Raw genomic sequence first — 57,671 nt, forward strand, 5'->3', positions numbered from 1 at the left:
AGGCTGGTCAAAAAGGCCGAACGGCAACTCGGTGCACAGGAAGTGACTATCGGCAAGGGCATTACGGTCCGTCCGCACGATTCGTTTCGCGGGAAGCTCGGCTGGGCCCCGCTCGTCTCCAGGACGAGGAGTGTCGATAAGCCGGTCATCAGCGAGGCTTATGCAGCGGGCAATCCCTGGTTCGAAATCGTGAACTTCGACGAAAGTACCAGAGGGGAGGACCGTAGTATTGCCGAGGTGGTGGAATTGAGTAATGCAGCGGCCCTGAAAGAGAAGCCGCTCATTATCGACATCCGGCCTGAGCGGGAAGACGAGCTGGTATTGCCGTTCTTTTTCGACGGTGAGGACTTCCTACCCATGGGCACGCTGGCGATCACGGCGCCCGGAGTGATGCAGGTCAGCGTGGATACCATCCCCGAAGAAGCGGTGGAGAAGACGCGCAGCCTGGGCGGGGCTTTCAGGATGGTGTTCCTGAAATTCGCGGGCAAGCTGGGCATTCAAACCGATCCGAACCGTTTGCGCTGGGTGGATTACGCCAATAATGCAGTCCGTGAAAGCGAGGGCCTGGAAGGAAAGGTTAATCAGGCCAAATCGGTATTGTTGCTGGTGCATGGCATTATCGGCGACACCGAGGATATGGCCAAGACATTCAGAATGGCGATTGATGGCGGCTATGATCTCGTTATAACCTACGACTACGAAAACCTCAACACGCCGATCGAGGAAATCGCAGCGATCCTGAAAGGTAAGCTGAACGCCCTCGGATTTAACGAAAACGACGGAAAGGAGCTGGTACTGGTAGCACATTCAATGGGCGGGCTGGTGTCGCGGTATATGATCGAGGAATTGGGCGGCGACAAGTTCGTCGATAAGCTCATTATGGCCGGCACACCGAATGGCGGCAGCAAGTTCGGGGAGATTCCCGGCTACGTCAGCTGGGCGTCCGTAGCGCTGGCGCTGGGTACGAAGTTGTTTCCCCCGCAGGTGGGCGCGGTCACGGGCTTTTTGTCGTCAGTCCTGAAAGTGGGTAACAAGCAAGTGCTGCACACTTTGGCACAAATGGACAGCGGGAGCGATTTTATCCGGAAATTAACCCAGAAAAATGCGGCGCCGATTCCCTATTTCATCGTCGGTGGCGACCTCGATGCCTACCTGCGGGCCAGCAACGGCCTACCTTTAATGGAAAAGGTAGTGACGCAAATAGGCTCCTGGGTATACAAAAACACGGTCAACGACATCGCCGTGAGCACGGACAGCATCTTCCAGGCTAAGACCGCCACCGTGCCGCAAAAGGTATCGTGCCACCATCTCAACTATTTTGTCATCGACGAGTCGGTCAATGCGCTGGCCAAGCTGTTATAGCCGGGTATTTCAATGGTGTTGAGCATGCTGATGATCGACGCAACGTCATCGCGCAGCGAGTCCGGGATCATTTTCTTTCTGGTAAACGACTGCAAATCGGCGATCATGACATCGCGGTTGTAAATGGGGGTATCGGTGTAGGTGCAGTTCTTTTCATTGAAGTTTTTGCTGGCCGCATATCGCCGGTAGTACCTTCTGGCCTCCGCCGCCTTGCCGGAAAGCAGGTAGGCATGCGCCATGTTCACGTAAATGTAATCGAGGTGCGATTTGGTTGCGATTGGCACTGCCGTACCTTTTTGGGCATATTCAATCGACTTTTTGAAGTCTCCGTCGAAGAGCCGGTACCACGACGCATTGTTGTATACGATGGACAGGTCGTGGTTCAGGCACAGGTCATTCGGAAGCCTCTCGCGCATATCTTCCAGGAACAGGATGTGGTCGTTGCTCGCGTAACGCCGGGACTGCATACGCACGAACGTGAAAAGTGCATTCCGCTCGTCTTCTCTCATTTTCTGGATCTTGCCTTCGAGTTCAACACGTGCATCCCAGAAGATTTCGTTGAGGCGCCGGTTGCCATCGGCACTTATTTTTCGGGATAGCGCCATCCACAAACCATAATTGTCTTGCCCCTCCACCTGCCGTATCAATGCGCTCAATACACCTTTCAGATGGACCAGCGAACCCGAGTTTTCGGAGGAGAAGAAATGGCTCGACAGCCGGTCGATCGACGTGAGGTATTCATTTTCCAGGTATGTCCACAAATCCTCTTTGGCACCGATACTCGAATTTCGTTTTAAATATTCAAGGTCCTCGGCATCTAACGGCAGCAGGAAACGAACTTTGGTTTCGGGTAGCAGGCGCGTGCTCGGTTCGATTCTGTTGACACCCGTCCAGAACAACCGGGTAATACCCATGCGCGTGTCGGAAATGGCAATCACCGAATCGTGCGGGAAGCGTCTCAAAGAGTTGTAATTGTATTCATTGTCGATATCGAACAGCGACTGCGTACTGTCGCTTAGTATCCCCTCCGATGTCAGCCTGAATGACTCCCCGATGCGCGTGGTATCGATCGTCCTTTTCATGAGCAGCATTTTCCCTTTATCGAAGGAGATTCTCACCAGGGTGGTATCGTGGCTGTTGATGGCTACGGTGATGCCGTGGCTGTAACGGTCGCGGCTCCAACGCTTTTTGATCACACTGTACCGGTTTTCGAGCGTGCCTAAACGTTCGTTATACAAACTTACAGTGTTAGGACCGGCGATAATCAGCAGCTTTTTGTCCTTGCCAACGTGGGCGAACGCCATATCCGTGATCGGCTCCACATTGAATATGGAGGCGAAATAAAGGTTTTCGTGCTCGGGATACCTCTTAATTTCGTTGAACATCCCATCTCCGAAAAAGCCGGAGAGCATGCTGTTTTGTTCGTATTGTTTGTAAAGAATGTATTGCTGCGTTTTGGACCTGGCGAGGTTGATGAGCAGCCGGTAGCGTGTGCTGGTTTCCGAGCTCCACACTGCCAGGAAGGTCAGTATGGTTAACAAAAACAGCGCCCCGGCGCCATAGGTGAGCCCGTAGATGGTCGTGAGCCGGCGTTTGCTGTCCGCCACGAACTTCCATTCTTCCGGCGTAGGCTGCTTGCTCAGGGCTACATTTTCCTTAATGTCCTTGGTCGACCGCCTGATATCGCGCAAATCGTTGCGGTCGAGGTAAGACCTCAGAAACCAGATCTTGTTGGACTGCTCGTATTTCAGGTAGGCATTTTTAATAGTCTTGATCGTGCGGGCGATGTGCGAGTTTTCCAGACTAAACTTGTCATGGATGATCTTGGCCAGGCTGTCGTGGGCAATTTCATAAATGCTGTCGGTTCCGTTACCGCCGTATTTGTCGAGCCTGAGGATATTCTTGCCCGCCAACGACTTCACAATCGCCGTGGCGATGTCCAGCGGGGCTGCCTGCGAAATGATATCCCCGATCTTTTGCGGGCGTTTGGTGCCCTCGTCGGTAACGAAGCAGTAAAGCACGTCCCGGATCGTGTTGTAATTAACCGACCCATGCACCGCGGAGACTTCCGAGATCGTGCTCTCAATTCTTTCTTCCAGGAATTGTTTGAGGACATTCCGGATATCGCCTACTTCGGCCAGCAGGCCCGTTTTGAAACTTTTGCGCGAGCCGGGTGCCTTGTGCCAAAGCCGGTCGAGGTAAATTTGAAGGTGCGGCAGCTCGATCAGGTTATCGTCGATTTTGAGATTTCTGACGATCGCATCGATCGTGGCCTCATCGGTTTCAATATCGAAATGCTCGCAGGATTTCCGGATGACGTTTTTAATGTCGTTGTCGGTCATCCGCTCAACGAGCGCCCGTTTGTCGAAAATCTCCGGTACAATACCTTCGTACTTCTGCAACTGCGCGATGTAGCGCTCGCGCATGATGAAGATCACCTTGCACGGGATGTCCTTTGCATCGAGTATCCTTCTGAGTTCGTTGAAAAACGTCTCTTGCTCCTCGGTGCTTCCCAAAATGAATATCTCCTCGAACTGGTCGAAGATCAGGTACACCGGTTTGAAAAAATCCAGGTAAAGCGAGCGGAGGCATTCGAGGATATCGGAGTCGAGTGGGAAATCCTGTTTGTTTTTGAGGTTGATTTCCTTTCGCAGCGAAATGTTGATATCGTCGTAACGCCTGACGAATATTTCGAGCCAGTCTGTTTTTTCGAAGCAGTTGGCGAGACCGCATTTGATGATACTGGATTTTCCGGTTCCCAACGGACCGTTTACCAGCACGATGTTCGATTCGTGAATGTAGTTGTAAATGATCCTGATTTCCTCCTCTCTTTCAAAAAATGCGCCGCGTTCGCTTTTCTCGAATGAATCGAGCAGCTTGAATGGTGAGTGGGTCATGATCTGTCAGGATTTGAAATAGGAAATGAAACCTTCCACGCTCTGAAGAATATCCGGCCCGATCGTTTCCAGCTCCTCCTGCGATATTTTCAGGTCGGTTTTACTTCTCAAAAAACTCGGTAATGCCGGGATTTGCAGGCGGTCTTTCTTTTCATTGATGTTCTTGATGAAATTGTAAGTGCAGGTAGTGGCGCTCGCATTTTTATCGTAATTATAAAAGAAGTAGATCTTCGAAAGCTTCTCGCTGATCAGCGCATTCATGTCGATCACGAACGGGTACAAATTGAATGCGGAGAGCTTCTTGTCCTCGATTTTGTAGATCACCACCGAGTTGGAGTCCGTGAAATTCTCGAAATCTTCCATTTTGTCGGTAAACCCTACGAGCACGTAATCCAGTTTTACCATTTTGTGCTGGTACACAGCCGGTTGGTTCTTCTTTTTATTAATGTAGATATTCTTGATCGTAGCAAACTTGTACCTGGCACAGAAGCCCAGCTCCTTGAACATAATGCAAAGGCTGGCCTCGGCCTTTTGGCAGTCGTCGCGGCACTCGCGATCGTCGAGCTCTTCCATGATGGCCAGGTCCCGGTACTTACTTTTAATACGCGTAATATTGAGGTACCCTCCGAAAAACTCGCTGTCGCGCTCGTCCATCAGGTCGGCCAGATGCGACATTTCGCTTACAAATAAAGGTACGTCATGGGCTTTCAGCTTGTCGTGGATCAGCCGCACGAGCGGGATCACGTCGTAGGCCTGCCTGTCCTGCTGATCGAGCAGGAAGAAAGCATTGATCTGTTCTTTGAGCCGGTCTTCCAGAACAGGTACCTTTCCCTGCACCAATGCTTCCCAAAGTTGAGAAAACATAATAAATAGCAGCAGGTCGGCCATCACAGAGTAGGTGTTGATCAAAAAGCGCAGGCGCTCGCTGGCCAGGGGCTCGTCTTCGGTGACGAGCAATTTGCGTACCTGCTCGGCAATAGGTGAGGGCAAGCTGTTGATAATCGCGTTTTTGACCTCCCTGACGTCGAACCTCTTCGGGTCCCATTGTTCGCCGTATTTCTTTTCGAGGTCTTCGAACATCGGAAGTTCGTCGCTGAACGTCATCAGTACGTTGTAGAGCGAGGCAAGAATAGCGTCCTCGGAAGTATTGAAATTCGAATCGATCTGGCTTTTGATATGCAGCTCGTAGAAGCTCTTTTCCGATAACCGGTGGCTGGCGGCATCCTGGTGGTTTTTGTGCAGGTAAAGGCCCCACACAGGCCCTGCATTCGGCGCTTGGATCGTCCGTGCGATGCCGCGCTCCTGATGCTCTTCGGTATTTAATGTCGCATTGTTTTTGGCGGTAACCACTTCTGTGGCCAGCTTGAAAGCTTCGTCGATGGTGTGCCCGCCGGCCAGCTTCTGGTAAAAATCTTCGGCAAAGCGGGTAGCGGTATCATCGCCGATGTCGACGCTGGTGGCTATGACTGCCCGCACGCCTGCGTCGAGGAGCTGGTTTACCTGCTCCTGGGTGGAGCAGCCGTTGAGAAATACGAGCTGCAAGTTCTTTTGCAGCCGGATCGATTGCAGCAACCCTGCTCCGTATACGGTGGCGTCTTCCATCAGCAATTGGCTGCCGCTGGCGTGCCCGGCATAATGGATAATCTCCACCTGGGGCTGGTACAACAGCAGGCGGTCCCGCAGTTTCTTGATCGTCCGGGGATCGGTATCGAGCAGCAAATGGCCTTTTCCCTGCCGCTCGCGTAAAGCATCCGAAATGGCTTCTTTTTCCTTTTCGAGCTGTGAGAGGTATGCGTCGCTGGAATTCGAAAACGCGCAGAGTATAACAGGAGGTCGCATTGATCGGGAAGGGTTAGGCTTATCAGCTACAAAACTATAAGGTAAACAACAATACCAAAGTAGTTCTACTTTTTCTGGGAAATGTTATTAAGCGGTTTCCGCCAGCTTTCGTATTTTGAGCAATTAAATTGACAATAAACTATATTTCCTTTTTTGAAAACCTCTCCCCGATATTCTATGCGAATCACTACATCTATTAACCGACTGGATGCCCATCACAAGCTTGTTATAGCGCTTATCTTGGGTTCGTTGGCAGTCGTGTCGACTGCTCCTTTCGTTGATAGGCCCGTCAGCTGGATGATCGGCTGGCTGGTGTACGGCGCGGTACATCTGGGCCTGGCCTGGGTGACCATCCTCAGCTCGCATCCCGGGCAGGTCAGGCGGGAGGTGGATGGCCAGGATTCGAGCCGGGTCGCGATTTCCCTCTTTGTCGTGGTCGCGTCGTTTGTGAGCTTGTTTGCCATTTTATACCTGCTGCACGCGGCGGGTAAAACGGCCTCCTGGTCGGAGCTGACGCTCCATTTTGTGCTATCGTTTTCCTGTATCGTTTGCTCCTGGATTCTGGTGCATACCATATTCACATTGCATTATGCCCATCTCTACTATCGCACCGCGGAAGGTGAGCGGGAAGGGCGGAGGCAGAATAAAAAAGGGCTGGACTTCCCGGGAGACACCGAGCCCGATTACCTGGATTTTACCTATTTCTCATTTGTGATCGGGATGACATTCCAGGTCTCGGACGTGACTATTTCTTCCAGGGAAATTCGCAGGCTCGCGCTTGTCCACGCGCTATTGTCTTTCGTCTTTAATACGCTCCTGGTTGCCTTGACGATCAATGTCGTGTCCGGATTGATCCAGGACAGGCCGTGAGCGCTGGGGCCGGGCCATGGTTGAAAAAAGGAGCCACCCAAAGCAACGTGACTCCTTTTCATATCCGTATTACTTCCCCTCAGTAACCTGCCTGATCACCCGAAGCCAGTTAAGGCCCAGGATCTTTTTGATCCGCTGATCGCTGTAACCCAGCCTTTGCATCGCCATGGTAATCTGCGGATAATCACTGATATCCTTGATCTCGCGGGGTAGCTCGGGGCCACCGTCCAGGTCGGACCCCAGGGCAATGTGATCTTCCCCGACCAGGTTCACGCCGTAATCGATCACCTTTGCGAGCTGGTCTACATGCATCCAGTATTCGTCGGGGATGGTGCCATTGTAGGTAAACGGCAGCTCGCGTGCGAACTCCTTATCGACGTCCTCGATGGTCTGCGTCGTAACCTGAGCGCTCAGGATTCGCGGCGTTTTAGGCTGCGGGTTCGGCTGGACCTTAACCGGATTATTCGCCCTCTGCCACGCCCAGTATTTGGGATTGTTGAAAAGGCTGCCGAAATGCACGCCGATCACGCCGCCTTTTGCCGCAATGGCTTTGGCCGCTTCGTCGGAAATGCAGCGGGGATGGTCCACTATTTTGTAAAAACCGCCGTGGCTGTAAATCACCGGGTGCCGGCTGGCCGCTACCGATTGCAGGATGGCATCGTTGGATGCGTGGGCCACATTAATCACCATGCCGAGATTGTTCATTTCCCTGATCACCGCTTTCCCATGCTCGTTAATGCCGCCCCAGGTATACACGTCATTACACGCGTCGATAAATGCATTGGTAGTACTGTGAGCGGTGAGCTGCATCGAGCGCAGGCCGAGTTTGTAAAGTGCGCGGAGCAGGTCCAGATCGCCATAAAGGTCATAACCGCCTTCCAGGTCCAGGAAAGCGGCCATTTTGCCTTTTTTGTTGATACGCTCAATGTCGGAGGCCGTCAGCGCGAGCTCGATGACGGCATTGTTCTTTTTGATCTGATCCAATGCGAGGTTCACAACCCGGAACGTGTTCTTCGTTTCGAACCTTCCCGGGTAATAGTTCTCAGGCGTGTAAACCGAGAAGAACATCGCGTCCAGCCCGCCTTCCTTTGCCCTCGGCAGATCGACGGTCCCGTCGGCGTAGCGCTGACCAATGTCGGTTTTCAGCACAAGCTCACGGCTCATGACGTGCGTATGCCCATCCATGACGAACGCGCTGCGGTGCAGGTCGGGCACGGACTTCGGCGAGGTTTTTGGACTGCTTTTTCCACTCAGCGGAGCGGATAGCATTGATTTTATTGGAAAAACATTGCCGGCTGTCGGCAAAAGGGTCAAGGACTTAATAACGTCTCTGCGTTTCATTGATTAATTAGTTCACTGGTTTATTTGTGCCAGGAGGTTCGACCCATTTGAACATGAATCATCGCCTGGCCTTTGTAAGAACGCGGTCATCAATATGTAACGGACAAATCGCGAAGCGATGTAACATAGGTAGCAATTGACAGGTTAATTGTTAAAAAAATCCCGTCAGGGATGTAACAGCAAAGTATTAGCCCCTAGCCATATGCCCGGTTGTTACATGCCCAAGGGCATTTTCAACGGAATTTAAACATGCATTTGCTACCGACATCACATGCCTAACGGCATTTTATTCGATCATTCCCCGTTCCACGACGGCTTATTCAATCATTCAATCATTCCCCGTTCCGCGGCGGCTCATTCAATCATTCCCCATTCCACGGCGGCTTATTCGAAATCACTCCGCGAACCCCCGCATATACGGCACGTTCGGGGGGCGTTCGCCTTTGTTGAACTGCGCGTCGCGCGTGGAGCGGTAGGTCATGTTCATGAACGGTGTTTCAATGCGGCGGCCAACAGGAGAGTAGACCCCGTTCTGCCAGTTGGATTCCATATTGAATGCGGTAATGCCGCTCGACAACAGCAACCGCTCCGCATTGAACGGCTCCTTTTTGGTAACCATCGTTTGCACGATCCAGTGCGGCTGCGAATTGGAAGCATGGTATTGGGAAAACGGCCCCGGCCATTCGAGCATCGAAATGATCGTCGGCTCTTTATGTCCCTGGATCTCGGCAGCGTAGGTCCAGCCTACGTCCCGGGCATTGTAAATGGCCGCTTTCGTGCCATCGTTATATTCGACGATGCAGACATTCGGTTTTTCGATAGCCTGAAAATGTCCGGGTTTGAGGTTCATATTCACGCGGACGGATTCAAGGAGCTTCGCGGCCCAGGGATTCTTTTCCGTCCATTTCCAGGTTTCCGGGCCACGGATGCATTGCACCGAGTTTACGCCCGTCTCGCCGCCTTTCCGGCGTTCCACAAATGCCTGCAACACGTCGACGCAATGGAAGAGTGCACCCTCGTCCGGCGCGCCGCCGAGCATCACGGACGCTTTGATAGGCGTGTCGATATCGATTTCAATGTCGGGCTTGCGATAGTGGACAGGAATGGATGAGCCGCCCGTCAACGGGAAATTCAGTTCGCGCGATTTATCGAACATCCATTTGGCTTCGTCCCAGCTGTATGAGAGGTGTTTGTCATTAAAAACAGGTACCGAGCGCTTGCTCTGCTCGAAAACCCGGATCACCTGCTGGTAAATCCACCAGCGCGGCAGCATCCATTGCCCTTTGAGCGTAGTCGCGTAATCACCATGTTCTCCGACGATCACCACGCCATCGACAGCGAGCTCTTTCCCGCCCAGCGTAACGGCCTCGCCGACGGTTTTGAAGATCGGGATGTTTTTGGATTTACACACTTTCTGGCCCAGCAGGCTGGTATCGAACTGGTGAATGTAAACCGACACCACCTCGATTCCCGAAGGTGTGTGGGCGCCCTGCCACCAGTAGCCGTCCATGAGCTTGGCGATGATCCAGTCGGCATGGGACCTTGTTGCGCCCCAGTAGGTGACGAGGCACGCGATGCGCGGTTTGGCCTGGATGGTATGCGGACCGGCATCGGCTTTGAGGCCTGTCAAAGCGGTTAAACCGGCCATGCCGGTAATGCCGAGCATTTCACGCCTGGTCAGGAGTGAAGGATCGGCTTGTTTCTTTTCCATGATCTTTAAGGTTGCAATGTTTAGGAATTATCTTAAAGAGCCGAAAAATGCCCCCGAATACCCTTTTGACGCAAAAAATATGGATATAACGCTCGGGCAAATCGTTTGAACGAGCGAATCACCATCATACATTTGCAAAAAACAGATCTTCACCAAAATTCTAAAAACCATGAGCCGGACATCCATCAACTACATCGAGTTCAATTGCAAGCGTATAGAGGTCATCAAAGCATTTTACAGCAATGCTTTCGGGTGGACCTTTACCGACTACGGCGACGATTACGCCGCTTTTGAAGACGGCGCATTATCGGGCGGCTTTCACCGGAATGCGGAGGCGGCGGCAGGAGGGAACCCGCTGGTAGTACTGCACACGAAAGACCTGGAAGGCATTCAGGACAAAGTCGTTGCCGCCGGAGGCACCATCTCCGTTGATATTTTCTCCTTCCCGGGTGGCAAAAGGTTCCATTTCGCCGATCCGGACGGCAATGTGCTGGCGGTCTGGAGTGAGTAGGGGTATTCGTGAAAAAATATAAAAAAATGCTTGAATATTAGCTTTTTAATGATTTGGTAAATATATTTATGTTAACCAAAATTTATCGCTGAATCCGTTTGGAGGCGGGAGCTAATTATGGGGAAAGTCAGAAATATTCTCGAAACAAAGAAGACAGGACCAGTGTCCATTCGGCCGGACAATACTGTTTTCGAAGCTCTGGAACTGATGGCTGAAAAAAACATCGGCGCGTTGCTGGTAATGGAGCAGCAGCGGGTCGTTGGAATCTTCACAGAAAGGGATTACGCACGTAAAGTTATCCTGAGAGGTAAGGCCTCTAAAGATTTATTGGTAGGGGAAATCATGACAAGTAACCCCCTGACGGTATCCTCGGATACAACTATTGAAGACTGCATGGCTTGCATGACCGACAAATTTATCAGGCATCTTCCGGTTATCGACGACGAAAAGCTCACAGGTATCATTTCCATTGGAGACGTAGTCAAATTCATCATCGAGGATCAGGAATACGTGATCGACAACCTGAAACATTACATCACGGGCATCTGAGCATTTCTTCACTTCCAACATCTTACCCATTTTATCACGCCAATCTGAGAGAATACAGTTCTTCTGCTGTTCACGTTTTCTAAATTGGATTGCTTATGGATCGTTTTAATGCGTCTGGCACGCCAGGGTGGCCTTTTTGGCTATATACTTTACTGGTTTTTGCATTACTGACATTGATTATTTCGCTTTCTTACTTTCTCGGTCAACGGCATCGCACAGCGGCGTCAGAACAGCCCTATGAATCGGGGATTCTCGAAACGGGCTCCGCGCGGCTGCGTTTTTCGGCGCAGTTCTATCTGATCGCGATGATGTTTGTCATATTCGATATCGAGGTGGTATTTATCGTGCTGTGGGCTCTGGCGTTCCGTGAACTCGGGTGGCCAGGGTACCTCGGCATTTGTGTTTTTATAGGGTTACTGTTCGCCGTGCTGATCTACGAATGGAGCATCGGTGCATTGAACTTCGGGCCCGACGGGAAGAAAATCCTCAAAGCTTACCGTAAAATGCCCAAAGGGCAGGCATACCATGAACTGGTGGCTAAGTAAACCGTCCGATCCCACGGCGGCGACGCAGGGAACGGGCTCATTCGAAGAGGCTGTGGGGCAGAGCGTCATGCTGACGACTGTCCAGGACCTGCTGGCGTGGGGCCGGCGAAACTCCATGTGGCCATTCCATTTCGGTCTGTCATGCTGTTTTGTAGAAATGGCCACCAGCATTACCAGCAAATATGATGTGGCAAGATTCGGCGCGGAGGTGATCCGGGGAACGCCCCGGGAAGCCGATGTGATGGTGATCGCGGGCACCGTTTTCGTGAAAATGGCGCCGATCATCAAACGGCTACATGAGCAGATGATGGAGCCCAAATGGGTGATTTCCATGGGCTCATGTGCCAATTCGGGCGGAATGTACGACATCTACAGTGTGGTGCAGGGGGTAGATAAATTCCTTCCCGTGGATGTGTATGTACCGGGCTGTCCGCCGCGGCCGGACGCGTTTATGCAAGGACTGATGCTGCTGTCCGAATCGGTCGGGAAGGAGCAGAGGCCATTGAGCTGGGCTATTGGTCCCCAGGGCGTAATCAGGCCCGAAAAGCCTGTAATGCGCATGGAAAAGAAAGAGGAGAGGAAAAAGGTCGTTGATTTTCGTACGCCTGACACTGTTTGACATGGAAGATATCGATTCCGGTCTCGAAGATGCGCTGAGGGCCGCATTAGGCGAATCAGCTTTTAAAATTGAAATAAACACGGACGGGGTTACTACGCTGCGCGTCAAAAAAGAGCAAGTAGTAGCCTTGCTGACGCACCTGAAAACGGGGATTCCCCGGCCATTCAGCATGCTTTTCGATCTCAGCGCCATCGATGAGCGCAGCAGGGCGAAGGCGGCGCTGAATGGGTCTGTACCACCGGATTTTACAGTTATTTACCATTTGCTCTCGTTCGGCAGGAACCGGTTCATCCGCATTAAGGTAGCCTTGCACGGAGAGTACCCGTCCATCCCGTCGGTTTGCACGCTTTGGAAAAATGCAAACTGGTATGAAAGGGAGGTCTTCGATATGTTCGGAATACGGTTTGAAGGCCATCCGCACCTGCGACGTATATTAATGCCGTTAACCTGGAACGGGCACCCTTTACGAAAAGAACACCCGGCCCGCGCGACCGAAATGGGGCCCTTCCGGCTTTGGGAGGAAAAGCAGGAGCGGGAGCAGGAAGCGTTGCAATTTAATCCCGAAGAATGGGGCTTGAAAAGGCATAGCGAAGATGCCGATTTCATGTTCCTGAACCTGGGGCCGCAACACCCCGGCACGCACGGCGTGCTCCGTATTATTTTGCAGCTCGACGGCGAGGACATCGTCGACGCTGTGCCCGATATCGGCTTCCATCACCGCGGGGCCGAGAAAATGGGTGAACGACAGTCCTGGCACACCTACATACCCTATACCGACCGGGTGGATTACCTGGGTGGCGTGATGAACAACCTGGCCTATCTGCTCGCGGTGGAAAAGCTGGCGGGCATCCGGGTACCGCCGCGCGTCGAAGTGATACGGGTAATGCTCTGCGAATTGTTCCGCATTGCCAGCCATCTGGTGTGGTACGGTACCTTTGCCCAGGACCTCGGGCAGCTCTCGCCGGTGTTCTATATGTTTACCGACCGGGAAAAGATATTCGACATTATTGAAGCCATTTGCGGCGCGAGAATGCACCCCAACTGGTTTCGCATCGGCGGCGTGGCCCAGGACTTGCCTGCGGGCTGGGATAAGCTGGTGCGCGATTTTGTCAGTTATTTCCCCAAACGGCTCCGCGAATACGACCAGATGGTGATGCGCAATAGCATTTTTCAGGCCCGCACCGTAGGTATTGGCATATACACACTCGAAGAAGCGATCGAATGGGGCGTAACCGGCCCGGGACTGCGTGCGTGTGGGTTTGAATGGGATTTTAGGAAAAAACAGCCCTATTCAGGTTACGAAAACTTCGAATTCGGCATTCCCACCGCCCAGAACGGCGACTGTTACGACCGCGCGCTGGTGCGGGTGCAGGAAATGTGGCAGAGCCTGAAAATCGTTGAGCAATGCCTGGAAAACATGCCGGAGGGACCTTACAAGTCGGATCACCCGCTTACGACGCCGCCCATTAAGAAAAACACGATGCAGGACATCGAGACGCTCATTACGCATTTCCTCAATGTGAGCTGGGGGCCGGTGATCCCCGCGGGTGAAGCCATGAGCTGCATCGAGGCCACCAAAGGTGCCAACAGTTATTACCTGACCAGCGACGGAAGCACCTCGGCATACCGCGTCAGGATCCGGACCCCGTCGTTTCCACACATGCAAATGCTTCCGTATATCAGTAAGGGTTACACGGTGGCCGACCTGCTGTCCATTCTCGGCAGTATCGATTATGTTTTGGCTGATATAGACCGATAATCAACAAACTATTTTGTCATGATCGCCCAGGAAACACTCACACCCGAAGAAATGGCGGAGATTGACCATGAGATCGCGCTCGTACCTATGCGGCGTGCGGCGGCTATCGAAGCGCTCAAAATCGTGCAGCACCACCGCGGATGGATTTCCGACGACAGCCTGCAAGCCATTGCAGGTTACCTGGAAATATCGCCGGAAGAGCTCGACAGCGTGGCTACTTTTTACAACCTTGTTTTCAGGAGGCCCGTCGGCAGAAATATCATTCTGCTCTGTGACAGCATTAGTTGTTATGTAATGGGTTATGAAAAAATATACGGGCAAATCCGCGACAGGCTGGGCATTAGTTTCGGGCAAACGACCCCCGACGGCCGGTTCACGCTCCTGCCTAATGCCTGCCTGGGTACCTGCGATCATGCTCCCGCGCTGATGATCAATAACGAGCTGTTCCGCGACCTGACGGAAGAAAACCTGGACGAAATACTGGACCGATACCACTGATGCCATGGAAACGCCTCTCACCCAGCATATCAGCTTCGACCGGCCCTGCTATAATCTGCGCGATTATGAAAAGAACGGGGGCTATCAGGCATTGAGGAAAGCACTTTCACTGTCGCCGGAGTCGATCACCAACACAGTGCAGGCGTCGGACCTGAAAGGCAGGGGCGGAGCAGGGTTCAATACAGGCATGAAATGGAGCTTTGTGCCGATGAACGGGCATTACCCGGTCAAATACCTGATCGCGAATGCCGATGAAATGGAGCCCGGCACATTCAAAGACAGGATGCTGATGGAGGGAAACCCGCACCAGCTCATCGAGGGCATGATCATTTCTGCCTTCGCGATCCAGGCCAATATTTCGTACATATTCCTGCGCTGGGCCTATAAAAAGGCCGGCCGACTGCTCACGCACGCCATCGAAGAAGCCTATGCGGCGGGTTATCTGGGTAAAAACATCCTGGGAACGGGTTACAACTTGGAAATGTACCTGCATACGGGCGTCGGTCGCTACATCTGCGGCGAGGAAACCGCATTGCTCAATGCATTGGAAGGCAAAAGGGCCACACCGAGGGCCAAACCGCCTTTCCCGCAGGTAAGCGGGCTGTTTGGTAAACCAACGATCGTCAACAACGTCGAAACATTGTGCAACATCCCGCACATCATCAATAATGGGCCCGATTGGTTCAAAAGCCTGGGAAAAGGCAACGATGCCGGGACAAAGATCTACGGCGTGAGCGGGCGTGTCAAAAGACCCGGCCTCTGGGAGCTGCCGATGGGCGTTTCAATGCGGGAGCTGATCGAGGACTGCGCCGGCGGAATGGCTAATGGATATCGTTTCAGAGGCGCATTACCGGGAGGCGCTTCCACGGACTTTCTCGTGGAAGAACATCTGGATATCCACCTCGACTACAAATCCGTAGCTGCGGCCGGAAGCAGGCTCGGTACCGGCACGATGATCATTCTCGACGACCACACCTGCCCCGTGGGATTTGTTCATAACCTCGAACATTTCTTCGCGCAGGAGTCGTGCGGGTGGTGTACGCCCTGCCGGGAGGGTTTGCCGTGGACGGAGAAAATACTGCTGTCCATCGAACGCGGCGAAGGCAGGCCGGAGGACTTGCAGCTGCTTGAAACGCACACGCGGCTTTTGGGGCCGGGCAATACGTTCTGCGCGCTGGCACCCGGTGCGATGGAGCCGCTGCAAAGCGCGCTGAAATATTTCAGAGAGGATTTTGAAAAGCATATCGATCAAAAAAAATGCCCCTGGCGGTAAACTATCATGGTACGCATTTACATCGATCAGAAGCCGTATGACGTAAAGCCGGGTAAAAACCTGCTCGAAACGTGCCTCACACTGGGCCTGGACCTGCCGTATTTCTGCTGGCACCCCGCAATGGGTTCGGTAGGAGCGTGCCGCCAGTGCGCCGTCAAGCTTTTCAAGGACGAAAACGACAAGACCGGCCGCCTTGTAATGGCCTGCATGGAAGGTGTGCGGGATAATATGTACCTGTCCGTGAATGACACGGCCGCCCACGATTTCCGGTCGCAGAATATCGAATGGCTCATGAGCAACCACCCGCACGACTGCGCGGTGTGCGACGAGGGTGGTTCGTGCCATTTGCAGGATATGACCGTCATGACCGGCCATGCTTACCGGCGTTTCAGGTTTCCGAAAAGGACTTACCAAAACCAGTACCTGGGGCCATTCCTGCACCACGAAATGAACCGCTGCATCCAGTGTTACCGCTGCGTGCGGTTTTACAAGGATTATGCGGGAGGAAAAGACCTGGACGTGTTTGCAGCGCATAACCATGTGTATTTTGGAAGGGAAAAAGATGGTGTGCTTGAAAACGAATTCAGCGGAAACCTGGCCGAGGTTTGTCCTACGGGCGTTTTTACCGATAAAACACTGCGGGAGCATTATACCCGCAAATGGGACATGACCATGGCTCCGTCGGTTTGCCAGCATTGCAGCCTGGGGTGCAATATCATCGCCGGTGAACGATATGGCGCGCTCCGGCAGATTACCAACCGGTTCAATGGCGCCGTCAACGGCTATTTCATTTGTGACCGAGGCCGGTACGGCTATGAATTTGTGAATGATCCCGGCAGGGTAAGGCAACCGGTTGTCCGCTCGGAAAAGGAAGGCCGGAACCTGTTCCAAAGCCTGAGCGGCATCCTGACCGAAGGTATACTGATCGGTATCGGCTCGCCGCGCGCCTCGCTGGAAGCGAATTTCGCATTGCGGCGGCTGGTGGGTGAAGCGAATTTTTACCAGGGGATTCCTGAAAACGAAGCCATGCTTCTCCGTAAAATACTGGCGATCCAACACAGCGGGCACGTGTATACGCCCTCGCTGAAAGAAACGGAATATGCCGATGTGACGCTGGTACTGGGTGAAGATCCGACCAATTCGGCGCCCAGGCTCTCGCTTGCATTAAGGCAGGCAGTGCGCACCAAACCACTCGAAAATATAGCCGGGGCCAACATCCCGCTTTGGAATGATGCAGCCGTGAGAGAGATGATTCAGGATGAAAAGGGAGAACTTTTCATGGCATATCCCGTCAACACCAAGCTCGACGAAATAGCGTCGGGGACGCTTCATGCGGCGCCGGAAGATATTGCGCGTTTTGGTTTTGCCATTGCCCATTACATCGATAACAGCGCGCCCGAGCCGCAAGAAATGGATGCCGGGACGCTGGAATCGGCCAGGCGCATGGCGGATCTCCTGCAAAAGGCGGAAAGGCCGCTGATCGTATCAGGTACATCGCTTTTCAATGAAGACATTATCCAGGCCGCCTACCAGATCGGGCAGGCATTGGAAAAAGGGGAGAAGAAAGCCGCATTGTGTTTTGTAATGCCCGAATGCAATTCCGCGGGGCTTGCGATGATGCAGGCGCCGTCGCTGGCCATGGCGATGAAAGCTGCGGAGACCGGCAATTTCGCCACGGCGGTCATTCTGGAAAATGATTTGTACCGCCGGGCGAAACGGTCTGAGGTCGACCGCTTTTTAGGCGCATTTAATAACACTATTGTACTCGACCATCTGGAAAACGACACCGCCCGCATGGCAACGGTGCTGATCCCGACGGCCACTTTTGCGGAAGGAGAGGGCACGCTCGTCAACAACGAAGAGCGTGCGCAGCGCTTTTTCCAGGTTTTTATGCCTAAAAACGAACATATCCGGGAAAGCTGGCGCTGGCTCGACGAGTTCAGGCAATTCCGCGACGGTACCAAGCCCGACCAGCTGCGGGAACTGGACAACCTGCTGGAAGAACTTGTGCGTGCCATGCCGCAATTCAAAGGAGCGGAAATGGCAGCGCCGCTGTCCGACTTCCGGATTAACGGCCAGCGCATTCCGCGGGAGCCGCACCGGTTCAGCGGCCGCACTGCCATGCTGGCCAATGTGGCCGTGAGTGAGCCCAAGCCGCCGGAAGATACCGATTCGCCGCTCTCATTTACCATGGAAGGCTACCGCGGGATGCCGCCCGCTCCTTTGACACCCTTTTACTGGTCGCCGGGCTGGAACTCGGGCCAATCGGTTCATAAGTACCAGAGCGAAGCCGGAGGCCCATTGCGCGGCGGGGATCCGGGCGTTCGGTTATTAGGGGAGATACAGCATTTTTCAAATGGTTTTCAAAGCGCTATTCCACCTGCATTCGAGCGGCAGGGAAATGAAATGGTATTGGTGCCGCTGCGGCACATTTTCGGTTCCGAGGAACTTAGCGTGCTCTCCCCGTCGGTGGAAGGCCGGGCCCCGCGCCCCTACATTGCCCTGAACAGCCTGGATGCTGAACGCCTGCATACCGCCGAAGGGGCTATTTTAAGAATGCGGATCGGCGACCAGGATTTTGACCTGCCGGTAATCCTGAAAAATGAATTGCCCGAAGGCCTGGCGGGGTTGCCGTACAATTTGCCCTCGATGTCGGGTATCCCATGGCCTGCGAAAGGCGTCCTAACCAACACAACCTCATGAACGAGATCCTGAAATATACTTTGATGATCGTCATCATCCTGTTTACGCTGACGACGATCGCAGCCTGGCTGATCTGGCTCGAACGCCGGATGCTGGCGCTCTGGCAGGACCGTTACGGCCCCAATCGGGCTGGTCCGTTCGGTTTGTTTATCGTCGTGGCCGACACGATCAAACTGTTTTTCAAGGAAGACTGGATACCGCCGTTTGCCGAGAAAGCCGTTTTCGTTTTCGCTCCGGCCATTGTGGCTGCGGCAGTGTTGCTCAGTTTTGTGGTGGTACCATTTGCGCCGGATATCCTGGTGGCCGACCTGGACATCGGATTGCTGTTCTTCCTTGCGATGTCGTCGCTCGGCGTGTACAGCATTGTGCTCGGCGGCTGGGCCTCCAACAACAAATACTCGCTGCTGGGCGCCTTGCGCGGGGCCTCGCAAATGATCAGTTATGAAGTTTTCATGGGACTTTCTCTGATGGGTGTGGTGATGCTTTCGGGTTCATTCCGGCTGACGGACATTGTGATGGCGCAAAAAGACTTCTGGTTTGTGGTGACGCAGCCGGTCGCATTTGTGCTTTTTCTGACAGCCGGAATAGCCGAAACGCACAGATTGCCTTTTGATATTCCCGAAGCGGAAAGCGAGCTCGTGGCTGGCTTTCACTCGGAGTATTCGGGGATGAAATTCGGCATGTTTTTCATCGGGGAATACCTGGGTATTATCCTGATTTCCGCCATGGTGGTCACCATTTTCTTTGGAGGATGGCTCGGCCCGGTTTTGCCGCCGGTCGTGTGGTTTACCCTCAAAACGTTCGTTTTTATCATTTTCTTTATCCTGCTGCGCGCTTCGCTTCCTCGTCCCCGGTACGATCAACTGATGGAATATGGCTGGAAAATCGTCTTGCCCATTGCCCTGCTCAATCTGCTCATCACCGGTGGAATCACTTTGCTGAAAAACTAACCATTAACCCAATGCGTCATGATCAGCTTACTCAGATCGATCGGTCTCATTTTCCTGCACATGTTCAGGAAGCGCGAGACTATCCAATACCCGGAAGAAAAAGTGGTGCTGCACCCGCGCTGGCGGGGGCGCATCGTGCTCACGCGTGATCCCGACGGCGGTGAGCGCTGCGTAGGCTGCTACCTCTGCGCCGCGGCCTGCCCGGTCGACTGCATTTCGTTGCAGGCCACTGAGGACGAGCAGGGCAGGCGGTACCCGGCATTTTTCAGGATCAATTTTTCGAGGTGCATTTTCTGCGGCTACTGCGAAGAAGCCTGCCCCACGTACGCGATTCAGCTCACGCCCGATTTTGAAATGGGTGAATACAACCGGCAGAACCTGGTGTACGAAAAAGAGGATTTGTTGATCGACAGCCAGGGTAAATACCCGGGTTACAACTATTACAAAGTGGCTGGCCTCGCCGCCGGTGTAAAAGGCAAAGGGGAAGGTGCGAACGAAGAGCCGCCGGTAGATATACGCAGTTTGATCCCGTAAAACTATGGAAATCGCTTTCTATATCGCCGGCACCGTCGCCCTGGTAGCCACGCTGATGGTCATTACGCGGCACAACCCCGTTCACGCGCTGCTGTACCTGAATATGTCGCTGCTGGCGCACGCGATGCTTTTTTACCTGCTCGGTGCGTCGTTCGCGGCATTGCTGGAAATCATCATTTATGCGGGAGCGATCATGGTCCTCTTCATTTTCGTGGTCATGCTGCTGAACCTCGGAAAAGAGACGGCCGAGCAAGAACGGAAATGGCTCAAACCCAAAGTATGGATGGGGCCTACGGTATTGGCTGCCGTATTGTTTGCCGAATTTCTGGTGCTCGTATTATCGTCCGGGCAGGGTGCGTACAGCCCGGCAGTGGTAAGCCCGCGGGAGCTGGCGGTGGCATTGTACCGCGAGTACCTGATCGGCGTGGAACTGGCGGCGATGCTGCTCATGGCCGCGGTGGTGGGCGCCGCGCATATCGGTCGCCATAAGAAACTGGTGCTGCACCGGTTTTTGCAGGAAGAGAAGGAAAAAGAAGAAGAGAAACACGAAGAAGCTGTGCTATGAAAGCAACTGTTTCAGCCGAAGTGGTGGTATTGCTGGCGGGCCTGCTGTTTGCATTGGGGATCGTCGGGGTGATCATCCGGAAGAATATCATTTTCATGCTGCTGTCAGTCGAGATCATGCTCAATGCATCGGGGCTGGCATTTGTAGCGGCAGGTTCCCGGTGGGGGCAACCCGACGGCCAGGTAATGTTTGTGTTCATTCTGGCTATGGCGGCTGCCGAGGTGTCCATCGGCCTGGCGCTGATCCTGCAAATCTACCATCAGCACAAATCGCTGGATATCGATAATCTGAAAGAAATGAATGGGTGAGCAGCCCGCAAACTGAAAGCTCATGGACAAGTATCTGTGGCTCATACCCGCCCTTCCGCTCGGCGGATTTCTGATCCTCGCATTAGCAGGGAAACGGCTTTCTCGCTCGTCGGTGGCGATTGTCGGAGCGGGCAGCATTTGCCTTTCTGCACTGATTACCTTCGTTATCGGGGGCGTATTCCTGGCCGGTATGCCGCCAAACGCTGTATACACACAAACTTTGTGGACCTGGTTCGAGGTGGGCGCGTTCAGCGCAAAGATTACCCTCTCGCTCGATGTCCTTTCCCTGGTTTTTGTATTTGTCATCACCTTTATCGGCGCGCTGATCCACATCTATTCCACCGCATTCATGGAGGCGGACCGGGATTACGCCCGTTTTTTTGCCAGCATGAACCTGTTTGTGTTTTCAATGCTGGTACTGGTGCTGGCCGACAACCTGTTGCTGATGTATCTCGGCTGGGAAGGGGTGGGGCTTTGCAGCTACCTGCTGATCGGCTTCTGGTACGAACAGCAGGCCAACGGCAATGCGGCCCGTAAGGCATTTACCGTCACCCGCATCGGCGACGCCGCCATGGCGATTGGATTATTCATGATCTTCCAACAGGCCGGGACCCTTGTTATCTCCGACATCGGGGCCAGTGCCGGCGCAATCTGGCAACCCAACAGTACCGTCGTAACGGTTACTGCGTTGTTGCTGCTGGCCGGGGGGGTCGGCAAATCGGCCCAGCTACCGCTGCAAACCTGGCTGCCCGACGCTATGGCAGGGCCTTCGCCCGTGAGCGCGCTCATCCACGCGGCCACGATGGTGACCGCGGGCGTGTACCTGGTGGCACGTATGCACGCGATCTTCGCCCTTTCGGAAACCGCTCGTCTGGTGATTACCGTCATCGGGGCAGCCACCCTGCTGCTCGCCGGACTCACCGCCCTTACCCAGTATGATATCAAGCGGGTACTGGCTTACTCGACCATCAGCCAGATCGGCTATATGTTTCTCGCGCTGGGCGTGGGCGCCTGGACGGCTGCGATATTCCATTTTATGGTCCATGCATTTTTCAAAGCATTGCTATTCCTCGCCGCAGGAGCCATTATAGAATCGCTTCACCACGAGCATAATATGTTTAAAATGGGTGGGTTGAAAGATAAAATGCCGGTGGTTTTCTGGACATTCCTGGTCGGTGCCTTATCCCTGGCCGCCGTTCCGCTCATCAGTGCCGGGTTTTACAGCAAGGATCAGATCCTGTGGTATTCCTGGACGGCCAACGGCGGGAGCCCGGTACTCTGGATGGTAGCGCTTTCCGGGGCATTGATCACCGCCGCTTACACCACGCGCATGATGATCCTGACATTCTGGGGCGAAGCCCACACGCCGGTCGGGCATCTGCCGGGCAGGCGTATGACCATGCCGCTCGTTGTGCTTGCGGTGTTCTCTGTTTTCGCCGGATTCATTGAATTGCCGCACAATTTCGGGCATTTTACGCTATTCTCGGATTTACTCCGCCCGGTATTGCCGGAGACGGTAATGCGGGCCGACATCCCTTCCGAATGGCTGTTCCAGCTTTTGGCGGCGCTCGCTACGCTGGGTGGTGTATTTCTCGGATACCATTATTATTACCAGCAACCTTCCCGCGTCGAAAGCCTTCGCAGGAACGCTATGCTGGCGGGCCTTCACCGATTTTGGTTTTCGGGCTGGGGTTTTGAAGCCCTGTATGACCGCGTGCTGGTGAAGCCATTTATTTTCATTTCCAAAATCAACAAGTCTGATGTTACCGACAGGCTGTACACCGGCATTGCTGCGGCGACGGGCGAGATGTACAAGCTGCTTTCAAGAACGCAATCCGGCTCGCTCCGGTGGTATATCATGGGTCTGGTGGTTGGTGCAATTCTCATCCTGGGTATTCAGATAATGCTATGATGCTGGTTCTTTTGATCACGGTTTTAATGGTCGGTGCTGTGGCAGCGGTGGTTGCCGGTGAATGGAACAGGCACTTGCCGCGCTGGATCGCATTGCTGGCCAGTGCCGCGGGGCTGCTGCTGGTGATGCTCCTGTGGGCCGATACCTCGCCGCATTCGGTGACGGACGGCCAATGGCTCATGGATTTTCGCAAAGAATGGATCCCGTCTTTTGGCATAACCTTCCACCTGGCGGTCGACGGGCTGAGTCTGCTTTTGCTCGCATTGACCTTTTTCCTCGGTGTGCTGGCCGTGCTCTGTTCGTGGGATGAAATCCGGGAGAGGACCGGCTTTTATTACTTCAACCTGCTCTGGATCCTGGCCGGTGTGGCGGGGGTATTCATGGCGATGGATATGTTCCTGTTCTATTTTTTCTGGGAGGTAATGCTCATTCCGATGTACTTCCTGATTGGCATATGGGGAAGTGAAAACAGGGTGTATGCGGCCTATAAGTTCTTCATTTTCACCCAAGCGAGCGGCCTGCTGATGTTCCTGGCCATATTAGGCCTGTATTTCATCCACGGCCGCGACACGGGCATTTACACATTCGGGTATTTTGAGTTGGTTGAAACGGTTATACCATTCAAAACTGCTTTCTGGCTGATGTCGGGCTTTATGATCGCCTTCGCGGTGAAGCTGCCGGTCTTTCCCTTCCATACCTGGCTGCCCGATGCGCACGGCGAGGCGCCTACCGCCGGAAGTCTTATTCTGGCCGGGTTGCTGCTGAAAACCGGGGCTTACGGCATGCTGCGGTTTGTGGTACCGATGTTCCACGAGGTGGTGACCGAGGTGGCCGTCCCGGCGATGGTGCTGGGCGTGGCAGGTATTGTTTACGGGGCGGTAATGGCCTATTCGCAGACCGATTTGAAACGGCTGGTTGCATTTACGAGTGTGAGCCATATGGGTTTTGTGATTACCGGGATTTTCGCATTAAACGAATTGGCCTTGCAAGGGGTGGTGATGCAGCTGGTAACCCACGCCCTGAGCACCGGCGCATTGTTTTTAATGGCCGGGATGATCAAAGAGCGGCTGCACACCCGCGATATCGGGCAAATGGGCGGGCTCTGGGGGCCTATGCCGCAAATGGGCACGATCGGACTGGTATTTGCGATGGCCTCACTCGGGTTACCGGGCCTGGGCAACTTCGTCGCCGAATTTCTGATCCTGCTCGGTGTTTTTCAGGCGCAGCCGTGGATCACCGTTGCCGCAGCGTCCGGGCTGATATTCTCGGCCGTGTACTCCCTGCGCATCGTAGGAAAGATTTTTCTCGGCCCTCGCAGAACAATGGAAGCTGTCCCCGATTTTTCATTCAGGGAAATGCTGATCATGGCAGCGCTCACGGTTTCGGTGGTTTGGCTTGGGCTGTTTCCGCAGCCGGTGATCAATACGGCCAGGCCCGCCATCACGGAGCTGATCCGGTTTATGGATGTTCATAGCACAGCTTCACATCATCAATCTTATGTCAAATAATGATTTCTCCGCGTTGATGCCGCTCATGGTGCTGGCTGGCGCATCGGTTCTGGTGATGTTGCTGATCGTGGCGCGGCTGAGCCACCGGATCATCCAGCTCGTTAGCCTGCTGCTTTTTGTGGTGGCATTCATTTCCCTGCTCAATATCCGCGGAATGCTCCCTTACGAGGTAGGTTCGCTGTTTATGATCGATAGTTTTGGCGCCTTCATGACCGGGCTGATCGTTTTTTCGGGATTGGTGGTCAATGTATTCTCCTACATCTATTTTCAGGAAAAAGAGGAAGGACCGAAAGAGTATTATGTACTGCTCTTCCTGTGTACGCTGGGCGCGTGCGTGCTGGCGCTGAGCGAGCATTTCGTGTCGCTCTTCCTGGGGCTCGAAATCCTCACGATTGGCCTGTACGCGCTCATTGCCTACCTGCGCACTCGAAACCATAGCATTGAAGCGGGGATCAAATACCTTGTCCTGGCGGCGTTTTCGTCGGCTTTCCTGCTTTTTGGAATGGCCCTGGTGTATTTGCAAACGGGTACGATGTCGTTTGCGGGAATGGCCGGTGTGGTTGCTGCCGATAGCGTGCCCCCATTACTGCTTACCGGGCTGGGCCTGATGCTGGTGGGGCTGGGTTTCAAGCTGGCCGTAGTGCCGTTTCATATGTGGACGGCCGATGTGTACCAGGGCGCTCCGGTGCCGGTTACGACATTCATAGCCACAGCATCCAAAGGTGGGGTAGTGGCGGCTATGCTGCGTTTTTTCATCGCGATAGACGGTTTCCGGTCCGAGCCGTTGCAGATGGTCATGATCACCATTGCCATTGCGTCGATGGTGGCGGGTAACCTGCTGGCATTGAGGCAGAAAAATATCAAGCGGCTGCTCGCATATTCCTCCATTGCACACCTGGGGTATTTGTTGGTAGCCTTTATTCCTGGCAGCGCCGTGGTGCCGCAGGCCGTCAGCTTTTATCTGCTTACTTATTTCATCACCACTTTTGCCGCATTCGGGGTCATTACCATCCTCTCCGATTCGGAATCCGATGCCGAAGATCTGGGGCGTTACAAGGCCCTGTTCTGGAAGCATCCCGCATTGGCGAGCATATTGAGCATTGCGATGTTTTCGCTGGCGGGCATTCCGCTCACGGCGGGTTTTACAGGCAAATTCTATGTGCTCACAACGGGTATCGGGCAGGGATTCTGGCTGCTGGCTCTTGTACTGGTGCTGAGCAGCGTGGTCGGGCTGTATTACTATCTCCGGGTGGTGACGACCCTATTTGCCGGCACCCGCGATCTGCTGCCGGACCCTCCGGCCAAATATCCCGTTTTTCTCGGGATCAGCATGGCTGTCCTCTCCATTCTCACTTTTGCGCTGATCTGGCTGGGTGTTTATCCCGACAGTGTGATCGGCGTCGTCCAGGGGCTGCAATTGAAATAGGCATGAAAAGGCCTGCTCGTCAGATCGTTTTCACAAAATGAGAACAGGCCTTTCGAAAGTTATCCTAGCGGCGTACCGTCACTTTCAGGAAGGTGGCCGGAATGGAAGTCTTATTTTTGTCCGTGCTCTGATTTTGGCTTTCGAACAAAACCTCCAACTCACGGTGAAGGTCGGCTTCCTTGCCGTTCTTTTCCGCTGCTTCAAACGCATTCATGGTCGGGCCATAGTATTTCCTGAAAGTTTCAAGAAATGCCGCAGGGGGAACCGGCGTGCTGAATGTGAACGTATCCCGCTCAAAAGAAATGTTTTCCTTCGATGCGCCGGCAGCCACAAAGCGCTCGGTTACATTGTTTTCGACACCCCATAGCATCGGGCTCACAAAGCCTTCGGGCGGCGCGGGTGTGTAGGCCGAGCTCACTTTCAGGATCTGGGCCACGAGCGTCGGGTCGCCGGGAATCCAGTTACCCATGACGATCTTCCCGCCGGGGCGCGTCACGCGGAACATTTCCTTCGCCACGTCGAACGGCTGAGGTGCGAACATGGCGCCGAAAATGCTTACTACCACATCGAACGATTGATCCTCGATGCCTTCCAGGTTAATGGCGTCGCCTTCCCGGAAGGTAATGTTGGTGAGTCCCTCGGCCTTTACCCGGGCATTGCCGGCTTCGACGAGGTTTCGGGCGATATCCACACCCTGGACATGGGCACCCAGCCGGGCGGCAGGTATGGCGGTAGTACCGTCTCCGCAACCCAGGTCGAGGACATCCTGGCCTTTTGTGATCCCTAATTTTGCCACGAGTGCCGAGCCGCTTTCACGCATCGTTTCTGCCAGACGGGTGAAGTCACCCTTTTCCCAAAGTGCTTTGTTTGCATTCATTTTATTTTTCATTTTAGATTGAATAGATACTGTTTTGAAATTGGGCTAAACGACTCCCTGATAGTGAAGGAAGGAGAGGAAAAGCGCGAGAAGAATTGTCATTAATTTAAGAATTTTCATGGCTGAATACCTATCGGACGCTACCCGATATACTTTACGGTTTGAACTTTAATTTGCCGATCACATTCTGCCCCACGATTTTTCCATGAAGCAGGCTTACTTCGCAGGTTTTACGGAAGTGAATGCCGGCGTACACCCTCGAAACCGCAGCTTCGGCGGCCGCTTTTTCAAAGGAATCGTACGTTCTCGGCGCGAAGCCGGGCAGGTTGTAAGGTTTGTCGGTGTAATGGTAGTTTTGCCCGAAAGTCTGGGTCAATACTTCTGCGGCCGCTGCCGACATGACCGAGTGCCCCGACGGATATTCCGGGTGTGGCGGTGTGGCAATTACCGTGTTCCAGTCAGGATGGTTCATCACCGTGCGGATGTACGTGACGGGGCGCACGCCGTGGTACACGTATTTGCCTTTGCAAAGGCTGATGGCCCCGTCGGACATCGCGATGCCCAGTTGAGTGAACGCTTTTGCGGCCACAGCCAGTCCCGGTTTTTCGGCGGCCAGTACCTGGCTCAGAATGTTATGCCACGAGTTGTCGGGCCAGTAGGTGGCAATCGTCCGCTGCTCCTGCGTGAGCGATTGCGAAATATTGTACAGCTCTTCCACCTGTTTGTAGTATGCCGAAGCCGGATCTTCCGAATAGGGCGTCGGCGCGCCTTGTTCCGCTCCCGCATCACTGTTGGCGACCATGGTACGCACCTTGCCCCAATTGAACAGAATGGCCGGTGCGAATGCAGGGGGCGTAGGTTTCCAGTACGACGGCCCGCTGAGCGGCGTATACGGTGTGACGTTGTCATAACCGTCGGTTTTGGACCATTCGAAAACGGCTGCCGCGATCTTCTTCCCGAAATCGATGGAATTGGCAAGCACTTCGGGCTGCTGGTGCGCCTGGTACTTCGCCAGGTTGGCCGCTTCCAGCGAATCGATGCGCGCCAGCGTGGCGGCGGATATGCCCGGGTGGATAACGCGGTTGATCGCGGCGAGGGCTGCATTGGCGCTGGCCGGGAAATAGTAATGCAATGAACCGGAAGGCTGCGGCAGGGCTGGCAGGCCGTTGAGCTGCGGCGCGATTGACTGGTAACCCGGCAAGCCGGGCTGTAAGGATTCCCACAATGTCACACCCGAGTAGGCCCACCGGCGGGCCGTGACAGGTGGTGAGGCGGGCATTACCTGCGCGATTTTCAATTGCATGGTAAGCCAGGATGTGACTACCTCCGAGGATACGGGCTGTTCGGCCGGGATCTGAGGGCCGTCGTGATCGGTACACGAGATGGTAAGCATTGTGCAGGCGGCCAACCCGATAGCCGATTGTCTGACGCGTTTTAAGAATGTTAAATTTTTCATGTGATAATAGATGATTGAGGCTGCAAAATTGCACGGGAGCAAGGGCTTGAAACTTGTAATGGTGAAGCATATCCAGGTAATTATGCGCCACGGCACTAGCCCCGTAAAGCAGCCGCTCATAACTACCTGGATTTGCATCCTGCCCACAATCCGGGCCGGTTGGGGGCATTTAGTTTTGCCGCCGGTTCATTCAAACCGGTTTTATTCCAATCATTTACATTAAAAACAGCTATGAAAAACAGTAACATTTCCCGCCTGTGCGGACGCATCCTCGCATTCGTTATGATTGTGAGCCTCTTCAACGCCTGCTCGGACAGCGACCATCCTACGCCCGTTACCACTCCCGCCGACCACATTATGCTCAGCGAAAACCTGACGATGCCGGGAGCATTCGCACTTCCTTCCAACCCGAAAGGGTACGAGCGCGTTGCCACCTACTTTGCCGTGGGCGTGCAGAAATACAAGGCACAAGTGAAAGAAGGGTCGGGTCCGGTCCGGTACCAATGGGTTTTTGTGGCGCCGGAAGCGGATTTGTACGATGCGTCCAATGCGAAAATAGGAAGTCATTTCGCAGGCCCGACCTGGAAACTGAACGGCCCCGGCTACACGATCATGGGCCAGGCATTCAGTCCTGCTAGAACCTATTCCAAAGATCCTCAGAGCATCGACTGGCTGCTGCTGAGCAACAAGGCGGGGCAGGAGCCCACCGGTATTTTTCAGGGGGTAGGGTACATTTTCAGGATCGCGACTACGGGCGGGAGAGCGCCGGTAACTCCTCCGACAGACGCGGCTGCTACTGCCGATGTGCCTTATACGGCGGTTTACCGGTTCGTCAAACGCATTCCCTGATCAATCTTCTTTTTGCGAAACCCTCGCGGCATACTCCGTGGGGGTTTCTCCGAATTCCTTTTTGAAGCTTTTGCTGAAATACGATTGATCATTGAAACCTACCGCATAGCCGATCTGCGTGATCGTGTCAGCCTTTTGACGGATCATTTCGGCTGCTTTTTGAAGCCGCAGGTCGCGGATAAAATCGTTCGGGGCCAGGCCGGTGAGTGCTTTGAGCTTCCGTAAAAGCTGGGTCCGGCTCAGGCTCATTTCTTCCGCCATTTTCTCGACCGAGAACAGCACATCTTCCATATTGGCCTCCACAATATCTTTGGCCTTCATCAGAAACTTATCATCGAGTGACATTTCCTCCGACGAGGTGACGTGTACCCGGATGCGTTCGCGGTAGCGTTCGGCCAGTTTTTTCCGGAGGTCGATCAGGTTTCGGACCCGGACCGTCAGTTCTTCCACGGAAAAAGGTTTGGTCAGGTAATCGTCCGCACCGGTTTTCAGGCCGTCGATCCGCGAGTCCTGGCCGCTTTTTGCTGTAAGCAGGATCACCGGAATATGGCTCGTCCGTTCGTCGGATTTAATGCTGGCCGTGAACTCGATACCATCCATGCGGGGCATCATCAGGTCGCTGATGATCAGGCTGGGCAACACTTTACGTGCGCATGCGAGCGCTTCCGCGCCGTCGGGCGCCTTGAAAACCGTATACTGGCCTTCAAGCAAAGCGGCCATGTACTCGCGCAGCTCGGCATTGTCCTCCACGATCAGCACGGTTTCCTGTGCAGCCGCATTGCTTGCTGCCTGGTGCCCTTTACGTGTGTCCTTCGCCGGCTCGTCCGCAAGGTGGCTAACCTCCCGGGCAGCGGGTAATGTATCATGAAGCGGCGCGTTTTCAAGGATCTGACCGGCCTTATAGCCTTCTTTGTAAACGGGCACTTCCACGTTGAAAACCGAACCTTTACCGATTTCGCTTTGGAGCGAGATGTTTCCTTTGTGCAGTTTGACGAGCTCTTTGGCGAACGCCAATCCCAGACCAGTACCGCCATCCTGGTTTTCGACGGTCTGCCGGGCCTGGTAGAAAGATTCAAATACCTTTTTCTGCTCTTCGGGTGCGATGCCCCGGCCCGTGTCCGACACCGAAATTTGGAGCACCGGCTTACCTGCTTGTTCGGCAATATGCGCGGCAAATTTCACCAAGCCCCCCGGCGGGGTGAATTTAAATGCATTGGAAAGGAGGTTGATAATCACCTTTTCCAGCTTGTCGGGGTCGTACCAGAAGTGCCCTTCCGAGACTGAAATGGTTTTTTCAAAAGCGATTTCCTTATGCTGGGCTAGCGAGTCGAAGGACGACGACAGCACGCTCAGAAACTGCCGCAGCTCGCCTTTTTGTATTTGAAGCTCCATTTTACCGGCTTCCAGTTTCGACAGGTTCAGCAATTGGTTGACCAGCTCCAACAGCCTGTTGGCATACCGCTTCATGATGAGCAGCTTACCCTGCTCGGCGGGGGGCTTTTGGGTCAACTCTTCTTCCAGTGGTGCGAGAATCAGCGTGAGGGGCGTCCGGAACTCGTGAGAAATATTGGCAAAGAATCGTGACTTCATGCGGTCCATTTCTTTCAGTTCTTCGGTTTGGAGCATGATTTTCTCCGTGCGTTCGCGGACGGTGTTTTCCAGCACGAGTTTTTCCATTTTCAGCTTCCTTTCCCTGAAACGCACCAGCATAACCGCCATTCCGCCCAGGAGCATCGCGTAAATAGCGAATGCCCACCAGGTGCGGTACCAGGGCGGCAGTATCGTGAAGGCCAGCACCGCGTCTTCTCCCGCACTACCATATACGTCTTTCCCACGCACCCGGAACACGTAATTGCCCTCGGGCAGGTTAGTGAAGTCGACGAACGACTCGCCCGACCACGCCGACCATTGGTCGTGGAAGCCTTCGAGGAAGTATTGAAATTGGTTTTTAGTAGAAAGGTCATAGCTCGGTAGTGCAAACTGGAACCGAAGCCTATGGCCATAGGCCATTTCAGGTGATGTGCCCCGGAAATGAACGGACGAATCCTGATCGATCGAAATGCGGCGTATCAGCGTTTGGAATGGCTTGGCAACACCCGTTTCCAGGTTTTTATCAAAGAGGACCAGCCATTTATTAGAACCAAAAACCATAAACCCGTCGCCATTGTCGTGCACCTTGGAAATAAGCGCTTCGGACAGCCGCCCCGATACCGGTAGCCGTTGCAACTTGCTTTGGGCATATTCGAAAACCTGGCTTTGGTAATTGTGATAGAGCGTGAACCACATGGTACCATCGCGGCCTGCGACGATTTCGTTGATCCATCCGCCTTTGTACGGCGCCACGCCGGCAGTAAGCACCGAATCCACCTCGAATGCTCGCCTGGCGGGGTTAAACCGGTGCATTGCCTCATCGGTGGATGCGTAAACCGTATTGCCGACCCTTTCGAGCCAGCGGATTTTGTTGGACGACAGCCCGTTTTCAGGGCCATGGTGGATGAGCTTGAACGGATCGGCCAGCGAATGCATAGCGCCCGGCGTTTGCCATGCTATTTCATAAATGCCGTTTCGGCGGCTGTTGATGAAAATGGTGCCGTCGGCTGCGCGTGCGAAGCTTTCGGAGTAGAATTTCATATCGTCGCGCCGGCTGCCCTGCACCCATTTTCCGTCTTTCAAAAGCAGCTCGGTAAGCCCGTTCCCTTCCAGGCCCACGAGCAAATGCGGCGGTACCTGCGCGGTGCGCGCTTCTTCTACCCGGACTACATTCTCTTTCGCAATTTGCGAGCGGTTGCCGTTTGCGCTGAGTACAAATACACCGTCGTAGTTGGATACGATCAGTTCATTTCCAAAAGTCTGGCAATGCATCGTCAGGTTGTCTATTCCGGTGATTTTTTTGAAATAGGGCTTGGAAATACCTTGTGACGACAGGCTGTTGAGCTCGAAAAGCCCCTTGCTGTTGGTGGTAAAAAGTTTGTTGTTGAAGACCTCGATATCCATCGGATTCTCGTCCAGGCCATGATTTTCGTTCAATATCCGCAGCGGCGAGTTGATTTCCAGCCGGCTGATCCCATTGTCGGTGGCAAGCCACAAGTCCCTTTCGGCGTCCTCGAAAACGGCGTATACCGCATCGCTCGACAGCCCTTCTTTCCGGCAGATGTTGTTGCGGATGGTCCCGTCCCGCTGCATCAGGTAAAAACCCGAACCGGTGGTAGCCAGGGCGTAATCGCCGTTGCTGAGCTGCACGGAGTGGTACACCGCATCCCTGATCCGTACCCGCCGGCCGTCTTTCATCAATGGCGCCAGTGTTGCCCCGTCGTAAATGTAAAATTCCTTGCTGAGGCCGGTGACGAGCAGCTTTTTGCCTTCGAATGGTAACAAGGTGGTGAGCCCCATTCCTTTAAATGCTTCGCCGCCTTCCGCCAATTTTAATGCGTCCTTTTCTTTCCGGTATAAACCCTTCTCGCTCACGCTCACGTACAGGGAGCCATTCACCAGCCAGGCAAAACCCAGCGTACCGATGTCGCTTTTCCATACTTTGAATTTCCCTCCGGTGAATTCCAGAACGTGCAGATCGCAAACGAAATAGACCGAGCCCTTGTCGGCAAACGTGAACCATACATTCCCGAAGTTCCAGTCGGCGCGGCTGAGCTTGTTTTTCAGGGAGTGAAAAACCATTTTGTTCTGCCTGTTTTCGGCCAGATAGCCCACTTCTCCGGACCCGCCGACGTAAATGCGGCCGCTGGCATCCTTCGCCAGCGACCGTACCGGGTTACCCTCGGTAGTAGGTATGAGCTGCCAGGCCACCCCGTCGTATTCGAGCACACCCGAGTTGTTTGCAGCATACATAATGCCGTTGTTTCCCTGCACGAGTGCCCAGTTCTGGAACGCCGCCTTGTATTCGTCGGTGGAATAGTTGGTAATGAATGGAAGGCTCTGCTGCCAGATCTTTGCGAGCGGTGAACGGGGCATTTGTGCCGCCGCATTCAAGCCGAGAGCCAGGGCGAAAAGCAGGGCTATTTTTTTCATAGGTCGGGTAGTAAAGCCTGGCATGTCAGGAGCAAACCTACACGTGATGAGTAAGATACGTTGTAAATCAGGGAATAAAAGTATTCCATTTTGGCAGCAGGAGCAATGCGCAGGGGACAGATCAGCGGCGGAACTTACTTAACGGGTACGTTCACACAATTCCACAGGGTAACCCGGGATAGTTTTTTAGCAAATGTTTGATTTGATTTGTGCATGTATAAGCTTTTGTTAGCCACTATCCTGACTCTGGTGTGCGGAGCCGCGTTTGCGCAGCTGCGAATCGAAATTGTAGAGTCGCCGCCGCTGATTTCCCCTTCCTCGTCGCTTTTCCTCGCCTCGGACCTGAATAACTGGAGTCCGGGCGACCCGAATTACAAATTCAGGAAGGACCAGGTAGGAAAGTACTACATCGATATTCCGAAAGTCCCGGCGCGATTTGAATACAAAATCACTCAGGGGAATTGGACGATGGTGGAGGGGGATTCTTCGGGGAGTCCTCTTGCTGACCGGCTTTACGACGCCTCGAAAGAGGCCGATCCGCATTTGATCAGGATCCGCATTGCGGGCTGGGAAAAGAAAATCGTTTATACCTTCATTATCAATAAACTCCCTGAAAATACCCCGCACGATGCGGAGATATTCATTTCGGGGAATTTCAACGACTGGGAGCCGGCGAACCCGCTTTACAAGGTATACAAGAATGTAGACGGGACCTACCGGACCACCATTTACACCGACAAAGACCCGGTCGAATACAAGTTCACGCGCGGGAGCTGGGAATCTATCGAAGGGCGGGAGAGCGGTAAAGCGCGCCCGAACCGGACGATTTACCGCGATTCGAAAGTGGATCATATGTCGATCAACGTTGAAATAGATGGCTGGGAAGACCTTTCGGCTTCGTTCCATTTCTATTCGTTGTACGATCTGCTGCTGCTGTTCTCGGTTTTTCAGGGGATTCTGCTGATTATCGCGATCCCCTCCATGCAGAATTACAACCGGCCGGCCAATCGCTGGCTGGTGATCACGATCGGCGTGGCTTCGCTGATGATCCTCCTGCGGACGATCGGTGGCTACCGCGAGGCGGCGCAGGCGTTCGGGAAAATCCTGCTCATGCCGGATTTTATCCTCTTCCTGTATGTGCCGGCATTCTATTTCTACCTTCAAAGGCTGCTTTTCAATCAATCGGTCAAGCCATTCAGGCAGGTTGTACTCTTTTTGCCGGTGTTGTTGCAATGCTTTGTGTACCTGCCGTTTTTCCTGATCAGCGACAGGGAGCTGCATTTGCTGTTTCTCGTGCGCGACCGGAGCCTGTTCGGGGTGTTTTTGGGTACCGGCCTGCTTGCCCTGGGCTGGAACACCTATTTCTGGTTCCTCTTCCGCAAGACCTTCCGCTTTTACAGGGAGCAATACCAAAGCCATTTTTCATACGAACAGAACCTGCATTACCTCAATACGGTGCTCTTTATCCAGGCGCTCTGCCTCGGGCTGTGGTATTTCCTTTTCCTGATGCTCGGCCTGGGCTATTGCTTTGATTTCGATGTCACGCAAATTGTCGAGGGTAGCGTGGATGCGATCTGGCTGGCGTTTTCTACCATTACCTATTTCGTGGGTTACTTTGCGATTCACCAGCCCGAAATATTTAAGATATCCCCGCAACCGAGATCGATTTTTGATGCCGGCGCGAGTGTAGAGGAAGATGAGGAGGGCCAGGAGAGCACCACCGACAAGAAGCCCGAGCAGGCCGAAGATATTACCGATCTTAAACGGCAGGTAGAGGAATATATGGCCAAAGAAAAACCGTTCACCAACCCGAAACTGACCCTGAGCGAGCTGGCCGGAAAACTGAAACTGTCGCAGCACACTTTGTCGCGGGTAATCAACGACGGCTTCGAAAAGAACTTCTTCGATTTCATCAACTCCTACCGGATCGAGGATTTTAAGAAGCGGGTCGATAACCCCAAATTTAAAAACTACACCCTGCTGAGCATTGCCTACGAGGTAGGGTTCAACTCCAAAACGGCGTTCAACCGGTCGTTCAAAAAAATTACCGGACAGACCCCGCGCGACTACTACAATGCAAGCCGTCCCGAGGAATAATTGACTTTTTTGGGTTTAAATTATCAGGAAAATAAGTGCCATTTTATAAAGTGGAGCTCATAGTGTTGTATTTAATTTATTGTAAATGAATTTCTTACGATGAAATAAAGCACTGTATTCAAAAAAAACGCTGAAAACGGGAAGTGGAACGACAGCGGGTTAGAAAGGGGATAGTTTTGCCAGGAAATATTTCGATAAATAATTGGATTAATCCGATTGGCGTTTCGAAATGTTCAAAAAGCAATCAATCACATTTTATCCCTTTACGATGAAACAGCTTTACCAAAAGACGGTCTGTTTTGCCCTTCTGCTTCTGCTTGGGAATGTCGCGCTGATGGCGCAGGGCACGGTCAGCGGAAAAGTTACCGACCAGCACGACGGCTCGGTTTTACCCGGCGTTACGGTCGTGGTCAAGAACAGCGCGCTCGGTACTCAGACCGACGAAACAGGAAAGTATTCCCTCTCCAATGTGCCGGCCGGCGCAACGCTTGTATTCAGCTTCGTGGGCAAGCTGGTGAAGGAAGTGGCTGTCGGGACCGAATCCGTCATCAATGTGGCGCTGGCCGATAATTCCAAAGAACTGTCGGAAGTGGTCGTGATCGGGTATGGTACGCAGAAAAAGCAGGAGCTTACGGGCTCGATCACCAGCATTTCGTCCAAGGATTTCCAGCAAGGTAATATCCAGAGTCCCGAGCAGCTGATCGTGGGAAAGGTAGCGGGGGTATCGATCACATCCAACAACGGACAGCCCGGCTCGGGCAGCACGATCCGCATCCGTGGGGGCGCATCGCTGAATGCGAGTAACGACCCGCTGATCGTCATCGACGGTGTTCCGTTGAGCGGCAGCAGCCTGAGCGGCGCACCGAACCCGCTCAGCCTCATTAACCCGAACGATATTGAAACTTTCACCGTGCTTAAAGACGCCTCGGCAACTGCCATTTACGGCTCGCGTGCATCCAATGGTGTTATCCTGATCACTACCAAAAAAGGCCAGAGCGGAACTCCCGTGATCAATTTCAATAGCCAACTGGCAGTTTCGAAGATTGTCAAAACGGTGGATGCCCTCAGTGCCGATGAGTTCAGGACTTATGTGGAAACGAACGGTACCGATGCCCAGAAGGCACTACTGGGTTCGGCCAAAACCGATTGGCAGGATGAAATTTACCGGACGGGCATCAGTACCGACAACAACCTGAGCATTTCGGGTGCATTGAAAAGCATGCCTTACCGCGTTTCGCTGGGTTATCTGCTGCAAAACGGGATCCTGATCACCGACAAAATGCAGCGGCCGTCGGCTTCTATCAATGTCAGCCCGCGGTTCTTCAACAAGCACCTTAAAATCGACCTGAACCTGAAAGGGGCGCAAACGAAATCCCATTTTGCGAACCAGGGCGCGATCATCAATGCGGTGCAGTTTGACCCTACCCAGGCAGTAATGGACGAATCGAGCCCGTTTGGCGGTTATTTCGAATGGGTAACCAAAGACGATGCCGGTAAAGCGACGCTCAATCCGAATGCGCCGAGGAACCCTGTGGCGCTGATCCGCCAGCAAGACAATAACGGTACCGTCAACCGCAGCTTCGGAAACGCGCAGTTCGATTACAAATTCCACTTCCTGCCCGACCTGCACGCGAACCTGAACCTCGGATATGATATTTCAAAAGGCAGCGGAACGACATTCGTGCCGGAATACGCCGCGCAGAATTTCACGACCAAAGGCCAGAATAACAAGTATTTGCAAAAAGTGAACAACAAGGTCGCCGAGTTTTACCTCAGCTATGCGAAGGATCTTAAAAGTATTAAAAGTAACGTAAGCGCCACGGCTGGTTATGGTTATTACAACAATGCGACCAAAAATTATTTCTATCCCAATTTCAGCGCAAACGGCGAAATTGTGGAAGGTTCGCAGCCGAAATTTGCATACGATATTCCTGAAAATACGCTCATTTCGTACTATGGCAGGCTGATTTACACGTTCGACGATAAATACATCCTGGCGGGTTCGATCCGCACGGACGGTTCGTCGCGCTTCTCGCCTGCAAATCGTTGGGGCGTATTCCCGTCGGTAGCATTGACCTGGCGTATCAACCGGGAGAACTTCATGAAGCCCGTGAGCGCCTTGACCGACCTCAAACTCCGGCTCAGCTACGGGATCACCGGTAACCAGGACGGCATCGCCAACTATTCCTACCTGGGCATTTACTCGGTGAGCTCCAATGCATCGCAGTACCAGTTTGGAAATACCTTCTACAACATGACCGCCCCGGCTGCGTACGACCAGAATATCAAATGGGAACAGACGGCTACGGCCAATGCCGGCCTGGATTTCGGGTTTTTCAACAACCGCCTTTCGGGTAGCCTGGACGTTTACTACAAAAAGACCAAAAACCTGCTGAATACCGTACCTATCCCCATCGGCTCGAATTTCAGCAACCAGATCCTAACCAACGTCGGCAATATCGAGAATAAGGGCGTCGAGTTTGCGGTGAACGGCACGCCGATCGCTACCGGCAAGCTGAGCTGGAACGTGGGTTTCAATGTTACCTACAACAATAACAAAATCACCAACCTGACCGCCGTGAGCGACCCGGAATTTGCGGGTAACCAAACCGGCGGCATCACTGGCGGGACCGGCCAGAGCATTCAGATCCATTCGGTGAACTATAATACCTTTTCCTACTACGTTTTCAAGCAGGTATACGACCAGGACGGCAAACCGCTGGAAAATGTTTATGCGGATTTGAATGGCGACGGGGTGATCAATCAGAAAGACCAGTACCGTTACAAATCGCCGTTCCCGAAGGTAATGCTGGGCTTTAATACGCAGCTTACTTATGACAAATGGAGCCTAAGCACGATTCTCCGGGCCAACATCGGTAACTACATGTACAACAACGTGGCTTCGAACTTCGGTGTGAGAAGGAACATCCTGAACCCGAACAACATCCTCGGGAACAGTACCACGGACATTTACAATACCAACTTCTTCAACAACCGCTATCAGTCGGATTACTATGTCCAGAATGCATCCTTCCTGCGCATGGACAACGTGGGCATCGGCTACAATGCGGGCCGAGTGCTGGGCAACCGGATGAACCTGCGGGTCAATGCAACTTGCCAGAATGTGTTTGTGGTGACCAAATACAGAGGTCTTGATCCCGAGATCAACGGCGGTATCGATTACAACCTCTATCCGCGGCCGAGAACATTTGTGCTTGGCCTGAATCTGGACTTTTAACCGCTAAATATATTGATTATGAAATTCTTATATAAAACATTGCTATGTTCGGCACTGGTAGCTGGCGGGGCCGTTTCCTGTACGAAAGACCTGGACCTCTCGCCGACGAACTCCATCACGGCCGATATCGCCTACAAAACACCCGCGGACTACAAACAGGTGCTGGCCAAGGTGTACGGGAGCTTCGCGCTTGCCGGTAATAACGGTATCAACACGTCGGACCTGGCGGGCATCGACCCGGGCCAGGCCGATTTCCTGAGGCTTTTCTGGAACGCCCAGGAGCTTACAACCGACGAAGCGGCCTGCGTATGGAACGATCCGGGCATTCCCGACTTTCATAACCTGAACTGGACTGCCGGCAATGTATTGCTGAGCGCCCTTTATAACCGCAGCTTGTTTCATGTGACGGTATGCAATGAGTTTATCCGCGAGTCGTCGGATGAAAAGCTGGCCGGGCGGGGCATTAGCGGGCAGGATGCGGAGGAAATCCGCCGATACCGTGCGGAAGCGCAGTTTCTGAGGGCATTCCAGTATTGGGTATTGATGGACCTTTTCGGAAATCCTCCTTTTGTGACCGAGAAAGACCCCATCGGGAAATACATTCCGCCGCAAATCAAACGCGCCGATTTGTTTGCCTACGTAGAATCGGAGCTCAAAGCTGCGGAAGCCACATTGGCAGAACCGCGCAAAAATGAATATGGCCGCGTGGATAAGGCGGCTTCGTGGGCGTTGCTGGCGCGGCTGTACCTGAATGCGGAGGTGTACCTGGGTAAAGGCCAGGGACGGTACAACGACGCGATTACGTATTCCGAAAAGGTGATCAAATCGGGTTACTCGCTCATGCCTGAATACAAGCACCTCTTCCTGGGCGATAACGACGTCGATAATCCGGAAGTGCTGTTGTCCATTAACTATGACGGGATCAAGACCCAGAACAACGGCGGCACGACATTCATCATCAATGCGGGCATCAATGCGGCCATGAACCCGTCGTCGTTCGGCATTCCGAATGGCGGCTGGGGCGGTAACCGCGCTACTAAAAACCTTCCGCTGCGCTTCGGCGATTACAGTGGCAAGACCGATAAGCGTGCCATGTTTTTCGGGCAGAAGATCGAAATGGAGGATCCTTCCGTGTTTACTGATGGCCTGGCCATTACCAAATTCCGGAATGTGACCCGGTCGGGCGCCATTGTGCCGTCCTCGGGCAACTCGTTTTCGTCTGTCGATTTCCCGCTTTTCCGCCTGGCCGAAATGTACCTGACCTACGCGGAAGCCGTGAAGCGCGGCGGAACGGGCGGCAACGAAGCGACTGCTATTGCCTATTTCAATAAACTTCGCGAGCGCGCCTATGGCAATGCGAGCGGCAATGTGACGGCCATTACCCTCAACGATGTGCTCGACGAGCGCGGCCGGGAATTTTACTGGGAGGCCCATCGCCGCACCGATCTGGTACGGTACGGATTGCTCACTTCCGGTAGCTATCTCTGGCCGTGGAAGGGTGGAGTAAAAGACGGGAGAGGGGTTTCGGAAAGTTTCAACCTGTTCCCGATCCCTGCCACAGACCTCATTGCGAACCCTAACCTCCAACAGAACCCATGATAAAGTTCCGCAGTATATCAGTTTTTGCCTCGTTAATGGCATTGGCCGTGATGTCGGCCTGTGAAAAGGATGAAATCAAGACCATCGCTACGCCCGGTACCGCGGCCGTGCTTTCGGTGAACCAGCCGGTACTGGACCTGAATAGCGCCAATGCCGATAAAGAAGCCGTCGTTTTCTCCTGGACGCCGGTAGATTACGGCTTTGCCAGTGTGATCAGCTACACCCTTCAGCTGGATAAAAAAGGTAATAATTTTCAGAAGCCGGTGGAGATCAATGCGGGCAGCGCATTGAAAAAGGGGCTTACTACGAGCGAGATCAACGGGCTGATGATCAACAAACTCAAACTCACGGCCGGGCAGGCTGCTGAGGTGGAGGCGCGGGTGATATCGTCGCTCGGTACCTCGGCCGAAAGCATGAATACGGTCTCGGCTACGCAGGGATTATCGGTGAAGCCGTATTTTGTGGTGATCGTGTACCCGGCGATTTACGTTCCGGGCAGCCACCAGGGCTGGGCGCCGGATAAGGCACCGAAGCTTGTTTCGGTAAAGGACGACAAAAGATTCGAAGGTTATGTTTACTTTCCTGACGAAACAACCGAGTTTAAATTTACCAATGCCCCCAACTGGAACGAGGGCGACTACGGTAGCGGAGGCCCCGGCAAGCTGGGGACGAGCGGAAACCTGACGCAGAAGGGCTCGGGCTACTACCTGCTCAAAGCGGACCTGAATAATAGCACGTGGTCGTCGCTCAAAACCATTTGGGGCGTACTGGGCTCGGCGACCAAAGGCGGCTGGGATAAGGACCAGGACCTGGCGTACGACCCGAAAAGCGGCGCGTGGACAGCCGAGGTGGCGCTCACCCAAGGTGAGGTCAAGTTCCGGGCGAATGATGATTGGACCCTGGCATATGGCGACGGTAATGCCGACGGCGTACCCGATACGCTCGACAACGGGAATATCAAAGTAGATGCAGCCGGGACCTACATTATCAGCCTCAATCTGAGTAATGCGGGTAACTATACTTATTCTATCACGAAAAAATAACGCTCACCAGATTTATGGATTTTAAGCAGGTCAAAAGATGCTGTTTTACCGTGCTGTGGCTCCTCGCAGGGGCCGCGGCACAGGCGCAGCAAACCAATCCTCCCGCTGTTTGCTACGAAATATTCGTCCGCTCATTCGCCGATTCGAATGGGGATGGAATAGGGGATATCAACGGGATTACGTCCAAACTGGATTATCTGAAAGACCTGGGTGTGGATGCGCTCTGGCTCACACCCATCTGCAAATCGCCTACTTATCATAAGTATGATGTGACCGATTACCGGCAGATTGATCCCGAGTATGGCACAATGGCTGATTTCAAAAGGCTGTTGTTGGAAGCGCACAAGCGGGGCATCCGGATTATCAAGGACCTGGTTGTGAACCACACCAGCGACCAGCATCCCTGGTTTCAGCAGGCACGGCAGGGAAAACAGAATCCCTATCGTGACTATTATGTGTGGCTCCCGCAAAAGACGATCGATTCGCTGGGCATCGCAACGCGCGAGAAATCAGGCGATTCGTGGGAGGTGAATCCGTGGCATGCGGTGAAAGAGGGCGGCGACGAAAAGTACTATGGCCTGTTCTGGAGCGGCATGCCCGATCTCAACTTTGACAATCCCAAAGTACGGGAAGAGATTTATGCCGTAGCCGCTTTCTGGCTGAATGAAGTAGGTGTGGACGGTTTCCGGCTTGACGCCGCCAAGCACATTTATCCCGATTGGGAGGCTGAAAAAAGCCACGCATTCTGGACCGAGTTTCGGGAAAAGGTCAGAAGCATGAAGCCGGATGTTTACCTGGTAGGGGAGGTTTGGTCGACGCCGGAGAAAGTTGCGCCTTATTTCAAAGGCCTGCCCGCCAATTTCAATATCGACGCGGCACTAGCTATTCACCAAATGCTCAAAAGCGGGAAATCGATTGACCTTATCGGGCAATTGCAGCAGACACATGCGGTTTACAAAGCAGCCAATCCCGATTTTATCGATGCTGTTTTTAATAATAACCATGACCACGTCCGAATTGGCACTACTGTCAATGGCGATATTCCCAAAATGAAGCTCGCTGCAAGCCTTCTGCTGACGCTTCCGGGTGAGCCATATCTCTACTACGGGGAGGAAATAGGTATGCTCGGCAATAAACCGGACGAAAATATCCGTGAGCCGTTTTTGTGGACTGCACAGGCCACGGACAAGCTGCGCACGCGCTGGATGAAACCTTCGTATTCCACCGACGACAAGGTGCGTAATTTGGAAGCCCAGGCAAAAGACCCGTCGTCCATTTACAATCACTACAAAAAGCTGCTCAAACTACGCCACGAATATCCCGCATTGCGTCAGGTGGCACCTGTGAACCTGAGCGACGCGGGTATCAGGCAGGAGCACATCATCGCATTCACGCGCCCGCATGCTAGCGGGGACCTGCTGATCGTGCACAATGTGAGCGGCACGGAAAAGTCCGTCCAACTACCTGCCGGCGCCGCGAATAGGGAGTTGCTGTTCGAATCTTCTGAAAAGACCGAAATGAGTGGTAAGGTGCTCAAAATCCCGGCATACGGTTCGGTCGTTTTGCGATAAGTGACGGCAAAGCGAGAGAAAATCAGGACAATCCCGGAATTGGTGGTAACACTGGTTCCGGGATTTGTTTTTACTTAGTGAAAAACTCGCCGAAATGCCACAATATCCCCGAAGGATCGTGAACGAAACACTCGCGGCCCCAATGGTCGACGCGGATCGGGGTTAGGCACACATTTTTGTATTTGGCAGGAAGGTCGAGTTGCACAAGGTCGTCCCAGAAAATTTGGACATTCTCCACTTCCAGAAAGACCATCGTATTATCGACCCAGTCCTTGTTGAATGCATTTTGCAGATAAAAACCATAGTCGCCGCTTTTGAACAGCGACATAGCGGGAGAAAGTACCACTTCCTGGAATCCAAGGTCGCGGTAAAAGGTGCGTGAAACTTCGAAATCGGTAGCCCCGATGAACGGGCGGATTGACAATGCTTTGTGTTCCATAGGATATGCAATATTTCCAGTCAAAAGTAGGGCATAGGCAGGACTCCGCCACTTGATCGAAATCAAGAAATGACACTGTTCGCTATCGCATTCCTGGCCCTGCTGAGGGTTTCCGGTGTAATTTTAAGGTAAGACGCGATTATTTTGAGCGGAAATGTCTGGATTAGCTTCGGGCGGTTGTCGAGCAGGTGCCGGTACTTCTCCATCGGCGTCATGGACTGATCAAAAAAATGCATTCGCTGAAAAGCGCTTTCCAAAACCTTGTTGAGTTGTAAAAACGCGAGTGACTGGCCCGTTAGGTAGTGAATCGTTTCCAGGCTGATTTCGATGAAACGGCAATCGGTGTATGCCTCCGTGAACAACTCGGACGGACGCTGGGAGATCAGGCTCTCGCGATTGAAGAACCATTCGCCGGCAAGGTGGAGATCGATTACGTTATGTTCCGATTCGGGCAAGATATCGTACTGGCGGACGGCCCCTTCCAGCAGGTAACAGACGGTTCTGGCTATTTCCCCCTTCCGAAGCAGCAATTCATTTTTCCCGACCTCGCGCAATCGAATCTCCTTCTCAAAGAGCTCAATTTCACTGTCCCGGTAGGTTCCCGTCGCTCTTAAAATATCTCCATACATAGGCAATCGTCGTTTACGATACCCGAAAATACGAGATTTGCCGTTATGCGTTACTCCGAGCGGAGCACTTTCGCCGGATCTGTCAATGCGGCTTTTACGGCCTGATAGCTCACGGTTAGCATGGAGAGCAGGAGTGCCAGGGCAGCCGATCCGCCGAAGATCCACCAGGGGATGGTCGAGCGATAATGATAGTTTTCCAGCATTTTCATCAGGAAATAATAACTTACCGGAGTGGCAACGGCAGCAGCGATGGCCGTCAGGTATACGAAGTCCTTGGCAATCAGTGCCCATACACCTGCAACCGAAGCGCCGAGTACTTTTCGTATGCCGATTTCACTCCGTCGCTGCTCGGCGGTGAACGCCGCAAGGCCGAACAGTCCCAAACAGGAAGTGATAATGGCGATCGCCGCGAACAGAACCGTAAGCTTGCCAATGCGTTCCTCATTTTCAAACTTTAAGTCATATTGTTGATCCGCAAATTGAAAATCAAATACATGGCCGGGTAAATGTTTATCAAACAATGCCCCCAGCTTCGATGGAGCGTTTGCTGTATTTCCGCCGGTTTTTAGTTTGATATACAAATAATTAGGCGCGTAAGTCATGAAATAGATGGCCTGCTTCACAGGTTCATAGGGTGATTGCATGACCATATCCCGTATAACGCCCACGATATGGTATTCGGAATCATTAAAGGTCCCGTCTTTCCATCTGACGGTCTGCCCGATCGGATGATCGAGCCCCATGTACTTCGCCGCCGACTGGTTAATAATGATTGCGGATGAATCGGAAATAAAGGCTTCCGAAAAATCACGCCCCTGCACAATCTGCCAGCCGACCGTCCGGCCGTATTGATGCGACGCCGCAATCACTGAAAACTCCTCACGATGGCCCGGAGATTTGCCTTGCCAGGTAAAGCCGCCGGCATTGGAAAGCACGTCGGTGACCGGGCCGGAGGATTGGGCAACGGATGAGACGATGCCCGAATGAAGCAACTCGGTTTTTAAAGCCTCCAAACCCGGACTGCCCGGTGGAATCTTTACATACAGCAATCCCTTCCTGTCGTAGCCGGTAGACCGGTCTTGTCCGAACTGCATTTGTCGGAACACACCCGCTGCGGCAATGATTAGCGAAATCGAGATAGTGAATTGGAGCACTACAAGCACTTTTCTAGGCCGCGAAGAAAGCTTGCCAACACCCGCCACGCCAGCCTTCAATACTTTGACGGGCTTGAAAGAAGACAGGAAAAGGGCGGGATAACTACCGGCGACGAAACTCACCAATAGGCAAAAGGCGAGGCCGGTCAGCTGGAAATAGGGATTAAATGCTGCTCCGCCCGGCGATATGAACCCGATTTGCTTGTAAGTAATCGCATTGAATTGAGGTAATACCAGCTCGACGAGGAGTAATGCAATCAAAAATGACACCACCACGACGGTGAGCGACTCAAAAATGAATTGAAAAATGAGTTGGCCTCGCCCAGAGCCCACTGCCTTTCTGACCCCAATTTCTTTTGCCCGTTGTTCGGAGCGGGCGGTGCTCAGGTTCATAAAGTTGATACACGCGAGCAACAGTACAAAGGCAGCGATCGCGGAAAACAACTTCACGTAGTAAATGTGCCCTCCGGTATTCACACCATTCTCCCAGGATGCGTACAAATGCCATTTGCTCATCGGATGAAGAGAAATGACGGACGACGAACCGGCCGGATTGGCTAAATGCCTGTTCAGCACTTGCTTTATTTTTTCGGAGGCCGCCTCAACGGTGGTGTTTTGCCTGGTCTGGACGAGTATTTCAAAGGTGCTGACGTTCCAGTTATCTTTTAGCTTATCAACCCACTGTCTCCTGCGGGCCGAGGCGAACAGCTTCCAGGGAGCGATGAACGATAAATTGGAGTAATCTGAGTTTTGGGGGAAGTCTTTATAAACCCCGGCCACCGTCGCGTCCAGTTCATTATCAATCTTCAAAAGCTGACCAATGGCCTGGTTTGATCCGAATATCGAGGCCGCGGCGGATTCTGACAACAATATCCGGGCCGGGTCGCTGAGTGCAGCTACACTGCCGCTCACCATTTGCGGTGACAGGATTTTGGCGCCGTCGGGTTCTATAAACCGGCCTTTCTTCCGGTATTTGTTTCCGTTGGAAGTCAGGGAGTAATCTTCTGTGTCCCAGGACACGGCCACCTGCTCGAAATCCGCAGCGAAGTTCTCCCGAAGCTCGGCGGCGAGTGGAAAAGGTAAATTCGGAGAGCTCGCTACCTCGCCGTTTTGGGAGACATGCGCCATTACACGCCCCACATGCCGGTGGTTTTTAATCCCTTTGTTGTAGTTCAACTCATCCCACACCCACAAGGAAATGAGTATAGTAACAGTCAGCGCGAGCGCCAGCCCCGATACGTTGATCAGCGAATAGACTTTGTTCTGCTGGAAATTTCTGAAAGCAATCTTAAAGTAACTTTTGACCATAGGCTGTTAAGGGAAAATCTGAAAACCGGCACCACTGCAATGGCAAATATGGTGCCATTGCATGGAAACGCTGCAAATGCGGGATTTGAATGCAGCCATGTTCACTTCCGAACAGCTGCATGTTCGTCCGCGGGCGTTACAAATTCTCAATACTGGTTACAACCGTTGCGTATTTTTTCGCGTCATGTCCAGGATCGCCCGTCTCTGTTGGTGGGCCGTGATTGTAGGATATTAGGAAAAAATTAAAATATGATGAGATGGTGATTTTCCGTTTTTCGTTGATCCGCCGCATTCTATCTTTGGATCAAAACCCATCCCTAACAAGTACGACTGAGTAATGAAAAGAGTATCCGAATTCTTCTCCCGTGAGAAGGTTGTTTTAGCTGTTTACGTGCTGCTGAGCGTCATTATCGGCATTCAGCATTATGTAGGCGGACCGTTGAAGTATAACAATTTCCAGATTTTCAGGGCGGCCCTCGGCCACCTGGCGCGGCACCAGAACCTGCACCTGGAATACCCAGGCGAGTATTTCGATCTGTTCCTCTACAATCCCACCTTTTGTATTTTTTTCGCACCTTTCTCATTCCTGCCGTTGCCGGTGAGCCTCGTCCTCTGGCTTATCTGCTGTTCGCTGGCGCTTTTCTACGCCATCCGCAGCCTGCCGCTCGATTACGACAAGAAAGTGTTCTTCTGGTGGTTCATCCTGTTCGAGCTGGTGACGTCGCTTCATGGCCAGCAAACCAACCCGCTCATTGCGGCGCTGGGTCTGTTTACTTTTACCTTTCTCGAAAACGGCAAAACCCGTTGGGCTGCATTGTTCCCCTTGCTGGCGTTCTGTATCAAAGGATATGGGCTGATTTACGCCGGAATGTTCCTCTTTTACCCGCGCAAGGGACAGTTCATTGGTTATTCGGTACTATGGGCGCTCGTTTTGGCGATACTGCCATTGCCGGTGACGGGTGTCGACCATTTCGTGCAGGTTTACAAGGACTGGTACCGCATCCTGGTCGCCGACCACGCTGTGAATTACGGGTTCTCGATTATGGGTTTGCTGAAAGTTTGGATTCCCGCATTCTCCCCCGAGGATGTGACAAAAGTGCAGCTTGTGGGAGTGGTGCTGTTCGGCATTACGTGGTTGTTGTGTTTTTTCAGAAAGCAATATATCACGCTTGAAGAGCGGCTGCTTTTGTTCGCCTATGCTTCGCTTTGGGTGATTGTGTTCAACCACGCGGCCGAGTCGCCGACTTATGTGATCGCCATTCCCGGTGTGGTGCTCTTCCACATTGTCAACCGCGAGCGGCTGGCACCCTGGTCTAAAATATTACTGGTGCTGGTGTTTGTATTCTGTATTCTGGCACCGACCGACATTTACCCGCCTTCCCTGCGCCGCAGCTTTTTCGAGCCTTATCTGATCAAGGTCATCCCTTGCGTGCTTGTGTGGGTGGTTTTACAAACACAATTACTACTTCATCGACATGAAAACTGAAAATCAGCGGGGTATCAGCATTGTGCTGCCCTGCTACAATCCCCTGCCAGGCTGGTGCGGGACGCTGGAAGACCATATCCGGGAACTGAATGCAAAACTGCCGGACAGCGTTGTGCAGTACATTATTTCCAACGACGGCTCTACCCGTCTCGACCGGACTCACGTTGCGGCATTGAGCCGGATCCCGAATGTTGTCTTCCTCGACAATGCGGTCAATGAGGGCAAAGGCTCGGCGATCCGAAAAGGTACGCTCCGGGCCGAGGGCGATATCATTGTGTACACCGACATTGATTTCCCTTTCGGCACGGAACCGATCGTCGAAATGGTGAAGATATTCGAAGAAAATCCGAATTGCTGGTTTGTATATGGCAACCGAAGTGCCGAATATTTCAAAAAGCTCCCGCTGAAAAGAAGGCTGTTTTCCAAAGGGCTGCATTTGATGAACCGGCTTTTCCTGAACAAGCACATTACCGACACCCAGGCGGGGATTAAAGGCCTGCGCCGGGAAGTATTGCCGGAAGTACAGGGAACGAAAACCAACACGTTTGTTTTTGAAGTAGAACTGATACGCAAGCTTATCCGGAAGGGTGTCGGCATCGAAAAGGTGGAAGTATCGGCCAATTCGTCTATTGTTTTCAGCGATTTCAGCATGAAGGTGCTGTTCCGTGAAGCGGTTAATTTTGCAAGAATCACCATCCTCGGAGGCCTATGGAACGATCTTTCGTAATGCTCACTTTCGATCTGGAAGAATTTGATATTCCGGAAGAATACGGGCAGAAGGTATCCCAAGGGGACCAGATGCAAGTGACGCTGCGAGGCATGGAAAATGTGCTTTCCGTGCTCGAAGCGCATCAGGTACGTGCGACATTCTTCACTACCGGGCATTTCGCGGCTGAAAACCCGGCATTGATCCGGCACCTGGCCCAAAAACACGAGATCGCCTCACACGCGCTCGTGCATTCGCCTGCACACGTGTTCCGCGAGAGCGATATCATGGAATCGCGCAGCATACTGGAAGCGATCAGCGGGCAAACCGTGAACGGCTTCCGCATGCCGCGCCTGAAACCATTCGACAGGGCAGCGTTGCGCCGTGGGGACTTTCGTTATGACTCGTCCCTGAACCCCACGTGGCTGCCGGGGCGCTATAACCTGCTGGGAGAGAGCCCGCTGCCAAGCCAGGCCGACGGGCTGATCGAGCTGCCTTGCTCTACTACGCCCTGGCTGCGTTTTCCGCTGTTCTGGCTGTCGTTCAAGAATTTGCCGCTACGTATTTACACTGCTTTGTGTGGCTTCACACTGAAAAAGCGCGGTAACCTGATGCTCTATTTTCACCCGTGGGAGTTTGCCGACCTGAGCGCTTACACGCTGCCGGGGTATGTCAAAAAGGTAGATGGCGATCAATTGACGGCAAAACTCGACGGGCTGGTCAGCGCTTTGAAAAAGCGGAATGCGGCTTTTGTTACCTGCAATACTTTTTGCGACAAATGGGAAGAGGACCTCGCCGGACAGAAATTTGAATAAATGCAACATTGTTGCATTTATTGATTAAGGTTTATAATTTGCAACATTGTTGCAAATTATAAACCTTTTTTATGAACCATAAGAAGATGCCCGTTACCGTCCTGAGTGGATTCTTGGGTGCGGGAAAAACGACCTTGCTGAACCACATCCTGCATAACAGGCAGGGAATGAAAGTGGCTGTTATCGTGAACGATATGAGTGAAATCAATGTGGACGCCCGCCTGGTGGAGGGGCAGCATACGCTCAGCCGGACGAATGAACGGCTGGTGGAAATGTCCAATGGCTGCATTTGCTGCACGCTCAGGGAGGACCTGATGGTCGAGGTGGAGAAACTCGCGAAAGAGAACCGGTTCGACTACCTTCTCATCGAGAGCACGGGCATTTCGGAGCCGGTACCCATTGCGCAGACGTTCAGCTTCGTGGATGAGCAAAGCGGCATCGATTTGTCGCGTTGGGCGACGATCGACTGCATGGTGACCGTCGTGGATGCATTCAATTTTGCCAGGGATTTTGGTTCGATGGACACCGTGGCCAGCCGTAAATTGAATGAGGACCAGGATCACCGGACGATCGTGAACCTGCTGACCGACCAGATCGAATTTGCCGACGTCATTATCCTCAATAAAACCGATCTGATCGCGCGTCCGAAGCTGAAAGAGCTGCATGCGATCATCAAAGCGCTCAATCCCGGCGCCAGGATCATCGAAAGCAGCTTTTCGAAAGTCGACATCGGCCAGATCGTCAACACGGGCTTGTTCGACTACGGGCAGGCGGAACAGAATGCGGGCTGGATACGTGAGTTGGAGAAAGCCGGAAATGGGGGACACGTATCGGAAACGGAGGAATATGGCATTAGTTCATTCGTATTCCGCGATCTGCGGCCATTTCACCCGAAACGCTTTTGGGATTACATTCAGCAAAATTGGCCTGCGGGCATAATCCGCAGCAAAGGGCTGTTCTGGCTGGCGTCGCGGACGAGCCAGGCGCTCAATTGGAGCCAGGCGGGCGGTTCGGTACGGGCCGAATCGGCAGGAGTATGGTGGGCCAGCATGCCATCCGAACAAAGGAGGCGGTATCAGGCGTATATAGATAACCGCGACGCCATCGAAGCGCGCTGGGGAGAGTTTGGCGACCGGATCAACGAGCTCGTGCTGATCGGGCAGGACCTGGATCAGCGCCAAATCGCAAAAGAACTGGAAGCGTGCCTGTGCACGGAACGCGAAATCGGGCTGATGGAAAACGGGATGCGCTTTGCCGACCCGTTCCCGGGTTTGTAACAAAATACGCTACTTTACCGTGCTTTTTTGTCACACGATCAAGAAACTGCCTACATTTGCGATGTGCCCGTTTGGAGTATTACCGGGCCAGCGATTATTAACACTTAACATCTTACTCATGTCAAAATCCTTACTTTTCGTGCTTGCCGGCCTTTTTGCAGGCACATTATCTGCCAGTCAGGCTCAAACGATCGAGCTGACACCGGTTTGGGAAAGCGATACCACATTGCGGACGCCTGAAAGCGTTTTGTTTGAGCCTGGTCAGAATGTCCTGTACGTGGCCTGCATCAACGGTGGCCCCAGTATGGAAAACAAAAACAGCTTCATTGCCAAAGTGGGTCTGGATGGAAAGGTGATTAAATTGAAGTTTGCCGAAAACCTCAATTCGACCAAAGGCATGGGCGTGTTGGGAGATAAACTGTATGTGACGGAAATGACGCAGGTGGCCGAAATAGACCTGGCATCAGGCAAGATTCTGAACCGCTACCCGGTAGAAGGAGCCAAGTTTCTCAACGACATTGCCATTGATACCAAAAAACGTGTGGTATATGTGACCGATTCCGGCCACGGGAAAGTTTGGGCGCTGAACGGCGGCAAAATGAGCCTAGTGCTGGAAGGCGACCCGTTGAAAGGTACCAACGGGCTGCTGTTTGAAAACAACCAGCTGTTGATCGGCAATGGCGACGGCACGTTGTTCAGCCTGGATCCGGCCACGAAGAAACTGAGCACCATTGCCAAGGTTTCCGGCGGTATCGACGGTATCGTTGGCCTGGGTAAAAAGACCTATGTCGTTACCGAATGGGCAGGAAAAGTATGGTACGTGAAAGCAGATGGCACAACCGAGCTCAAAAGCGACACCTCGCCACAGAAGATCAACTCGGCGGACCTTGCCTATAACCCCAAGGCCAAGGTGCTGTACATTCCTACCTTCTTCCACAATACGGTGAAGGCAGTTTCCATTAAATAAGGGATTCCCTGATTGACCGGAAGGCTGGCGGGGCTCCATGGGGGCGCCTCGCCAGCCTTCTTCGTTGGACCAATACTTAAAGTTAATCGAGCATATAGCCGTCGGGTAAGGCGGTATCCGGAACCGGTTTTCCGACGGTTTCCAGCAGTGTTATTTCAATCATCCTGCTCATGGCGTTCAGCGGCAGGTCATTCGGCTCGGTGCCAAACGGGTCTTCCAGCTCATCGGCGATCGCTTCGAATGCGACGAATGTATAAGCAATGAAAACGGTGATGAAAGGTGTGATCCATCCCAGGCTGTCGACAAGCCCGAAAGGCAGCAAAAAACAATACAAATACACCGTGCGGTGAAGCAGTACCTGGTAGGTGTAGGGGATGGGCGTGGAGACAATCCTTTCGCAGCCTCCCACAATATCCGAGAGTTTGTTCAGGTTTTCGTCCATTGCTACCTGGCAAATCGGGTCGATCAGGTCTTTTTCGCGTGCCTGTTTAATCCAAGCCCCCATTTCCAGCATTAATATGACTGGCTTAAAACGGGCATCTTTCAATTTGTCGGCAAGCTCTGCCGGGAGCCTTTCCTGAATGTCCGCAGTTGGATCGGTTTTCCTGAGCTGATGTTTGAGGCAATAGGTGAATGCGATGAGCATATCGACGAAACCGGCCACCTCTTTGCTTTTGGGATCATAACCCGTAAGCGTTAATGCCTGGCGAGCGAGCGAACGCGTGTCGTTCAGCAGCGCGCCCCAGAGTTTTCTGCCTTCCCAAAAACGATCGTAGCTGGCATTATTACGAAACCCCAGGAATAATGCCAGCGCGATCCCGAAAATCGTGAAGGGCGCAGGGCTTAAAGGGATCTTGTAATGGTAGAGGGTTCCGTTCACGAACACGATCAGCATCGAAAGTACGAGCAGTACGAGAAGGCGGGGTACCAGCTGCGGAAGCACCGATCCGTGCCAGACAAAAAGCATCTTAAACCAGTGCTGTTTTTTTCGTTGAATCATGTTGTATTCGAATTTTTTGGCAATTAAGGATAATTTCAGACTAAAAACGCCGCCCGGCCAACTGTAAAAGTTAGCCGGGCGGCGTTCTGGCGAAATGCGGAGCCGATTACTTGCTGACTACGATCTTCCTGGCTGCCTGCAAACCGTCTTTTGTGACGATTTTGATCAGGTACATCCCGTTGGAAAGCTTGCTGAGATCGATTCCTGTTTCAGGGACTGCGCCATATTGTGCGACCATTTGCCCGCTCGTGTTGGTCAGTGAAACGTGGCTGACCGTTTTCGGATCTACGCCCTGGATAAGGAGCACACTGGATGCGGGATTGGGATATACCCGTACTCCGAGTCCACTGTTTCCGAGGTTCACGCTCGCCGTGCGAGAGTAGGCGAAGGTATTGTCGCGGTCAACCGTTTTAAGACGATAGTAACTGATTCCCGCAAGCGGCGCTTCGTCGGTTGTCGTGTAGCTGCTGAGCTCGTGGCTGTCGCCGGTTGCTGCGGTTTCGGCGATCTTCATCCAAATTTTGGCGTCCTGGCTGCGTTCCACGTCAAAGTGGGAAGCGTTGGTTTCTTCTGCTGTTTTCCACGACAGACGCACCCGATTTTCTTCCGGAACGGCTTCAAAAGCAACAAGGGTTACCGGCAATGCACCTTCCCATGTGAGCGTGTAGGTTGCGGGGCTCTCGTCGGTCAGCCCGTCGAAGTCCACGTAAGCATATTCAAACGATGTGCTCGTATACCCGGCGCCGGTCATTTTGACACTGAACAATGCAGGATTAGTGAATATCCGCTTAGTGGTCACCTCGTTCTCGGTTACCAGCGATCCGTCATAATACAGCTCGCCATGGGTAGGGAGCGAAGTAATGATCACACCCTTCGGATTGGCATTGGTACCCGCATTGCCGAGGTAGGTGCCATCTTCGGGATCGCTACCCGAAAACAATGGAGGATTGCCGGTAGCGCCATTCAGCGAGATCACCTGGTCAACAGCCGGTCTGCTGATGGCCGCGGAATGGTCATCGGAATTCGGCGGCTGGGGATAAATGACGGTAACAGAAGCATCGTCCTTGTTATTCTCCTGATTATCGTCGTTTTCATTGCCCTGTACAATGGCGGTATTCACATACGGTCCGGTCGCATTCACCTTGGCGGTAACCGTCATGGTAACGACTTCGTTTTCGGCAAGGTTACCGATCGTCCACGTATCGCTGGCTGCATTCCACGAGCCTTTCGAAACGCTGACATTCTCTGCCGTATACCCATCCGGTAATGCGTCGGTCACGATTACGCCCGTTGCGGTAATCGGGTTCCCGGCATTTTCAGGTAGCGGGAGATTGGTCGCCTGGATCGTGAAGGTGACGGTTTCGCCTACCTTGCTGGTTCCCGGAGATACGGTTTTGGTAACAGCCAAATCGATATCCGAAGTATAATTGAAGATCAGTTCGCGGACAATTTCATCGTTGTAAGCACCTGTCCAGGTATTAATGGTATTGTTTTGGCTAAAACCATTGTCCCCGTTAGCCCACCATTTATGATCAGGCCCCAATACGCCGGTCACATTCACCGGTACGCTTCTTGGGCTCATTGTGCTGGTGCCGGGGATGTTGGCCCGTGCAATGTCTGAGTCGTCCCAGTAGAGCTTGTCATTGATCGGCTCGGTTCCCGACCGGAGCGGCCGCACGTGTTTGATGGAGATACCCAGGCTTTGCTCCATATCGTAGATCGGGAAATGCACCGGGTAGAACAGCAGCGAGGATACAAAGTGAATCGCTGTGCCGCTCGGCACGTCCGCTCCGGTGTTGTCCTTGCCATTCCAGTACATCTGGTAGGTGCCGGCAGCATTGTATTCATTGGAAAGAATCACATCTTTTCCGTCGTAGTAACCATTGCCGTTAAGGTCGATCAGGATATCTACGATGGAAGGGTTATCGATAACGACGGTAAATGAAGCCTGGCCGGCGGCAGGGGTGGAGCCTGGTCTTCTGGAAAATACCGCCTGGAAATCTGCAATCGGCAGCGGCGGAGAAGGCCAGACACTGGCGTCGGGATTACGCAGGAACAACGGGAAATGCGCATTCGAGGAAGAGCCGTTCATCGAACGGCGGTTTTGTTCGAATGTCAGATTGTTCTTCGGGCCATTGAGGTTCGCAAAAAATATGGCGTAACCTGAGCTGCTGCCTCCGAAGTTGGCATATTTCACGTAGAAATCGTTGGCCGGGGTATAGGTATTGTCGATCGGGATGTAAAAACCGAAGTTGGCAGGGGACGAAGTGGAGCTGGACGAGCCGGCCGTGTTGGGCAGGTCGTTCACAATACTCCAGTATTTACAGTACAGACGGCCGTTCTGCCTGGTGTAGTTGCCCGCCGATCCCGATGCCACAGTTACATCCCAGTAGTTGAATTCCAGATTACTCGATTCGATTTCGACCCAGAAAGCCCTGTCGGCACCGGTCGTGTTTTTAAATGAATAGGCCGTGTAGCCGCTTCCCGTAACCTGCGAAGGTCCGGCAGTGGCCGCAGCAGCATTGGATGGCCGGCCGGTAGCGCTGCCGGAGCCTTGGGTGATATCCTGGTCCTGCACCTGAACCCTGTTCGGGGAGGAGGTGGCAGTTGGGTAATATCCTGTTGAAGATGCGTCGTAATACCAGTTGAAATGGATGGTAGTACTGCCGGATGAAGTCCTGAAACCATAAAACACAGTCTCGTTTGCCTTAACCCATACGTACATACGATGTGCGGGGTTGTAGGGGGTGCTGGCTGTGCCCGTGTTGGAAGCGAGCATCATGAAGCCCCTCGTCACGTAACCGGTATTGCCGCCCCCTGAGGAGGATGTGGAGGGTACGAACAGGTTGGCTTGCCGGTTGTCGGTAACGCCCCAGGCGCCTGATCCTTCCCCGTGGGCACGATTCAGGCCGGAAAGCAGGGCAATGACAAGCAGGATAAGGCCAGGCAGCGCAGGCCATTGCCTGGAAAAATAGTTGGTGGATTTTCTAAACGTAGATTCTATTCGCATAGCTGTTTATGAGGGTATTTGAAAATGGAAATACAAAGCAATACCAGCCGGGAGCGAGCTCACGGAGGTTGTTTTTCTGGTTATTTATCTGAGTGCTTTTGAGGCGATCTGGCCGTAGTATTCGTATATTACTACAAGTCGCTGATCTCTTTCGAATAACTGCGCAGGACTTTTATGAGTGGTGCTTTTGTGTCATAAGTATCCAGCGCATTACTTCGCAAGTATAGCCGTTTCGGCCCGTCGTATTTCGTTTTTTGGGGTGACAACGGGTATTTCGTGGGTGTAGTACCTGCTTCGTGGGGGGACGGTTTGGGGTCATCAAATGCTTTCGGACTTGCCTGAATTTTTACTACATAACCTTGTCAGGAATGAGCTAAGGGCTTTTTACAGAAGTTACGACCGGGCTAGGCGAGGTGGTTCGTCGCGGGGTAGGCATATTGCCAGGTGTGCCTGTAAAAATAGATGGCCGCCAGCTGGGAGCGCAAAAAAGCCGGTGGCAAATGCCTCCGGCCTTTTTAAAATTTGACACCAATTATAAGTTCTTATCCGTCCATCAGAATGTGTACCGGGCGCCGATCTGCATTTGGCAGCGCGAAGCAAGCGGGTCGATGGAATAGGGTTTACCCGGCCTGGTCCAGGTAAAAGTAGGGTCTCCCGCGGTCGGGTTGGTGGCCCGTGCAAGTCCCACGGAAGCCGTGGAGTTGAATGTGTTCGGTGAAAAATATACGTACCCGAGTTTTTTATCCACCAGGTTCAGGAAGTTGAGAATATCGTAAGTGATCTGGATCGACTGTTCTCCTTTGAGCTTGAACTCATGCATAAAGCGCAGGTCGACGGTATTGTTCCAGGGAGTGCGGCCGCCATTACGTTCCGTAAAAGTGCCTTTCCGGGTTTTGAGATACGAATCCGAATCCACGAAGGCCATAAAATCCGCAGCCTGTGTTCCGGTCGGGATCAGCTTTTGCGCTTCGGAAAGGTCTTTCGGAATGTAAGCGAGGCTGTTGGCCTGGCCGGTACCGTCGATGGTCGCGTTCACGTATCCCCACGAGTACGGCGTACCCGACTGCAATGCATAGAAAAGCGTCACGGTCGTCGCATTTTTCGGGTTCCAGCTGGCGCGGTAGTTAATGCTTCCCACAATGCGGTTACGGATATCGAAGTTCGAGTAGGCCACCTTCGGGTCGTTCGGGCTGAGTGACTGGTTCAGTTGCCAATTGGATTCCATCGAGTTGCGGATACCATTGGTAATGTCGTACGACTTGCCGTAGGTATATGCCGCCGAGAAGCCGAAGCCCATTGGGAATACTTTCTGCACCTGCGCGGTGAGGCTGTAACGGTGGCCCTGGTTGGTATTCGAGAGCATATAGGCATTCGCGAAGTTGTTATCGATCCGCTGTGCGCCCGCCGAGCCGTTGGCGGCCACATAAATAGGTTGCTGATGCTGCGTGTCGTAGCTGTAATAGCGGACCACGTCTTTCGTATTCACCTGCTGGAATTTCAGGTCCTGGATGACCTTGGTATACAACCCCTCCAATGTAAACTTGTAGCCATCCACTGTGTAGTCCACTGCCAGGTTGCTACGGAACATCTGCGGCATTTTGAAGTTGTTGTCGATCAAATCCACCTGGGTGCGTTTCACGCCTCCGTTAGCCGGATTATTGTTGATCAGCACGCCGCCGTTCGGTACAAGCGGGTCACCTGCCAGCTTGGTAGCGGCTGTTGCATTGTTGTTGAAATCATAAGCACCGTATCCCACGCCATTGTTATAGAATGCATACCCCAGCCATGCGAAAGGAATGCGGCCGGTAAAGAGCCCCGTTCCACCCCGGATGACAATGCTCTTGTCGCCCTTCACATCGTATTTGAAACCGAGGCGCGGCGATACCTGTACGTTGTTCAGGTATTTGTTATGGATCTGATTCAGGGGCGTGTAGGTAGAGGTGGTTCCGTAGCCGGGGTCGGTGGCGGCGGCATTCACCAGCGGGCTCAATGCAGGCTTTTTAGGCAATCCCGAATAATCGAGGCGGATACCCGGCGTGAGCTTGAAACGGCTGCTCAGCTCGATATCATCCTGAATATAAGCACTCAGCAAGTTCACGTTGAAATGCGCATACGGATTGTTGAACTGGTTGTCCAGGTTGTTGGTCGGGTCGCCGAAGGGGTAGGAGCCACGCACGCGGTTGGGGAGCGTCTTGCCGTCGGGAGTGCCGTTGCCGAGGAACTGGTCGAGGTTGCTGTAAGAGATACGCCCGTTCGGCGAATTCACGAAACCGTAGTCGATGGTATAGAACTCGTTATGCGTGCCGACGGTGAAAGTGTTTTTGCCTAGATAAAAAGTAAAGTTGTCGGTCAATTCGAACGTCTTCTGTTTCAGATTGAAAACGGATGCCTCGCGGTCGTTGCCCAGGAAAATGGTACCGCCATTGTAGCCGATCTCGACCTGCGGG

The 57,671-nt window shown here is 53.1% G+C and carries 41 protein-coding genes (2 of these 41 running past the window's edge); 28 read left to right on the plus strand and 13 right to left on the minus strand.

The features are described 5' to 3' along the window. A protein-coding gene (locus J2Y43_RS19540) for a caspase family protein (RefSeq protein ID WP_309985975.1) crosses the window boundary here: on the plus strand, positions 1 to 1,362 show its end. 1,818 nt of this gene lie to the left of the window's left edge; only the last 1,362 of its 3,180 coding nucleotides appear in the window; its start codon lies beyond the left edge, outside the window; the stop codon is at positions 1,360 to 1,362. Here J2Y43_RS19540 and J2Y43_RS19545 read toward each other — a convergent pair. Next, positions 1,314 to 4,259, minus strand: coding sequence for an ATP-binding protein (locus J2Y43_RS19545; RefSeq protein WP_309985978.1), 2,946 nt, complete (start codon positions 4,257 to 4,259; stop codon positions 1,314 to 1,316). The two genes, J2Y43_RS19540 and J2Y43_RS19545, sit on opposite strands and share 49 nt — an antisense overlap. A 6-nt stretch (positions 4,260 to 4,265) precedes the next feature. Further along, positions 4,266 to 6,098 carry a CHAT domain-containing protein gene (locus J2Y43_RS19550; protein ID WP_309985980.1) on the minus strand — a complete coding sequence of 611 codons (1,833 nt, stop codon included), beginning with the start codon at positions 6,096 to 6,098 and terminating at the stop codon, positions 4,266 to 4,268. 177 nt (positions 6,099 to 6,275) lie between these two features. On the opposite strand from J2Y43_RS19550, the gene J2Y43_RS19555 reads away from it, so the two are divergent. After that, on the plus strand, positions 6,276 to 6,968 hold the full coding sequence (locus J2Y43_RS19555; RefSeq protein WP_309985983.1) for a DUF1345 domain-containing protein: 693 nt from the start codon (positions 6,276 to 6,278) through the stop codon (positions 6,966 to 6,968). A gap of 69 nt (positions 6,969 to 7,037) precedes the next feature. On the opposite strand, the gene J2Y43_RS19560 is transcribed toward J2Y43_RS19555, so the two are convergent. Then, positions 7,038 to 8,237 carry a membrane dipeptidase gene (locus J2Y43_RS19560; RefSeq protein WP_309985986.1) on the minus strand — a complete coding sequence of 400 codons (1,200 nt, stop codon included), beginning with the start codon at positions 8,235 to 8,237 and terminating at the stop codon, positions 7,038 to 7,040. Positions 8,238 to 8,703: 466 nt separating this feature from the next. After that, a complete protein-coding gene (locus tag J2Y43_RS19565; RefSeq protein WP_309985989.1) occupies positions 8,704 to 10,020 on the minus strand; it encodes a hypothetical protein in 1,317 nt (438 codons plus the stop codon). A gap of 169 nt (positions 10,021 to 10,189) precedes the next feature. Between J2Y43_RS19565 and J2Y43_RS19570 the strand changes: the two genes are divergently transcribed. The 15 genes from J2Y43_RS19570 to J2Y43_RS19640 all read left to right on the plus strand — a co-directional run bounded on the left by J2Y43_RS19570 (position 10,190) and on the right by J2Y43_RS19640 (position 25,680). Further along, positions 10,190 to 10,531, plus strand: coding sequence for a VOC family protein (locus J2Y43_RS19570; protein ID WP_309985992.1), 342 nt, complete (start codon positions 10,190 to 10,192; stop codon positions 10,529 to 10,531). 117 nt (positions 10,532 to 10,648) lie between these two features. After that, a complete protein-coding gene (locus tag J2Y43_RS19575) occupies positions 10,649 to 11,080 on the plus strand; it encodes a CBS domain-containing protein (protein WP_309985995.1) in 432 nt (143 codons plus the stop codon). 95 nt (positions 11,081 to 11,175) lie between these two features. After that, positions 11,176 to 11,625 (plus strand): NADH-quinone oxidoreductase subunit A, encoded by a 450-nt coding sequence (locus J2Y43_RS19580; RefSeq protein WP_309985999.1) that lies wholly within the window; start codon positions 11,176 to 11,178, stop codon positions 11,623 to 11,625. After that, a complete protein-coding gene (locus tag J2Y43_RS19585; protein ID WP_309986002.1) occupies positions 11,606 to 12,244 on the plus strand; it encodes an NADH-quinone oxidoreductase subunit NuoB in 639 nt (212 codons plus the stop codon). The genes J2Y43_RS19580 and J2Y43_RS19585 overlap by 20 nt, the downstream gene beginning before the upstream one ends. Position 12,245: 1 nt before the next feature. Continuing rightward, positions 12,246 to 14,003, plus strand: a complete 1,758-nt coding sequence (gene nuoC, locus J2Y43_RS19590; protein WP_309986005.1) for an NADH-quinone oxidoreductase subunit C/D — start codon at positions 12,246 to 12,248, stop codon at positions 14,001 to 14,003. Positions 14,004 to 14,021: 18 nt separating this feature from the next. Further along, complete coding sequence (gene nuoE, locus J2Y43_RS19595) at positions 14,022 to 14,501, plus strand: NADH-quinone oxidoreductase subunit NuoE (protein ID WP_309986008.1); 480 nt, start codon at positions 14,022 to 14,024, stop codon at positions 14,499 to 14,501. 4 nt (positions 14,502 to 14,505) lie between these two features. Further along, positions 14,506 to 15,774, plus strand: a complete 1,269-nt coding sequence (gene nuoF / locus J2Y43_RS19600; protein ID WP_309986011.1) for an NADH-quinone oxidoreductase subunit NuoF — start codon at positions 14,506 to 14,508, stop codon at positions 15,772 to 15,774. A 6-nt stretch (positions 15,775 to 15,780) separates the two neighbouring features. Then, the gene (gene nuoG / locus J2Y43_RS19605; RefSeq protein ID WP_309986013.1) at positions 15,781 to 18,477 is read left to right on the plus strand and encodes an NADH-quinone oxidoreductase subunit NuoG; all 2,697 of its coding nucleotides are present in this window, start codon (positions 15,781 to 15,783) and stop codon (positions 18,475 to 18,477) included. Further along, on the plus strand, positions 18,474 to 19,427 hold the full coding sequence (nuoH, locus tag J2Y43_RS19610; protein WP_309986016.1) for an NADH-quinone oxidoreductase subunit NuoH: 954 nt from the start codon (positions 18,474 to 18,476) through the stop codon (positions 19,425 to 19,427). Before nuoG ends, nuoH begins: the two co-directional genes overlap by 4 nt. An 18-nt stretch (positions 19,428 to 19,445) precedes the next feature. Beyond that, positions 19,446 to 19,961, plus strand: coding sequence for an NADH-quinone oxidoreductase subunit NuoI (gene nuoI / locus J2Y43_RS19615; RefSeq protein ID WP_223407386.1), 516 nt, complete (start codon positions 19,446 to 19,448; stop codon positions 19,959 to 19,961). Between the two features lie 4 nt (positions 19,962 to 19,965). Continuing rightward, positions 19,966 to 20,526, plus strand: a complete 561-nt coding sequence (gene nuoJ / locus J2Y43_RS19620; RefSeq protein ID WP_309986022.1) for an NADH-quinone oxidoreductase subunit J — start codon at positions 19,966 to 19,968, stop codon at positions 20,524 to 20,526. Next, positions 20,523 to 20,834, plus strand: a complete 312-nt coding sequence (gene nuoK / locus J2Y43_RS19625) for an NADH-quinone oxidoreductase subunit NuoK (RefSeq protein WP_309986025.1) — start codon at positions 20,523 to 20,525, stop codon at positions 20,832 to 20,834. The genes nuoJ and nuoK overlap by 4 nt, the downstream gene beginning before the upstream one ends. Positions 20,835 to 20,856: 22 nt before the next feature. Then, positions 20,857 to 22,746: an NADH-quinone oxidoreductase subunit L gene (gene nuoL, locus J2Y43_RS19630; protein ID WP_309986028.1), complete on the plus strand. Its 1,890-nt coding sequence runs from the start codon at positions 20,857 to 20,859 to the stop codon at positions 22,744 to 22,746. Then, positions 22,743 to 24,254, plus strand: coding sequence for an NADH-quinone oxidoreductase subunit M (locus J2Y43_RS19635; RefSeq protein WP_309986032.1), 1,512 nt, complete (start codon positions 22,743 to 22,745; stop codon positions 24,252 to 24,254). Before nuoL ends, J2Y43_RS19635 begins: the two co-directional genes overlap by 4 nt. Continuing rightward, on the plus strand, positions 24,244 to 25,680 hold the full coding sequence (locus J2Y43_RS19640; RefSeq protein ID WP_309986035.1) for an NADH-quinone oxidoreductase subunit N: 1,437 nt from the start codon (positions 24,244 to 24,246) through the stop codon (positions 25,678 to 25,680). Before J2Y43_RS19635 ends, J2Y43_RS19640 begins: the two co-directional genes overlap by 11 nt. A gap of 64 nt (positions 25,681 to 25,744) precedes the next feature. Here J2Y43_RS19640 and J2Y43_RS19645 read toward each other — a convergent pair whose 3' ends face one another. Beyond that, positions 25,745 to 26,557, minus strand: a complete 813-nt coding sequence (locus J2Y43_RS19645; protein WP_309986039.1) for a class I SAM-dependent methyltransferase — start codon at positions 26,555 to 26,557, stop codon at positions 25,745 to 25,747. 154 nt (positions 26,558 to 26,711) lie between these two features. Continuing rightward, positions 26,712 to 28,013, minus strand: a complete 1,302-nt coding sequence (locus J2Y43_RS19650; protein ID WP_309986044.1) for a vanadium-dependent haloperoxidase — start codon at positions 28,011 to 28,013, stop codon at positions 26,712 to 26,714. A gap of 231 nt (positions 28,014 to 28,244) precedes the next feature. Here J2Y43_RS19650 and J2Y43_RS19655 point away from each other — a divergent pair, with 231 nt between their 5' ends. Beyond that, positions 28,245 to 28,862 (plus strand): DUF3455 domain-containing protein, encoded by a 618-nt coding sequence (locus J2Y43_RS19655; RefSeq protein WP_309986048.1) that lies wholly within the window; start codon positions 28,245 to 28,247, stop codon positions 28,860 to 28,862. Here J2Y43_RS19655 and J2Y43_RS19660 read toward each other — a convergent pair whose 3' ends face one another. After that, entirely contained in the window at positions 28,863 to 32,885 is a 4,023-nt protein-coding gene (locus tag J2Y43_RS19660) for a response regulator (protein ID WP_309986052.1), read from the minus strand. Between the two features lie 213 nt (positions 32,886 to 33,098). Here J2Y43_RS19660 and J2Y43_RS19665 point away from each other — a divergent pair, with 213 nt between their 5' ends. The 5 genes from J2Y43_RS19665 to J2Y43_RS19685 all read left to right on the plus strand — a co-directional run bounded on the left by J2Y43_RS19665 (position 33,099) and on the right by J2Y43_RS19685 (position 42,433). Next, positions 33,099 to 34,982, plus strand: coding sequence for a helix-turn-helix domain-containing protein (locus J2Y43_RS19665; RefSeq protein ID WP_309986055.1), 1,884 nt, complete (start codon positions 33,099 to 33,101; stop codon positions 34,980 to 34,982). Between the two features lie 268 nt (positions 34,983 to 35,250). Beyond that, positions 35,251 to 38,220: a TonB-dependent receptor gene (locus tag J2Y43_RS19670; protein WP_309986057.1), complete on the plus strand. Its 2,970-nt coding sequence runs from the start codon at positions 35,251 to 35,253 to the stop codon at positions 38,218 to 38,220. Between the two features lie 18 nt (positions 38,221 to 38,238). Then, the gene (locus J2Y43_RS19675) at positions 38,239 to 39,819 is read left to right on the plus strand and encodes a RagB/SusD family nutrient uptake outer membrane protein (protein WP_309986060.1); all 1,581 of its coding nucleotides are present in this window, start codon (positions 38,239 to 38,241) and stop codon (positions 39,817 to 39,819) included. After that, complete coding sequence (locus tag J2Y43_RS19680; RefSeq protein WP_309986063.1) at positions 39,816 to 40,862, plus strand: SusE domain-containing protein; 1,047 nt, start codon at positions 39,816 to 39,818, stop codon at positions 40,860 to 40,862. Before J2Y43_RS19675 ends, J2Y43_RS19680 begins: the two co-directional genes overlap by 4 nt. A 14-nt stretch (positions 40,863 to 40,876) precedes the next feature. Next, positions 40,877 to 42,433: an alpha-amylase family glycosyl hydrolase gene (locus J2Y43_RS19685; protein ID WP_309986066.1), complete on the plus strand. Its 1,557-nt coding sequence runs from the start codon at positions 40,877 to 40,879 to the stop codon at positions 42,431 to 42,433. A 70-nt stretch (positions 42,434 to 42,503) separates the two neighbouring features. Here the strand turns inward: J2Y43_RS19685 and J2Y43_RS19690 are convergent, their stop codons facing one another. The 3 genes from J2Y43_RS19690 to J2Y43_RS19700 form a co-directional block, all read right to left on the minus strand. Further along, complete coding sequence (locus tag J2Y43_RS19690) at positions 42,504 to 42,872, minus strand: glyoxalase (protein ID WP_309986070.1); 369 nt, start codon at positions 42,870 to 42,872, stop codon at positions 42,504 to 42,506. 62 nt (positions 42,873 to 42,934) lie between these two features. Continuing rightward, the gene (locus J2Y43_RS19695) at positions 42,935 to 43,501 is read right to left on the minus strand and encodes a Crp/Fnr family transcriptional regulator (RefSeq protein ID WP_309986074.1); all 567 of its coding nucleotides are present in this window, start codon (positions 43,499 to 43,501) and stop codon (positions 42,935 to 42,937) included. 50 nt (positions 43,502 to 43,551) lie between these two features. Beyond that, the gene (locus J2Y43_RS19700; protein ID WP_309986076.1) at positions 43,552 to 45,963 is read right to left on the minus strand and encodes an ABC transporter permease; all 2,412 of its coding nucleotides are present in this window, start codon (positions 45,961 to 45,963) and stop codon (positions 43,552 to 43,554) included. Positions 45,964 to 46,300: 337 nt separating this feature from the next. Here J2Y43_RS19700 and J2Y43_RS19705 point away from each other — a divergent pair, with 337 nt between their 5' ends. The 5 genes from J2Y43_RS19705 to J2Y43_RS19725 all read left to right on the plus strand — a co-directional run bounded on the left by J2Y43_RS19705 (position 46,301) and on the right by J2Y43_RS19725 (position 51,214). After that, the gene (locus J2Y43_RS19705; RefSeq protein WP_309986079.1) at positions 46,301 to 47,449 is read left to right on the plus strand and encodes a glycosyltransferase family 87 protein; all 1,149 of its coding nucleotides are present in this window, start codon (positions 46,301 to 46,303) and stop codon (positions 47,447 to 47,449) included. Beyond that, the gene (locus tag J2Y43_RS19710) at positions 47,439 to 48,176 is read left to right on the plus strand and encodes a glycosyltransferase family 2 protein (RefSeq protein ID WP_309986083.1); all 738 of its coding nucleotides are present in this window, start codon (positions 47,439 to 47,441) and stop codon (positions 48,174 to 48,176) included. The genes J2Y43_RS19705 and J2Y43_RS19710 overlap by 11 nt, the downstream gene beginning before the upstream one ends. Then, the gene (locus J2Y43_RS19715) at positions 48,158 to 48,970 is read left to right on the plus strand and encodes a polysaccharide deacetylase family protein (RefSeq protein ID WP_309986085.1); all 813 of its coding nucleotides are present in this window, start codon (positions 48,158 to 48,160) and stop codon (positions 48,968 to 48,970) included. The genes J2Y43_RS19710 and J2Y43_RS19715 overlap by 19 nt, the downstream gene beginning before the upstream one ends. Before the next feature lie 71 nt (positions 48,971 to 49,041). Continuing rightward, the gene (locus J2Y43_RS19720; RefSeq protein WP_309986089.1) at positions 49,042 to 50,247 is read left to right on the plus strand and encodes a GTP-binding protein; all 1,206 of its coding nucleotides are present in this window, start codon (positions 49,042 to 49,044) and stop codon (positions 50,245 to 50,247) included. 118 nt (positions 50,248 to 50,365) lie between these two features. Continuing rightward, positions 50,366 to 51,214, plus strand: a complete 849-nt coding sequence (locus tag J2Y43_RS19725; protein WP_309986092.1) for a hypothetical protein — start codon at positions 50,366 to 50,368, stop codon at positions 51,212 to 51,214. Between the two features lie 82 nt (positions 51,215 to 51,296). Here J2Y43_RS19725 and J2Y43_RS19730 read toward each other — a convergent pair whose 3' ends face one another. The 3 genes from J2Y43_RS19730 to J2Y43_RS19740 all read right to left on the minus strand — a co-directional run. Beyond that, a complete protein-coding gene (locus J2Y43_RS19730) occupies positions 51,297 to 52,214 on the minus strand; it encodes a bestrophin family ion channel (protein WP_309986097.1) in 918 nt (305 codons plus the stop codon). Positions 52,215 to 52,320: 106 nt separating this feature from the next. Further along, positions 52,321 to 55,224, minus strand: a complete 2,904-nt coding sequence (locus J2Y43_RS19735; protein ID WP_309986101.1) for a T9SS type A sorting domain-containing protein — start codon at positions 55,222 to 55,224, stop codon at positions 52,321 to 52,323. A 553-nt stretch (positions 55,225 to 55,777) separates the two neighbouring features. Then, positions 55,778 to 57,671 carry the 3' portion of a carboxypeptidase regulatory-like domain-containing protein gene (locus tag J2Y43_RS19740; protein ID WP_309986104.1) on the minus strand. 1,340 nt of this gene lie beyond the right edge of the window, so 1,894 of the gene's 3,234 nt are visible here — the last part of the coding sequence; its start codon lies off the right edge, out of view; it ends in the stop codon at positions 55,778 to 55,780.

It is taken from the genome of Dyadobacter sp. BE31, from assembly GCF_031457695.1.
Classification (GTDB): Bacteria; Bacteroidota; Bacteroidia; order Cytophagales; family Spirosomataceae; genus Dyadobacter.

Excerpts from the sequence above, each read along its gene's own strand:
- J2Y43_RS19545 (WP_309985978.1), bottom strand. The coding sequence starts at position 4,259 with ATGACCCACTCACCATTCAAGCTGCTCGATTCATTCGAGAAAAGCGAA.
- J2Y43_RS19550 (WP_309985980.1), bottom strand. The coding sequence starts at position 6,098 with ATGCGACCTCCTGTTATACTCTGCGCGTTTTCGAATTCCAGCGACGCA.
- J2Y43_RS19555 (WP_309985983.1), top strand. The coding sequence starts at position 6,276 with ATGCGAATCACTACATCTATTAACCGACTGGATGCCCATCACAAGCTT.
- J2Y43_RS19560 (WP_309985986.1), bottom strand. The coding sequence starts at position 8,237 with ATGCTATCCGCTCCGCTGAGTGGAAAAAGCAGTCCAAAAACCTCGCCG.
- J2Y43_RS19565 (WP_309985989.1), bottom strand. The coding sequence starts at position 10,020 with ATGGAAAAGAAACAAGCCGATCCTTCACTCCTGACCAGGCGTGAAATG.
- J2Y43_RS19570 (WP_309985992.1), top strand. The coding sequence starts at position 10,190 with ATGAGCCGGACATCCATCAACTACATCGAGTTCAATTGCAAGCGTATA.
- J2Y43_RS19575 (WP_309985995.1), top strand. The coding sequence starts at position 10,649 with ATGGGGAAAGTCAGAAATATTCTCGAAACAAAGAAGACAGGACCAGTG.
- J2Y43_RS19580 (WP_309985999.1), top strand. The coding sequence starts at position 11,176 with ATGGATCGTTTTAATGCGTCTGGCACGCCAGGGTGGCCTTTTTGGCTA.
- J2Y43_RS19585 (WP_309986002.1), top strand. The coding sequence starts at position 11,606 with ATGAACTGGTGGCTAAGTAAACCGTCCGATCCCACGGCGGCGACGCAG.
- nuoC (WP_309986005.1), top strand. The coding sequence starts at position 12,246 with ATGGAAGATATCGATTCCGGTCTCGAAGATGCGCTGAGGGCCGCATTA.
- nuoE (WP_309986008.1), top strand. The coding sequence starts at position 14,022 with ATGATCGCCCAGGAAACACTCACACCCGAAGAAATGGCGGAGATTGAC.
- nuoF (WP_309986011.1), top strand. The coding sequence starts at position 14,506 with ATGGAAACGCCTCTCACCCAGCATATCAGCTTCGACCGGCCCTGCTAT.
- nuoG (WP_309986013.1), top strand. The coding sequence starts at position 15,781 with ATGGTACGCATTTACATCGATCAGAAGCCGTATGACGTAAAGCCGGGT.
- nuoH (WP_309986016.1), top strand. The coding sequence starts at position 18,474 with ATGAACGAGATCCTGAAATATACTTTGATGATCGTCATCATCCTGTTT.
- nuoI (WP_223407386.1), top strand. The coding sequence starts at position 19,446 with ATGATCAGCTTACTCAGATCGATCGGTCTCATTTTCCTGCACATGTTC.
- nuoJ (WP_309986022.1), top strand. The coding sequence starts at position 19,966 with ATGGAAATCGCTTTCTATATCGCCGGCACCGTCGCCCTGGTAGCCACG.
- nuoK (WP_309986025.1), top strand. The coding sequence starts at position 20,523 with ATGAAAGCAACTGTTTCAGCCGAAGTGGTGGTATTGCTGGCGGGCCTG.
- nuoL (WP_309986028.1), top strand. The coding sequence starts at position 20,857 with ATGGACAAGTATCTGTGGCTCATACCCGCCCTTCCGCTCGGCGGATTT.
- J2Y43_RS19635 (WP_309986032.1), top strand. The coding sequence starts at position 22,743 with ATGATGCTGGTTCTTTTGATCACGGTTTTAATGGTCGGTGCTGTGGCA.
- J2Y43_RS19640 (WP_309986035.1), top strand. The coding sequence starts at position 24,244 with ATGTCAAATAATGATTTCTCCGCGTTGATGCCGCTCATGGTGCTGGCT.
- J2Y43_RS19645 (WP_309986039.1), bottom strand. The coding sequence starts at position 26,557 with ATGAATGCAAACAAAGCACTTTGGGAAAAGGGTGACTTCACCCGTCTG.
- J2Y43_RS19650 (WP_309986044.1), bottom strand. The coding sequence starts at position 28,013 with ATGAAAAATTTAACATTCTTAAAACGCGTCAGACAATCGGCTATCGGG.
- J2Y43_RS19655 (WP_309986048.1), top strand. The coding sequence starts at position 28,245 with ATGAAAAACAGTAACATTTCCCGCCTGTGCGGACGCATCCTCGCATTC.
- J2Y43_RS19660 (WP_309986052.1), bottom strand. The coding sequence starts at position 32,885 with ATGAAAAAAATAGCCCTGCTTTTCGCCCTGGCTCTCGGCTTGAATGCG.
- J2Y43_RS19665 (WP_309986055.1), top strand. The coding sequence starts at position 33,099 with ATGTATAAGCTTTTGTTAGCCACTATCCTGACTCTGGTGTGCGGAGCC.
- J2Y43_RS19670 (WP_309986057.1), top strand. The coding sequence starts at position 35,251 with ATGAAACAGCTTTACCAAAAGACGGTCTGTTTTGCCCTTCTGCTTCTG.
- J2Y43_RS19675 (WP_309986060.1), top strand. The coding sequence starts at position 38,239 with ATGAAATTCTTATATAAAACATTGCTATGTTCGGCACTGGTAGCTGGC.
- J2Y43_RS19680 (WP_309986063.1), top strand. The coding sequence starts at position 39,816 with ATGATAAAGTTCCGCAGTATATCAGTTTTTGCCTCGTTAATGGCATTG.
- J2Y43_RS19685 (WP_309986066.1), top strand. The coding sequence starts at position 40,877 with ATGGATTTTAAGCAGGTCAAAAGATGCTGTTTTACCGTGCTGTGGCTC.
- J2Y43_RS19690 (WP_309986070.1), bottom strand. The coding sequence starts at position 42,872 with ATGGAACACAAAGCATTGTCAATCCGCCCGTTCATCGGGGCTACCGAT.
- J2Y43_RS19695 (WP_309986074.1), bottom strand. The coding sequence starts at position 43,501 with ATGTATGGAGATATTTTAAGAGCGACGGGAACCTACCGGGACAGTGAA.
- J2Y43_RS19700 (WP_309986076.1), bottom strand. The coding sequence starts at position 45,963 with ATGGTCAAAAGTTACTTTAAGATTGCTTTCAGAAATTTCCAGCAGAAC.
- J2Y43_RS19705 (WP_309986079.1), top strand. The coding sequence starts at position 46,301 with ATGAAAAGAGTATCCGAATTCTTCTCCCGTGAGAAGGTTGTTTTAGCT.
- J2Y43_RS19710 (WP_309986083.1), top strand. The coding sequence starts at position 47,439 with ATGAAAACTGAAAATCAGCGGGGTATCAGCATTGTGCTGCCCTGCTAC.
- J2Y43_RS19715 (WP_309986085.1), top strand. The coding sequence starts at position 48,158 with ATGGAACGATCTTTCGTAATGCTCACTTTCGATCTGGAAGAATTTGAT.
- J2Y43_RS19720 (WP_309986089.1), top strand. The coding sequence starts at position 49,042 with ATGAACCATAAGAAGATGCCCGTTACCGTCCTGAGTGGATTCTTGGGT.
- J2Y43_RS19725 (WP_309986092.1), top strand. The coding sequence starts at position 50,366 with ATGTCAAAATCCTTACTTTTCGTGCTTGCCGGCCTTTTTGCAGGCACA.
- J2Y43_RS19730 (WP_309986097.1), bottom strand. The coding sequence starts at position 52,214 with ATGATTCAACGAAAAAAACAGCACTGGTTTAAGATGCTTTTTGTCTGG.
- J2Y43_RS19735 (WP_309986101.1), bottom strand. The coding sequence starts at position 55,224 with ATGCGAATAGAATCTACGTTTAGAAAATCCACCAACTATTTTTCCAGG.